This is a genomic window from Xanthomonas protegens (genome assembly GCF_038442435.1).
Taxonomy (GTDB): Bacteria; Pseudomonadota; Gammaproteobacteria; order Xanthomonadales; family Xanthomonadaceae; genus Xanthomonas_A; species Xanthomonas_A sontii.
Genome location: NZ_JAQJCQ010000008.1, coordinates 57,672 through 112,435, shown reverse-complemented (window position 1 = coordinate 112,435; position 54,764 = coordinate 57,672). Strand labels below are relative to the sequence as shown.

Genomic DNA, 54,764 nt, shown 5'->3' with positions numbered 1-54,764 from the left:
GCATCGGCCGAGCGGCATCGGCATGCTCGACCCATCAACGACGAGGAGACGGCGATGAATGACCCGAACCTGCTGGCACGTGCCTATCTTGCGCTATGGAACGATGCCGATGCGGCCTCGCGCGACCGTCGCTTGGCGGACGGCTGGATCCCCGACGCCTGCTATGCCGATCCTATGATGACGGGCGCAGGCCATGACGGCATCGCCGCGATGATCGCAGCCGCCCGCGCACAGGTTCCCGGTCACCGATTCGCGCTGCGCGGCGCGCCCGATGCGCACGATCCCTTCGTGCGTTTCTCCTGGACGCTGTCGCCCGAACATGGCGCACCGATCGCCGTCGGGACCGATATCGCCCGGCTCGCCGCGGATGGGCGCATCGCCGACGTCATCGGCTTTCTCGACAAGGACATCGCATGACGCCGGCATTCATCCCGCGTGGCGACGGCCATGCGCTGTTCGTGCGCGACTGGGGCGAGGGGACGCCTGTGGTCCTGCTGGCGGGCTGGGCGATGGACGGCCGGATCTGGGGCGACACCATGCTCCATCTCAACGCCGGGGGCCTGCGCACCATCGCGTACGATCGCAATGGCCACGGGCGCTCGACCGACCGTGCCGGCTACGGCTACGACGCGCTTGCCGACGACCTGGCCGCCGTCCTCGAGGCGCTCGACCTGGAGGGCGTCACGCTGGTGGCGCATTCGGGCGCTGGCGGCGAGGCGATTCGCTATCTCGCGCGTCACGGTCGTACGCGGATCGCGCGATTGATCCTGGTCGGTGCGACCGGTCCGCGGGTCGTCGGTGATGCCGGGATCACGCCGGCGATGGTGGACGACCTGTGCACGCAGCTGGCGTGCGATCTGTCGGGCTGGATCGACGCCAACATCGATCCCTTCGCGCCGGGGGCGTCGAGCCGCGTCAACGCATGGATGGCCACCATGGTGCTCGACTGCTCGCGCCGCGCGGTGGTCGCGTTCCAGCGCACCATCGCGCTGAGCGACCTGTCGGCGGAAGCCGCCGCGCTCGATCTGCCGGTCACGATCATTCACGGCGATCGCGACGCGTCCGCGCCACTCGAGGTGAGTGGGCGCGTCTATGCTGCGACCATTCCCGGCGCCGAACTGCTCGTCTACGAAGGCGCGGCGCACGGCGTGATGGTGACGCATGCAGCGCGGCTTGCCGGCGACATCGTCAGCCGAGCGGCGTCATGAGCTGGCTGGCCACTGCCCAGGCCGGCGTCGCAGGCCGGCTGCCGGGTACATCTGTCGCGCGCTCGCTGGGAATGCTCGCCGATCCGGTCGCCCGGGATTGGGTCCGTCCTGTCGCCGAGGCGGGACTCACGGTAGCGCACGCATGAACGCGAAGACACTCCCGGAAACGTACGTCATCACCTTCCACGTCAAAGTGGATCAGGTGGATCGCTTCCGCGCGCTGCTCGACCCGGTGCTCGATGCAATGCGTCACGAGCGGACCTTCGTGCGTGCGGCGCTGCACGTCGATCCCGAGCGGCCGACCGTGTTCCAGCTTCACGAAACCTGGACCGATCGCGACGATGTCCTCAACGTTCAACTGCATCGTCGCTATCGTCACGAATGGAATGCCGCGCTGGACGACATCCTGGTTGCGCCGAGGCACATCGCGATCTGGACCGTCGTGCGAGTGGATTGAGGTTGGATGGCAAGAGCGACAGCCACCTCGTTGCGCCGCCGATGGTCTGCCAGCGTACTGCCGACCGCACGGCAGGAGGCGCAGCGCAGGCGGCGGCCGCAGCTGTCGTGAGCTTGCTCAACGCTGCCCGGGCAACGGCGCACGAGGCCTGATGATCGAGCCGGGAAAGCGGAGTGATCTCCACGCCTGGCGCCTGCGCAAGCCGCAGACCCAGGGAGTAGCCGGATCGGCTCACGCCGCCAGCCACCACCACGCCAGCAACGCCGCCAGCAGCGTGGCGGCGCCGCCCAGCAGCCGCGGTCGGCGCCACCAGTGCCGCGGCTGGCGATCGATGGCATTGGCACCGGCCAGACGCAACAGGCCGCGAGCGAAACCATGACGATCCATGCTGCGGTCGCAGGCCTCGACGCACGCGCCGCAGGCGGTGCAGGCGTAATGCGCACCATTGCGCGGATCGATGCCGGCCGGGCAGGCCTGTACGCAGGCGTCGCAGGCCACGCAGTCGCCGAGTTGTTCGGCGCTGAACTTTGGCAGAGTGCCGGCATACGCGGCCAGCGCCTCGCCGCGGCTGCCGCCCTGGCCGGCGAGCTGGGCGATGCTGGCGCGCACGGCGTAGTCGCGGGCGGTGACGGGGTCGAGCAGGCGCCGCCCGCGCTGGGCGATGCTGCCAGTGCCGCATGCGCGGGCGCCGCGCGGTTCGCCGCGCATCGCGTCGTAGCCGACCAGCGGCGTGTCGCGGTCGCACAGCAGCGGTTGCAGGCGCGCGTACGGGCACAGGTAGCGGCAGACCTGGCTGCGCAGGAAGCCGGCGTTGCCCCAGGTGGCCAGTGCATAGAACAGCACCCAGAACGTCTCCCCGCCGCTCCAGGCGAACGGATGCAGGCGCGCGACCAGATCGGCGATCGGCACGAAGTAGCCGACGAAGCTGACCCCGGTCCACAGCGCCACGGTCGCCCACAGCAGGTGCCGTGCCGCGGCCGGCCAGTCGGCGAAGCGCCGTTCGATCCAGCCGAAGGCATGGCTCCACACCGTCTGCGGACAGGCGAAGCCGCACCACAGGCGCCCGGCCAGGGTGGTGAGCACTGCCAGCGATGCCGCGGCGGCGCCGAGCGCCAGCAGCAGCCAGCCGACGTCGTGCGGCCACAGGGTCCAGCCGAACACGTCGAAGCGCCGCGCCGGCAGGTCCAGCAGCAGCGCCTGCCGGCCCTGCCAGCGCAGCCACGGCAGCAGGTAGAAGGCGGCGAACAGCAGCCACAGCACGACGCGTCGGAATCGCGTGTACCGATGCGGCGGCGCCGGTCCTGCCGCGGCTGCGGGCGAGGCGACGACATGCACGTGGATCGGGCGAGGCATCGGCAGCCGGCTCAGGACAGCGGCGCGGCGTCGCCGTGCGGCGCCGGACGCAACAGGAAGCCGGTCAGCAGGCTCGAGGCCAGCGTCGCCAGCCAGAACATGAAGAAGCCCACCGTATAGCCCAGCTCGCGGCTCAGCTGGCGGCCGGGGAAGGTGATGTCGCGCAGCGCCAGCGGATCGACCAGGGCGAAGAACAGTACGCTCATCGCGCCGGCCACCAGGAAGCTCGGCCACAGGATCACCCCCAGCCGCTGCACCAGCGGGCGCGGCGTACCGGGATCGAGCGGGTCGAGCAGCGGATCGTCGGGAGAGGCCATGACGGTGGATTCCATCGCGAAAAGGAGGATGCGGCATGCGCCAAGGGGGCGGCGCCACACACGTCGCCGCGCCTGCCAGCCGCCTGGCCGCCAATCCCCCGTCGACACCGGCGTCGGCGCATGCCGCAGCGGCAGACTAGGCAGTGTCGGCAGTGCCGACATTGATCCTGATCAAGGCCGCCGCGGTGGCGGCGTGGAGACTGTCCGCGTCGAGCGAGGAGGAGCGGACCATGCAGGACGAGATCGAGGGCATGCCCTTGCCGGGGCCGGAACTGTGCAGCGAGGCCGAGGTGCAGGCACTGGTGGAGACGTTCTACCGCCGCGTGCGCGCCGACGCCGATCTGTCGGCGGTGTTCGCCGCGCACATCGAGGACTGGGACGCGCACCAGCAGCAGCTGTGCGATTTCTGGTCGGCGATGCTGCGCGGCACCCGCCGCTTCCGCGGCGCGCCGATGCCGCGGCACATGGCCATGCGCGAGCTCAGCGCACTGTTGTTCCAGCGCTGGCTGGGCCTGTTCCGTGCCACCACCGCCGAGCTCACCAACACGCCGATGCGGCTGCTGGCCGACGACATCGCCCAGCGCATCGCCGAGACCTTCTGGCGCCGCCACCAGATGAGCTGGTGCCCGTTCGAGCCGGCATCGCCGCTGCCGCCGGCCGCGTGCGCGGATTGATCCAGGTCAAGGCGGCCGTGCCGGGCGCCGCGCATGCTCGGTCCATGGACATCCTGACCGCGCCCGATCCCTCCGCCGCCTGGACCTTCGACGCCGACCTGCTGCGCCGCTACGACCGTCCCGGCCCGCGCTATACCTCGTACCCGACCGCACCGCATTTCCAGACCGGCTTCGGCCCTGCGCAGTTGTTCGCCGCGGTCCAGGCCAGCGATCCGCGGCGACCGCTGTCGCTGTACGTGCACGTGCCGTTCTGCCGCAATCCCTGCTTCTATTGCGGCTGCCATCGCGTGATCACCCGCGACCCCCAGCGCGGCCGCACCTACGTGCAGCGGCTGCTGCGCGAGGCGGCGATGATGGCCGCGTGTTTCGAGGGCGAGCGCGAGGTGGTGCAACTGCACCTGGGCGGCGGCACCCCCAACTTCCTCGCTCCCGAGTTGCTGGGCGAACTGGTGCAGGGCCTGCGCGGGCTGTTCCGCTTCAGCCAGGCGCCGGACCGCGAGATGTCCATCGAACTGGACCCACGCACGGTGACGCCGCAGGACATCGCCGCGCTGGCCGAACTGGGCTTCAACCGCGCCAGCCTGGGCATCCAGGATTTCGACCCGCTGGTGCAGCAGGCGATCAACCGGCGCCAGGGCGTGCACGAGACCCTGGACATCCTGCGCGCCTGCCGCGTGCACGGCATGCGCTCGGTCAACGTCGACCTGATCTACGGCCTGCCGCGGCAGACCCTGGCCGGGTTCGAACAGACCCTGGAGACGGTGATCGCGGCGCGCCCGGACCGCCTGGCGGTCTATGGCTACGCGCACATGCCGCAGCTGTTCAAGGCGCAGCGGCGTATCGCCGACGCCGATCTGCCCGACGCCGAGCAGAAGCTGGCGCTGCTCGGCCTGGCGGTCAGCAGGCTCTCGGCGGCCGGCTACCAGTACATCGGCATGGACCACTTCGCGCTGCCGCAGGAAGACCTGGCGCGCGCGCAGCGGCAGGGCAGCCTACACCGCAACTTCATGGGCTACACCACCCACGCCGACACCGACCTGCTGGGCCTGGGCGTCAGCGCGATCAGCCGCATCGGCGCCAGCTACAGCCAGAACCAGCGCGACCTGCCGGCCTGGGAAGCGGCCGTGGACGCCGGCGACAGCCCGGTGCTGCGCGGCCTGCAGCTCAGCGCCGACGACGCCCTGCGCGCCGAGCTGATCCAGCAACTGATGTGCCAGGGAAGCGTGGACGTGGCGGCGGTGGCGCGGCGCCACGGCATCGACTTCACCAGCTACTTCCGCGAGGAACTGCGCGCACTGGCGCCGCTGTGCGCGGACGGTCTGGCCGACTACCACGACGGCGTGGTCCAGGCCACCGCCCGCGGCCGCCCGCTGCTGCGCCTGATCGCCATGTGCTTCGACCGCTACCTGCGCCAGCCCGACCAGCCGGCGCGCTACTCGCGCGCGATCTGAGCGCCGTGCCGATTCCCTTGCCGTTGGCATCCCCGGTGCCGCCGTGGCGGCGGTATCGGGGACTTTTCGGTGGCGGGGGCGCGCGATATCCAAGGCCATCCCGCGGGAGGGCCTGGCGATCTTGTGTCTGGCACTCCAACCACCCGGCGCCCGTGCGGACGCCAGGATTCGATTTCAATCCAAAGACCAGCGGATGCCCAGTTCGTCGGGGTCGATATCCTTCTCTCTGAGCGCGCCGATGATGATGGACTCCAGGCTGTCGCGATCCGGTGCTCCATCCACTTCGTCCCGGATTTCCTCGCCCAGCTGTTTCTTTTCGTCGCGGGAAAGCGGGCCACTCCACGTGTCCCTGATGTACTGGGCGAACGTACGCGCGCGCTTTTCTCTTTCGTAGGTCTCGTTCACTCGCTTCTCCATAAGCAGCCGGCGCGGCTGGTGTGGCAGTGTTTCTAGCACGGTGTCGTCCGGTGCGATGCAGTGCCTGTCGCTTGCGTTCGGACAGTTTGCGGGTCATCCCACAATGGATGCGCTTTCCCGGCGCTTTCCGCCGACTGGCTGTGGGGCAAACGCTGCGCTCGGCCAGCGAACAGCCCGGGCGTCAGACACCACCGTGCATGCGGCGCATCTGTGGTGATCGGGATGATTGGCGTGCCGAGGCGGTAGAGCTGGGGCTGCCGTGCCTGATGTGGCCTGTCGGTTCCGCCTGCCAACATGTGGTGCCCGGAGCCGGAATCGAACCGGCATGGGGTCGCCCCCGGCGGATTTTAAGTCCGATGCGTCTACCAGTTTCGCCATCCGGGCCTGGTAGGGGTAGGTTGCCCGATCGCGCACGAATTGGGAACTGTGCGACCGATCCAGGCTCCTTGCGCAGAGGTGCGATGGCGCCCGGCCTACCACGCCCAATGTGAACGCTCCGCTTTCTTTCACCTCGCCGAAAGGAGTGCGAAAGACAGCGTGCCTAGGCTCTGCCCCCATCAGCCGGAGAGCCACCTTGCGCGCCCAATGGAACATCCTTTGCGATTTTGACGGTACCGTGTCCCTGCAGGACGTGACCGACAGCCTGCTCGAGCATCTCGGGCGCCCCGGTTGGCAGGAACTGGAGGACGACTGGGTCGCCGGTCGGATCGGGGCCCGCGAGTGCATGAGCAAGCAGGTCGCGCTGCTCGATGGCGACGTCGATGCGCTGCACCGGGTGCTGGATGCGGTGCGGATCGATCCGGCCTTCGTGCGCTTCGTGGCGCTGGCCGAGCGCCTGGGCATTCCGCTGAGCATCGTCAGCGACGGCCTGGACTACGGCATCGCGCGGATCCTGGCCCGCCACGGCCTGCACCATCTGCCGATCATCGCCAACCGCCTGCTGCGTACCGACGCGGGCGAATGGCGCATGGCCTCGCCGCATGCGCGCCCGGACTGCCCCAGCGGCACCTGCAAGTGCGCGGTCATGGCGCAACAGCCGCCCGAGCGCGCGACCTTGCTGATCGGCGACGGCCGCTCCGATTTCTGCCTGGCCGGCAAGGCCGACCTGGTGTTCGCCAAGGACGGTCTGCTGCGCCATTGCCGCGCCAACGGGATCGCCCATTGCGCGATCACCGGTTTCGACGATGCCATCGCCCTGCTGCCCGACCTGGCGGTGCCGGCGACCACCACCGTGTCCTTCCCGCTTCCCGTCACCCAACGAGCCTGATCCCGATGAACCGGAATGTTTCGCTTTCCTCGCTCGCACCGCTGCATGGCGATGCCGCGCCCGATCCGGAGGCGCTGCTGCGCACCGGTGCCGACCACCAGCGCGCGCTGACCGATGCGCAGATGCTGGCCGACGAGTCCCAGTACTGCTCCTACGGCGACACCGTGCACTACAGCGAGCCGCCGCGCATCTTCGGCCGCTGCGACGGCAGCTACCTGTACGACACTGAGGAAGTGCCGTACCTGGACCTGCAGATGTGGTACTCGGCGGTCAACTTCGGTTACGCCAATCCGCGCCTGAACCAGGCGCTGACCCGCCAGATCGAGACCCTGCCGCAGGTCGCCAGCCAGTACCTGCACCCGACCAAGATCGAGCTGGCCAAGACCATCGCGGTCGACGCCGAGCGCAAGTGGGGCCGCAAGGGCCGCGTGCACTTCAACGTCGGCGGCGCGCAGTCGGTGGAAGACTCGCTGAAGCTGGTGCGCAACGCCAGCGCCGGCAAGAGCCTGGTGTTCGCCTTCGAAGGCGGCTACCACGGCCGTACCCTCGGCGCCTCGGCGATCACCTCGTCGTACCGCTACCGCCGTCGCTTCGGTCATTTCGACCGCGCCCAGTTCATCGAATTCCCGTACCACTTCCGCGGCCCCAAGGGCATGTCCAAGGAAGAGTACGGCGAGCAGTGCGTGGCCAAGTTCGAGCGCCTGTTCGAGACCGAGTACAACGGCGTGTGGGATCCCAAGGCCGGGCAGTGCGAGTACGCGGCGTTCTACGTCGAGCCGATCCAGGGCACCGGCGGCTACGTGATCCCGCCGCCGAACTTCTTCACCGGCCTGAAGCGGGTGCTGGACAAGTACGGCATCCTGATGGTGGTGGACGAAATCCAGATGGGCTTCTTCCGCACCGGCAAGCTGTGGGCGATCGAGCATTTCGGCGTGACCCCGGACGTGCTGGTGTTCGGCAAGGCGCTGACCAACGGCCTGAACCCGCTGGCCGGCATCTGGGCGCGCGAGGAGCTGATCAACCCGACCGTGTTCCCGCCGGGTTCGACCCACTCCACCTTCGCCTCCAACCCGCTGGGCACCGCGGTCGGCCTGGAGACCATGCGCATGCTGGCCGAGACCGACTACGAGTCGATGGTGATGGCCAAGGGCGCGCACTTCCTGGACGGCCTGCGCGACCTGCAGAAGCGTCACCCGGAAATCGGCGACGTCGACGGCCTGGGCCTGGCCCTGCGTGCGGAAATCTGCCAGGCGGACGGCTTCACGCCGAACCGCAAGCTGCTCGACACCATGGTCGACATGGGCCTGGAAGGCGAGCTGCGCCACAACGGCAAGCGCATCGGCCTGATCCTGGACGTGGGCGGTTACTACAAGAACGTGATCACGCTGGCGCCGTCGCTGCACATCAGCCACGAAGAGATTGACCTGGGCCTGTCCTTGCTGGACCAGTTGCTGACCCGCGCCAAGCAGGTCGCATGAGCCGGGCGGGAGACGACGCGCGCGGTTCGCGTTGCCTCCCGCCGTTGTTTGCGGCGGCGGGCGTTTCAGCCCGCCGCGCGCAGCGCGATCACCGCATTGAGTCCGCCGAAGGCGAAGGAATTGCTCAGCACCGCCTGCACATCGCGGGCGCGTGCCTGGTTGGGCACGTAGTCCAGATCGCATTCGGGATCGGCATCGAGGAAGTTGGCGGTGGGCGGCACCACCTGCTCGCGCAGCGCGCCGATCGCCGCCACCAGTTCCAGCGCGCCGGCCGCACCGAGCGCGTGGCCGTGCACCGCCTTGGTCGAGCTGACCGCCAGCGCCTCGGCGTGGGCACCGAACACCTGACGCAGCGCCTTGGTCTCGCACCGGTCGTTGGCCTGCGTGCCGGTGCCGTGGGCGTTGATGTAATCGATCTGTTCCGGCGCCAGGCCGGCATCCTGCAGCGCCAGGCGCATCGCCGTGGCGGCGCCGTCGATGCTGGGCGCGACGATGTCGCCGGCATCGGAACTCATGCCGAATCCCGCCAGCTCCGCCAGCGGCAGCGCGCCGCGGGCGGCCGCGTGCTCGGCGCTTTCCAGCACGAACATCCCGGCGCCTTCGCCCAGCACCAGGCCGCTGCGCTGCGCGCAGAACGGCCGGCAGGTGTCGTCGCTGACCACCCGCATCGCTTCCCAGGCGCGGATCAGCGCCAGGCTCAGGCAGGCCTCGCTGCCGCCGGCGATGGCCACGTCGGCCAGGCCATGGCGGACCATCAGCGCGGCCTGGGCGAAGGCGTGATTGGCCGAGGCGCAGGCGCTGGACACGGCGAAGGCCGGGCCGCGCAGGCCGAAGGCGATGCTGATCTGGCTGGCCGGCGCGTTGGCCATGCTGCGCACGATGGTCAGCGGATGCAGGCGTTCGGCCTGGTCGCGGTACAGCCGGCGCGATTGCTCGTCGCGGCTGAGTTCGGCGCCGACGCCGGTGCCGACCACCACCGCGCAGCGCGCGCCGAGCGCGGCCTCCACGCGCAGGCCGGACTGGGCGACCGCCTCGTTGGCGGCGACCAGGGCCATCTGGGTCATGCGATCGAGCTGGCCGGGAGCGATGCCGCAGGTCTGCGTGGCATCCGGAGCGAACCCTTGCAGGGTCGCGGCCACGCGCATCTTCAACGTGCTGAGCGGATCGGGCGAGGGCAGGGCGGCGATGCCGCTGCGGCCCTCGCGCATCGCGCTCCACAGCGCCTCGGCGCCCAGGCCGAGCGCGCTGACCGCGCCCATGCCGGTGACCACGACGCGCCGCGCGTGCGGGGAGGCGCCCATGGCGCGTCAGTGCGCCGGTTGCGCCGTGCCGGCCGCCGCCTTGGCCGCCAGGGCGTCCTCGACCGCCTGCACCAGCTTGCCGAGCGAGCCGTCGTCCAGGTTCGGGTCGCGCTGCGGGAAGGTGATGTCGAAGTGCTCTTCGATGTCGAACAGGATTTCGATGGCCTCGAGCGAATCCACGCCCAGGTCCTGCAGCTTGGCATCCGGGGTCAGGCGCGCCGGGTCGATCTCGCCGTGCTTGGCGACGATGCTGTGGATTTGCGACTCGATGGACGGGGTCATGGCAGTGCTCCGCGAAATGAAGGGCCACCGTGCGGCGCCCGCCGCCGGTGGATCACACGCTGCGGCCTTGGCCGCAGCATCCATTCTCCACGCTAGACGATCAATCTTGCAGATGCCTTTCGTCAACCAACTCGAGCCGCAGGCCTTGCAGCGGCAGTTCCTGCAGCACCCGCCGTCCGGTTTCCTGATCCAGCCCCTGGAGCACGGGGTGCCGGCCTTCGAGGCCGATTTCGACCTGCTCACCACCGCCGAACCCGAGCTGCGCGCGAAGGTGGCGCGGCTGCCGCTGCAGCGCCTGTGGCAGCGCCTGCTGCGGCCGCGCACCAGCTTCGTCGGCAGCACCGTCAGCGAGTACGCCTGGCTGCCGCGCGCGGCCGACCCGGCGCAGTTGCCGCGGCAGTGGCGCGCGCAACTGGGCCGGCGCCGCGCGCTGATGATCGTCAAGGACGTGCCGCAGCGTTCGCCGTTGCTCGACGCCGCCGACAACGCCTGGGCGCAGGCGTTCCTGGACGCCTGCGAGCGCAACGGCTACGTGCTGCTGCGCGGGCAGGCGCTGGCCTGGGTGCCGATCGACTTCGCCTCCACCGACGAGTACCTGGCGCGGCTCTCGCGCGGGCGCCGGCGCAACATCCGCCGCAAGCTGCGCTCGCGTGCCGATCTGGGGATCGAGGTGCTGCCGACCGGCCCGGCCTTCGCCGACCCGGCGCTGCGCGCGCACTGCTATGCGCTGTACCAGGAGGTGTACGCGCAGAGCGAGATCCATTTCGACCTGCTCACCGAGCCGTTCTTCGGTGCGCTGCTGACCGACGCCGACTCGGGCGGGCAGGTGTTCGTGTACCGGCACCAGGGCCGCATCATCGGCTGGAACCTGTGCTACGTGCACGAAGGCCGGCTGCTCGACAAGTACATCGGCCTGCATTACCCGGATGCGCGCGACCACAACCTGTACGCGCTGAGCTGGATCGAGAATCTCGACTACGCCTGCCGCCACGGCCTGACGGCGTATGTCGCCGGCTGGACCGATCCGGAAGTGAAGGCCCAGCTCGGCGCCAGCTTCACCTACACCTGGCATGCGGTGTATCTGCGCAATCCGCTGCTGCGCGCCGTGCTGCGGCGGCTGCGGCCACTGTTCGAATCCGACGACGTCGGGCCGGCCACCGATGCCGCCGAGGAGGACTGAGATGCGTACCCCGGTCCTGCTCGATCTCGACGCTTCGCTGGGCGCAGTGCCCGACGCCGTGCGCCTGCCATTGCGCGACTGGTGCGACGGCCTGCGCTTCGCCTGCTCGATGGCGCGGCTGCGCCGCTTCGGCGCGGCGCTGGAGCAGGCGCTGCCGGCGCGGTACGGCACCGTGCTGCTGGGCAGCGGCGATTTCCATCACCTGAGCCTGCCGTTGATCGTGCGCCTGGCGCAGCGTGCGCAGGCGCCGTTGCGGGTGGTGGTGTTCGACAACCATCCGGACAACATGCGCTTCCCGTTCGGCGTGCACTGCGGTTCCTGGGTACGCCGCATCGCCGCGCTGCCACAGGTGGCGCAGGTCGAGGTGGCCGGCATCACCTCCGGCGACGTCGGCCCCGGCCATGCCTGGGAAAACCATCTGCTGCCGCTGTACCGCGGCAAGCTGCGCTACTGGTCCAGTGGCGTGGACGTGGGTTGGGCGCGGCGATTGGGCCTGGGCCAGGCGGTGCGCGGCTTCGACAGCGTGAGCGAGCTGAGCGACGCCTTCGTCGAGCACCTGCGGCGCACGCCGATGCCGACCTATCTGTCGCTGGACAAGGACGTGCTGGATCCGCAGGACGTGCGCACCAATTGGGATCAGGGCCAGTTGCGCGTGCCGCAGTTGCTGCAGGCGATCGAGGCGCTGCGCGGGCAGGTGTGCGGCAGCGACATCACCGGCGAGGTCTCGCTGGCCCATTACCCGCAATGGTGGAAGCGCAAACTGGCAGCGCTGGATGCGCAACCCGAACCCTCGCCGGCGGATCTGGCGGCCTGGCAGGCGCAGCAGCACGCGTTGAACCTGCGGCTGCTGGCGGCGCTGGAAGCGGCCAGCGTCGGCTAGCGCGGCCCCTGTCTGTCTGTAGGAGCGGCTTCAGCCGCGAGAGGCGTTATCGGTAATGCCCTCGCGGCTGAAGCCGCTCCTACAGGAGTCTTCCCGTCGTTACGCGAGGTGCATTTTCACCGTGACGCTGGTGAAGCCGCACGTCGCGCAATCAGGCGCTCGGCGCAGCGGCGTGCACCAGATCGATATCCAGCGGTGCCGGCCCGACCGCGCCGGCGCAGGCCGCCTGCAGCGTGGCGACGATGGTCTCGAAGCGCGCCTCGTCCAGCCAGGGGCTGTTGCTGATGCTCAGGCAGCGCGCGGCGAAGTCGCTGGCGTTGGGCATCGGCGTGCGCTCGACGATGCCGTCCAGGTAGTCGTAGTCGGGCAGGGCGTGCACGAACGGCACGGCCACCCCGAGTCCGCGCGGCCACAGCGCATCCAGCACCGATTCGCGTGCGGCCGCATCGGGCAGCAGCACCATCAGGATCGGCCAGCTGCCCTGGGCGCCGGCGGTATCGGCGACCACGCTCAGGCCGGGGACGCTGGCCAGGCGTGCGCTGCGACGCCGGCCCTGTTCGCGGATCTGCGCAAGAAATGCCGGCCAGCGCACGCTGGCGCGCACGCCGACGCCTTCGCGCCAGGCGCCGACCGCGTGCTGGGCGATGGCCGTGCCGAAGCGGTCGCCGGCTGCGCCGATGCGGTCGCCGCGACGCAGCGCGCGGCGCACCGGTGCGCCGTATGCCCAGCGCAGCGGCTGCGGCCGATAGAGTGCGGCATAGCCGAGCAGCTCCAGGCTGCGCCGCAGTTCCCAGCGCCAGTCGCGCTGGCCCAGGCGCGCGGCGGTGTCGGCCAGGCTGCGCTGCAGCGGCGCATGCCGCGACATCAGCAGCCCGCCTTCGTACAGCGTGAGGCCCTTGCCGGCGGCCAGGCTGCAGAAGCCGATGTCGCCGCCCAGGCCGGCCGGGCGGCCGTCGGGGTGCACGCCACCCAGCGCCTGCGCCGCGTCCTCGATCAGCAGCGCGCCGCAGCCTTCGGCGGCGCGGCGCAGCGGCGCCAGGTCGATCAGGCGCCCGCCCAGATGGGTGGCGATGATGGCCAGGGTGTCGCTGCCGCAGCGTTGCGCCAGCTGCACCGGGTCCAGTTCCAGCGAGCCGGGCAGCAGATCGCACAGCACCAGTTGCAGGCCGCAGTGCGCCACCGCCAGCGCCACCAGCGGGCAGGTGTAGGCCGACACCAGCACCTGCCGGCGCCGGTTGGCCGCGGTCAGGGTGCGCAGGGCCACGATCAGCGCGGCGGTGCCCGAGCAGGTCAGCAGCGCCTGCGGCAGGCCGAGCGCGCTGGCCAGGCGTTCGCGCGGCCGACCTGGCCACAGGTCGCCCCACTGCAGCGGCAGGCCGGCGGTCGGCGGAATTTCAATGCGCATCGGCGGGATCCGCGCGCTCGCCGATCGCCAGGCAGACGATGCCGCCGACGATCAGCGCCGCGCCCAGCGCCTGCAACAGGCCGATGTGTTCGTTGAACCACCAGGCCGACAGCAGCATCACGCTGACCACTTCCAGGTGCGAGGCGGCGAACGCCGGGCCGATCGGTGCGTGCTCGAGCAATTTCATCCAGGTGAAGAAGGCGCCGATGTAGCCGAGCAGCGCCGCGTACAGCCATGGGCTGCCCAGCAGGCGCAGCACCCAGGCCAGTTCGGCCTGCGGCGGGAACGCGTGCGTGCCGGCCAGCTTGAAGCCGATCTGCGCCAGGGTGTCGAAGCTCAGCAGCAGGGCGAAGCCCACCGCATAGCGATGCAGCGGTGGCCGGCTCATGAGCCCAACCCCACCACCGCCACGCCGGCGCTGACCAGGCAGATGCCGGCCACCTGCATGCGCCCGAGGCGTTCGCCGAACAGCCAGCGCCCGGCCAGCATGATCGCCACGATGTTGATCGAGCCCAGCAGCACGCCGCGGCCCAGCGGCACCAGCGACAGGAACGCGGTCCAGGCGAGGAATTCGAGCACGTAGCAGGCCACGCCGAACCACAGCTGCGGCTGCCGCGCCATACGCTGCCAGCGTGCCATGCCGGTGCCCTGCGGGTGGCTGGCCACGTACTTGAAGGCCAACTGGCCGGCGGTGTCGAGGACCACCGTCGTCAGCCAGATCGCCACCACCGAGCCGCTCATCGCCATCAGGCGGCCGCCTGCTGCGGGGTGGTCAGGGCCGCGAAGAACTGCGCCAGGCGCGCGCCGAGCACGCGCCGTTCGCGGTCCAGGGTGATCATGTGATAGCTGTCGTGCAGCAGCAGCAGCTCGGTCGGCCCGGACACGTTGGCGATCACCAGCCGCGCATTGCGCAGGTCGGCGATGTCGTCCTCGGTCGCGTGCGCGACCAGGCATGGCGCGACGACCTTGGGCAGGTCGCGACGCACCTCGCGCGCGAGCAGGTACATCTCGGCCAGGGCGTGCCACGGGTTGCCGGGCAGGCCGGCGGCGCTGCTGTCGCCGCCGAGCATGGCGCTGCTGACCTGGGCGCGGATGCGCTCGTCGCGCAGGCCGTACGGCGGCTCTTCCAGGAACATGCGGCGCTTGCCGATGCCCAGGCGCTTGAACCACGGCAGCAGGAACGCCAGCCGCGCGCGCTTGGGGATGTTCCAGCCGTCGTAGCGGAAGGTGGCGCCGAGCACGCCCACCCCGTCCACCCACTGCGGACGCTCCTGCGCCAGGCGCAGCGCCAGCACCGCGCCCATCGACAGCCCGGCCACGAACAGCCGGTCGACCTGTGGGCGCATGCGTGCTGCCGCCGCCTCGACGCTGGCGTACCAGTCGCGCCAACTGGTGGCGAGCAGGTCGTCCTCGTCGCCGCAGTGGCCGGCCAGTTGCACGCCGTGGACGCTGAAGCCTTCGCGGTTCAGGCTCTTGCCGAGCAGGCGCATCTCGCTGGGCGTGCCGGTCAGGCCATGGATCAGCAGCACGCCATTGCGGCCGCCTTCGAAGTGGAACTCGGCAGATTGGATCATGTGAATGGGCGCGGCTGTGCAGTCTCGGCAATCCGTGCAGGGTCGCCGCTGCGCGTTTCAGCAGCCTTTCGCCGCCGCGGCGGCGTGCAAGCTCAATGCTTGGCCGCGGCCGGGTTGCGGAAGCGCACCAGCACGCGCTGGCCCAGGCGCAGGGTCGAGGGCTGGGTGAAGGCCAGCACGCAGGCCACGCTGCGGTCGTTGCCGGCGGGCGTGGCGTCGTCGTGCAACTGGGTCGGGCCGTAGGCCGGCGCCAGCCAGCGCACCACCGCCTGGCCGAGCACGGTCTGGCGGCCGTCGTCGCTGATGACCTCGGCGGCCATGCCCGGGGTGACGCTGCCGGCATAGCTTTCGTTCAATTCGGCGCGGACCAGGCGCGGCGCGTCCGGCAGCAGGGTCAGCAGCGGCGCGTTGGCCTCGCTGCGCGCGCCGACCGCGGCCGAGAGCTGCAGGACGCGGCCGGCCACCGGCGCCTGCAGCCGGTACTGCGCGCGCTGCAGCTCGGCCGCGCGCACCTGCGCGTCGGCCAGCGCCGCGTCGCTGCGTGCGGTGTCCAGCGCATCGGCCAGGCTCTGTACCGCGTCGCTGGCATCGTCGGCGGTCTGCCCGTCGCCGGCGCCCAGGCGCGCGGCCTCGGCCAGCCGCCGTTGCTTCTGCTGGGCGCTTTGCAGGCGCTGCTGCAGTTGCTTCAGGTGGGTCGCCGCGGCCTGCGCGCGGGTACGGGCGATGTCCAGGTCGACCGCGGCGGCACGGTCGTCGCCGGCGACCAGCACGGCGCCTTTCTGCACCGCGTCGCCCTCGTGCACCGGCACCTCGCGCAGGGTCGCGGCGACCGGCAGGCCGAGCTTGAGCACGCCGCCTTCCACATCGATGCGGCCGCGCGCCACCGCCAGGTAGGCCGGGGTGGCGGCCGGCGCCTGGGCCGGCGTGCGGTCCGAGGGCGCGCATGCGGCCAGCAGCAGGCTCAGCAGGGGCGCGGCGGCGAACGCTTTCATGGTGCGGGATTCCGTGAGGGCAGGGGCGAGGGCGGCGCGTTGACGCGGCGGTCGTCGAGGATGCGGCCGTCCTCCATCGACAGCACGCGGTCGGCATGGCGGATCAGGCGCGGGTCGTGGCTCACGCACAGCACCATGGTGTTGTGGCGGCGCGCGATGCGGTGCAGCAGGTCGATCACGATCTGGCCGTTGCCGGCGTCCAGCGCGCTGGTGGGTTCGTCGGCGAACAGCAGCGCCGGGTGCTTGGCCAGCGCGCGGGCGATCGCCACGCGCTGCTTCTCGCCGCCGGACAGTTCGGCCGGGCGCAGGTGCTGGCGGTGGGCGATGCCGACCTCGGCCAGCGCCTCCTCTGCACGGCTGCGCACTTCCGCGGAGGGCAGGCCCATGTACTGCAGCGGCAGCCGCACCTGGTCCAGCGCGCACAGCGCCGGGAACAGGTTGAAGCCCTGGAAGATGAAGCCGGTGTGGCGCAGGCGGAACTGCTCCAGCGCGGTGGCGCCGAGCGCGCCCAGCTCCTCGCCCAGCGCCAGCACCTGGCCGGCGTCGGCGCGCTGCAGGCCACTGAGGATCGACAGCAGCGTGCTCTTACCGCAGCCCGACGGGCCGGAGATCAGGGTCAGCTCGCCCGGCCACACCTGCAGCTCCACGTCGCGCAGCACCGGCGTGCGCAGGCTGCCGGAGACGAAGCTCTTGCACAGCCCGCTGCCGCTGAGGGTGGCGGCGGCCGGGTGCAGCGCGGCGGGGGCGACGATGCGGCTCATCGCAGCAGCAACGCCGGATCGGCGCGGCGCAGCCCGCGCAGCGCGGCCAGGGCCGAGACCACGGTCAACAGCATCACAGCACACACGCACAGGCCCCAGCCGCTGGCGTTGAACGCCACCGGCACGTCGTGCGCGCGGGCCAGCGCGACTAGCGCCGCGCCCAGCGCACTGGCGCCGATCAGGCCCAGCGCACCGACCCAGGCGGCCTGTTCCAGCACCACCCAGCGCAGGTTGCGCATGCTCACGCCCAGCGCGTTGAGCGTGGCGTACTCGCGCGCGGCGCCGAGCACGGTGCCGAGCAGGGTCTGGCTGGTGATGGCCACGCCGACCAGCAGCACGATGCCGCCGAGGAACAGCACGCCGGAGCCGGCGCCGGTGTCGAACATCCAGAACAGGATGCTGCGCCGGGCGAAATCGTCGGCGCTCCAGGCTTCCACGCGCGGTCGCGTGACCGCGCTGTCGATCGCCTGCGCCACCGCCTGCGGGTCGGTGCCGGGACGCAGCCTGGCCACCATGTAGGTCGGCCAGTCCGGGTGCGCGGTGTCGCTGTTGAGCGCACGCGCGGTGTCCAGCGAGGCCAGCACGTTGACCCCGCCGAGCGCGCGCAGGCCGCGGCCGACCCCGATCACCCGCACGCGGTGGCCGTTGATGCGCGCGCTGCTGCCGACGCCGACGCCGAGCTTGTCCAGTTCCGCGCGATCCACCACCACGGTGTCCGGTTCGCGCAGGGCCGCGCGCAGGGCCGGGCTGAGCAGGCGGGAAAACATCAGCCCGCCGTCGCGGGTATCGATGCCGGAGATGTAGACCGACACCGCACCGGTGTCGCCGGGGCCGCGCCAGTCGCCGTCGAACCAGATGAACGGCTCGACCTGCACCACCCGCGGGTCCAGGTACAGCGGCGCGGCCGCGTCCGGATCGATGGCGCGGCCCTGGTCCACGCTCTGCGTGCCGGGGTAGCCCAGCCACAGGTCGGCGTCGGAGCCGGACACATAGACGCTGGCACTGCCGAAGATGCCCAGCACCAGCGCGGTCTGCAGCAGCAGCAACAGGCTGGCGAAGCCCACCGACACCACCACCGGCAGGAAGCGGCGCCACTCGTAGCGCAGGGTCTGGCGGGCCAGCGCGACCATCAGGGCTGTGCGCCTTCGTGGTCGCCGACGGTGCCTGTGCCGGGGATCGGCGCAGTGGCGCTGCCCAAGGCGGTGTGCAGGGCGACGTAGGCCAGGTCGCGCTGGCGCTGCGCTTCCAGCAGTTCCAGCGCGGCCTGGTCGCGCGCGGCCTGCTGCGTGGCCACGTCCAGGTCGCTGCCCAGGCCCAGCCGCCGGCGCTGCTGCGCGACCTCGCTGGCCTGCTGCTGTGCCTGCAGCACCTGCTGCTGGGTCTCGACGTTGCGCCGCTGCTGTTCCAGTGCGGTCAGCGCGTCCTCGACCTCGTTGACTGCCTCCAGCACGGTCTGCCGGTAGGCCAGGGTGGCCGCTTCCAGCAGGTCGCCGCGTGCCTTGGCCTTGGCGTGGCGGATGCCCCAGTCGAACAGCGGAATGTCGATCACCGGGCCGAACGAGGCGATGCCGTGGGTGGCGGTGCGGCGATGGCTCAGCAGGGTGGTCGACCAGCGGATCGAGCCGCCCAGGCCGATGCTGCCGTACTGATCGGCGCGGGCCAGATCCAGCGCGCCGGCCGCGCTCAGCACCTCGGCTTCGCGCGTGGCGATGTCCGGACGCCGGCGCAGCAGGTCGGCCGGGACGCTGTCGACCGCGGCGATCTGCAACGCCGTCGTCGCGGTGCTGGCCGCGGCCGTGCTCCATGCCGGGTCGGGCGTGTCGCGGCCCAGCAGCACCGCCAGGCGCCGCGCGGCTGCGGCGGCGGCATCGCGCGGCTCGCTCATGGCGGTTTGCGCCTGCAGCGCGGCGGCCTGCGCCTGCGCCGCGGAGGCCGGCGTGGCCAGATGCAGGTCGACCAGCGTCGCCTGCAGGGTCGCCTGGCGCTGGCGGGCGGCGACGACATCCTGCTGCAGCCGCTCGGCCTGCTGCGCGTGGCGCAGGTCGATCCAGTTGCGGGTCACCTCGGCGATGGTCGCCGCGCGGACCTGCGCCAGGTCGGCCTGGGCATTGTCCAGATCGCCGCGGGCCATGCGCCGGGTCGCCTCGCCGCGGCCGAACAGCGGCAACTCCCATTCCGAGTCGAGCCCGACCACCAGGAACGAGGCGCTGGCATCGGGGTCGATCGGGTCGAGGGTGCGCGCACGCAGCTGCGGGCGCTGCGATGCGCCGGCCACGGTGTCCAGGCGCCGCGCCGCGCGCAGCTTGGCCAGCGCCTGGCCGACGTTGAGGTCGTCGCGCAGTGCCTGCGCGACCAGCGCGTCGAGCTGCGGGTCGTGGAAGTCCTGCCACCAGGCCGTGCCGGGTGGGCGCGGGACCGCGGCCTGCGGCGTCGGGCTGCTCCACCGCGCAGGCAGCGACTGCTGCGGCAGGTCCGGCAACGGCGTGCTGGCGCAGCCGGCCAGGGCCAGTGCGGCGGCCAGCGTCAGCACGCTGGCCGGGCGGATCCGGATCCGGCTCATGCCTGCGGCTCCGCGCCGGCCGGCAGGTCCAGCTCCGCACGCAGGCCACCCAGCGCCGAGCGCCGGTAGCGCAGCGTGGCGTGGTGGCGGGCGGCGATGTTGGCGACGATCGCCAGGCCCAGGCCGGTGCCGCCTTCGGGCGCGTCCGGGGCGCGGAAGAAGCGCTCGCCCAGGCGCGGCAGCAGGGCCTCGTCGATGCCGCTGCCGGCGTCGTCCACGGCCAGGCGCACGGACAGCGGATCGCGCCGCAGGCTGACCGTGACCACGCGGCCGGCGGCATGGCGGAACGCGTTGTCCAGCAGGTTGTCGAGCAGCTCGCGCAGCGCATAGGCGTCGGCGGCGACCCAGGCCGCAGCCGCGTCGTCGTCGCCGCCGTCGTAGCCCAGGTCCACGCCGGCGTGCAGGGCGTCCGGGATGCGCTCGGCCAGCGCCTGCGGCAGCCATTGCGCCAGGTCCAGCGGCAGCAGCGGGCGGATGCTCTCGCGCGGCGCCTGGGTGCGGGTCAGCGCCAGCAACTGGGTGGAGGTGCGGGTGGCGCGGTCGGTCAGCTGGCGGATGTGCTGCAGCGCCTGCGCGGTGTCTTCCGGACGCTGGCTGGCCTGGGCGCGCTGTACGTGCATGCTCAGCCCGGCCAGCGGCGTGCGCAGTTGGTGCGCGGCATCGGCGAGAAAGCGCTCCTGCAGCGCCATCATGTGCTTGAGGCGGCCGAGCAGGCCGTCGATGGCCTGGGTCAGCGGCACGATCTCCACCGGGATGTCGGGACCGGACACCGGGCTGAGGTCGCGCTGGCTGTCGTCGAGCCGCCGCACCGCCGGCTCCAGCATGCGCAGGCCCACGCGCACGCCGTGCCAGACCAGCACCAGCAGCGAGCAGGTGAGCAGCAGTTCGGTCGGCAGCATCAGCACCAGGATTTCGCGGGCGCGGCGGTGACGGTCGTCCAGGGTCTCGGCCACCGACACGGTGAGCCAGTCGCCCGGCTCCAGCGCCGAGGGCAGCAACAGGCTGGCCACACGCACCGGCACGCCGTTGTCCATGCGGTCGTCGTACAGCATCACCCGGCCGACTTCGGCCGGATCCGGATGCGCCGGAATCGGCTGGGTGCTGCCGCTGATCACTCCGTGGCGGCGGCTGTCCAGCTTGAAGAACACCCGGCCGTCACTGCTGTACTCCAGCAGTTGCCGCGCCTGCAGGGTCAGCGGCATGCGCTCGCCGGGGTCGTTGACCGCATTGGCCAGGCCCTGCGTGTCCTCCTTCAGGTCCATGTCGTGGACATGATTGGTGTACTTGAGCATCAGCAGGTAGAACAGCGCCGAGATCGCCAGCATCAGCAGCGCGGTCGGAATCAGCAGGAACGCCAGCAGTCGCTGGCGCAGGCTGGGGTGGCGGTATGCCGGCGACTGCGCGGCCGCGGTCGCGCTCACTGCGGCAGCTGTGCGTGGTCGGCGGCCGGCGAGGCGGCGCGCGACTCCTCCAGCAGATAGCCCAGGCCGCGGATGGTGCGGATGCCGACGCCGGCGCCGTGCAGCTTGCGCCGCAGGCGGTGCATGGAGATGTCCAGGCCGTTGTCGGTGATTTCGTGCTGCCAGTCGCACAGCGCTTCGGTCAGCTGGCTGCGGCTGACCACGCGCCCGCTGCGCAGCAGGAGGGTCTCCAGCAGCGCGAACTCGCGCGCGGTCAGGTCCAGCGGCTGGTCCTGCAGCCACACCCGGCGCCCGGCCAGGTTGATGCGCAGTTGCCCCAGCACCAGTTCCGGCACGCCGCCGCTGCTGCTGCGACGCAGGAGCGCGCGGGTGCGGGCGAGGAACTCGGACAGTTCGAAGGGCTTGATCAGGTAGTCGTCGGCGCCCTGGTCGAGCGCGTGGATGCGGTCTTCCACGGCATCGCGCGCCGTCACCACCAGCACCGGGATCTCGTCGCGGCGCGCGCGCAGGCGCTGCAGTACCTGTAACCCGTCGCGGCGCGGCAGGCCCAGGTCCAGCACCAGCAGTTGATAGCTTTCGCTGCCGAGCGCGCGCTCGGCGGCGGCACCGTCGCTGACATGGTCCACCACGTGGCCGCACTCGGCGAGCGAGTCGCGTAATGCAACGGCAATGGACGTATCGTCTTCGGCGACCAGGATGCGCATGATGCGAAATGCTTGCAACGGGGATGTGGGAAAACCGTCGTAATCGGCGGCGGCGAAGTCGCTACGTTCACATACGTGGATGTAGCTTCGATGGAGTCTGCATCCAGATTCTGCGATGCGGTGATGACCATTGTCATCCATGACATCGCTGCGCGCTCGCCGGTCCTGACCCGCCGGGTAGGAAAAATCCTATAGCCGGCCGCGGCATCCGCCGATCCTCACGCCTGCGGGGCCGCGGCATCATGAACGGGTCGGCAACGTCACCGCTCCCGCGCCAGGGAGACGGCTCGCACGGAATCGAACGGATCTCGATTCGCCGGCCACGTTTCGCTCCCGCAGGCGCCGACGGATCGGCGCAGCGCCACTTGCGATCGGAATCGAAGGGAAGAAAACGCACGAGGCCCCGGCATGCCGGGGCCTCGTGCGTTCAACGTGCGGCTATCGAGCGAGGATCATGTCGGCATCATGCACAGGCGGGATCGGTCTGCACCATGCCGTCAGCGCCACGCCTGCACGCAACCCTTCAGGCTGCGATCGGCCGCCTTTGCGAATCCCCAATCCCGACTCCCGAATCCCGGCCCCTCAGAGCGCCCAATCCAGCCGCAACCCGGCCACCAGGGCATTGGGCAGATCGCGGGTGCGCGCCGGTTCGTTGAACTGGTCCGGATGCACGATGTAGTGCAGGTTCTGGGCGATGCGCAGTTGCGGGGTGACCTGGATGCCGTAACTCAGCTCCATCATGGTCTGGGAGCGGTGCGGGGTGCCGCTGCCGCCGGCCGCGGCGCGGGCCAGGCGCAGGTCTTCCAGGGCGTCGTCGCTGTAGTGCTGCTGGGTGACGACGAAGGCGATGTTGTCCTGCGGGCGGCTGGCGAAGGTGCCGCGCTGGACCAGGCCCAGCTCCAGGAAATGGTCTTCGATCAACTGCCCGGAGGTGCCCTTGAGCGCCGAGCCGAACAGGACCAGGCCGCGGTTGCTGTCCGGGTCGGGGCGGGTGACCTGCTGCTCGAAGCGGAAGAACGCGCCGGAGCGGCCGTTGCGGGTGGCATAGTCCAGCCCGCTCAGCCGCGCCGGGTTGCCGTTGCGGTCGTTGAGCGGATCGCGGTAGTCGGAGTTGTCCTGCCAGCCGCCGAGCTCGTACATCGCCGGCAGGCGCGCGCCGCTGGCCTGGGTGCTGTAGCCGATCGCGTACGGCACGATTACCCCGGTGCGGTCGTTGGTGCTCCAGTTGAGGCCGTGCTGGCCGCGCTCGGCCTGGATCGGGTTGACCTCGTAGGCGCCGACGTGGACGTAGACGTTCGGGGTCACCCAGGCCTTGGCATGCGCGGCCCAGCTGGACACCGGCCAGTAGGTGAAGTTGCTGGTGCGGAACACGAAGGTCGGGTTGCCGCAGGCCGAGTTGCCCTGGAAGTAGCCGCACAGTTCCGACCCCAGGAAGTGGATGTTGGCCACGCTGCGGCCGGCCTCCAGTTCCAGGCGGTCGTTGAACAGCTTCTGGTCGATGGTGAAATTGGCCAGGCGGGTGCCCTGGCCGCCGTAGATTTCCTGCACCGAGGTGCTGTTGCCGATGTTGCCGTTGGCCAGGTTGGTGCCGTGGCGATTGATGCCGTAGACCTTCAGCGTGGCACCGTTCCAGCCCATCAGCCGTTGCAGGTCCACATCGGTGCCGAACATCAGCTGCCCGGCGTAGGCGCTGCCCTCGTGCTTGCCGCCGTCCAGCGACATGGCGCCTTCGCCGGTGTAGGCGAGCTTGAGCTTGAATGCGTCGCTGGCGTCCTGGGCGTGGGCCAGTGGTGCGGCGAGCGCCAGCGCCAGGGTGGCCAGCGGCAGGGACGAGACGAGGGGACGGGACATGGCGGAACTCCTCAGCAGGGAAAGGCCGGCGCGCCGCCAGCGGCGACGGGGGGAGGGGCATCGCATGGCGACGCGCCGGCGCATGGACAGGGCTAGGCGACGACCGGCTTCTTCAGCACCCGCAGCGCCACCGCGGTGACCACGGTGCCGGCGAGCAGTGCCACCAGGTACATGCCCAGGTGGCTGACCGCGTTGGGGATCGGCAGCACGAACACGCCGCCGTGCGGCACCTTCAGCTCGGCGCCGGCGGCCATCGAGATGGCGCCGGCCAGCGCCGAGCCGAGCATCAGCGCGGGGATGGTGCGCAGCGGGTCGCGCGCGGCGTACGGGATCGCGCCCTCGGTGACGAAGGCCAGGCCGAGCACGCCGGTGGCGGCGCTGCTGCCGCGCTCGTCCTGGGTGAAGCGGCTGCGGAACACCCAGGTGGCCAGGGCGATGCCCAGCGGCGGGGTCATGCCGGCGACCATCGCCGCGGCCATCGGCGTGTACACCTGACTCGCGATCAGGCCGGTGGAGAAGGCGTAGGCGGCCTTGTTGACCGGCCCGCCCATGTCGAAGGCCATCATCGCGCCCAGCAGCAGGCCCAGCAGCACCGCGCTGCTGCCCTGCATGCCGCGCAGCCATTCGGTGAGCCAGGCCAGCAGTTCGGCCACCGGCTGACCGACCACGTAGAGCATGGCCAGGCCGACCAGCAGGGTGCCCAGCACCGGCAGGATCAGCACCGGCTTCAGGCCTTCCAGGGTGCGCGGCAGCTTGATCGCCCGGTTCAGCGCGGCCACGCCGTAGCCGGCGATGAAGCCGGCGAGGATGCCGCCGATGAAGCCGGCGCCGAGGTTGGCCGCGACCATGCCGCCGATCATGCCCGGGGCGATGCCGGGGCGGTCGGCGATGGAGTAGGCGATGTAGCCGGCCAGGGCGGGCACCATCAGGGTGAAGCCGGCCTTGGCGCCGATCTGGAACAGCGACCAGGCCAGCGTGCCCTTGTGCGCGTCGTCGAAGGCGTAGATGCCGCCGAGCGCGAACGCCAGCGCGATCAGCAGGCCGCCGGCGGTGACGAAGGGCAGCATGAACGACACGCCGGTCATCAGGTGCTTGTACGGGCCGGCGGAGCGGCCGCCCTGGGCCTTGGCCGGGGCGTTGCCGCCGCTGCCGGCCGCGTGCACGCTGGCCTCGGCCAGGGCCTTGCGGATCAGCGCCGGGCCGTCGTTGATCGCCGGCTTGGTGCCGCTCTTGAACAGGCGCTTGCCGCCGAAGCGGCCCAGGTCGACCTCGCGGTCGGCGGCGATCAGCACCAGGTCGGCGGCGGCGATCTCCTCGGCGCTGAGCGCGTCCTGCGCGCCCACCGAGCCCTGGGTCTCCACCCGGATCTGGTGGCCCAGCGCCTTGGCCGCCTGCTGCAGGCCCTCGGCGGCCATGAAGGTGTGGGCGATGCCGGTGGGGCAGGAAGTGATGGCGACAATGCGCTTGCCGGCGCCCTCGGTGCCGCCGGCAGCGGCCGGGCCGGCGGTGTCGGTGGCCGCGGTCAGCAGCGGCGCCAGCACCGCGCCGGCATCGGCCAGCACCGCGTCCAGGCTGCTGCGCTGCACGCCGCGCCCGGCGAAGCGAGCGGCATCGGCGTCGCCGTCGCCGACCAGCAGCAGCGGCGCGGCGGCGGAAGCGGCGGCCAGGTCCAGCGGCGCGATCACGCCCTGTGGCGTGCGCACCTCGGCCTGCAGCGTCGCGCCCCGCAGCGTGGCGGCATGGCGCAGCGCTTCGGCGGCGAGGACGGCTTCGGTACTGCGATCGCCGGCGGCGATCACCACGAGGATCGGATTCATGCGGGCTCCCGATGAGCGCAAGAGGGCGCGGCGCATGGCAGCGACGCGGCGGAAGTCATGCCAGGGTCTCCACGCGGACCGCGGCGGCCAGCTCGGCCAGGTGCTCGCGCGGCAGGCGGCGGGCGACGCCGCTGCCCAGGGTGGCCACGGCGAAGGCGGTGGCCTGGCGCGCGCAGGTGGCCAGGTCGGCGTCGGCGCGCAAGGCCGCGACCAGGCCGGCGACCATCGCGTCGCCGGCGCCGACGCTGCTGCCGCCAGTCAGCTGCGGCGGCTGCGCCAGCAGCGCCTGCTCGCCGCGCACGAACAGCGCGCCTTCGCTCCCCAGCGACACCACGACCAGGCCGATGCCGCGCGCCCGCAGCGCGCGCGCGGCGCCGAGCAGCTCGGCCGTGCTCGCCAGCGGCGCGCCGGCCCATTCCTCCAGCTCGTGGCGGTTGGGCTTGATCGCGAACGGCAGTTGCGCGCGCGGCGCATCCAGGGCGGCGTGCAGCGGCGCACCGCTGGTGTCCAGCAGCACCCGCGCGCCGGCGGCGGCGGCCTGCGCCTGCAGCTGCCGCCAGGTGTCCTCGGCCAGGCCCGCCGGCAGGCTGCCGCTGAGCACCACCGGCAGGCCGGGACGCAACAGCTCGGCCAGGCGCGCGCCGACGGTGTCGAGGTGGGCCTGGTCCAGCGCCAGGCCGGGCAGGTTGATGTCGGTGGTGGCGCCGCTGTCGGCGGCGACCAGCTTGAGATTGCTGCGGGTGTCGCCGGGCACGCGCAGGCAGCGGTCGTCGATGCCGCGTTCGGCGAACAGCGCCTCGAACACCGGCGCATTGCCGGCGCCGAGCACGCCGAGCGCGGCGCAGCGCAGGCCGGCATCGGCCAGGCAGGCGGCGACGTTGATGCCCTTGCCGCCGGCGATGGCGTGGGCGCTGCGCGCGCGATGCACCTGGCCCGGTTGCAGCCGGTCGATCGCCACGGTCAGGTCGATCGCCGGGTTCAGGGTGACGGTGACGGCATCGACGCTCATGCGCCGGCTCCGCCGTCGAGCGCCCGCACCTCGGCCGCGCTTTCGCAGTCCAGCGCGCGCTGCGCCAGCGCCTGCAACGCGTCCAGGCGGCTACCGCGCAGGCGCGCCTTCACCGCGGGGATGTCGTTGGGGGTCATCGACAGCTCGTGCACGCCCAGTCCGGCCAGCAGGGCCGCGCCGAACGCATCGCCGGCCAGGCCGCCGCACACGCCGACCCAGCGCCTGTGGCGCGCCGCGCCCTCGACGGTGGTGCGGATCAGGCGCAGCACCGCCGGGTGCAGGCTGTCGGCCTCGGCGGCCAGGTCCGGGTTCTGCCGGTCGATGGCCAGGGTGTACTGGGTCAGGTCGTTGGTGCCGATCGAGAAGAAATCCGCGTGTTTCGCCAGCGCATCGGCCTGGATCGCCGCGGCCGGCACTTCGATCATGATGCCCAGCGGCACCTCCGGCGCCTGCAGTTCCGCGCGCAGGCGCTCGCACTCGGCGCGCAGCGTCAGCAGTTCCGCCGCCGAGGTGATCATCGGGAACATGATCGCCAGGCGCGCGCCGTCCTTGGCCGCGCGGTACAGCGCACGCAGTTGCGGTTGCAGCAGGTCGGCGCGGCGCAGCAGCAGGCGCGCGCCGCGCACGCCCAGGAACGGGTTGTCCTCGCGCGGCAGGTTCAGGTGCGCGACCTGCTTGTCGCCGCCGATGTCCAGCGCGCGCACGATCAGCGCGCGGCCGTCCAGCGCCTGCGCCATCGCGGTGTAGGTGGCGTACTGCTCGTCCTCGCTGGGCGTGCTGCCGCGCTCCAGGAACAGGAATTCGGTGCGCATCAGGCCCACGCTCTCGGCACCCTGCGCCAGTGCGGCGGCGACCTGCTCGGGCAGGTTGACGTTGGCGCCGATCTCCAGGCGATGGCCGTCCTCGGTCTGCGCCGGCTGGTTGCGCTGTTCGGCTTCGCGCGCACGCAGTTGCTGCTGTTCCTCGATGTAGGCGCGGGCCGAGGCCAGGTCGGCCTCCGACGGCGCCAGGTACAGGCGGCCGCTGCTGCCGTCGACGATGACGGTGGCGCCGTCCTCCAGGTCCAGCAGGTCGGCGCCGCCGGCGACCAGCGCCGGCAGGCCGAGGGTGCGCGAGAGGATCGCGGTGTGCGAGGTCGGCCCGCCCACCGCGGTGGCCAGGCCGAGCACGCGGCTGGTGTCGAGGTTGGCGGTGTCCGACGGCGACAGGTCGTGGGCGAGCAGGATGCACGGCGCGGCCGGCAACTGCTCCAGGCTGCCGCCGGCCAGGCCCGGATCCAGTTGCGCCAGCACCCGGCGGCCGACGTCGCGCAGGTCGCTGGCGCGCCCGGCCAGCACCGCGTTGCCCAGCGCCGAAAGCTTGTTGGCCAGGCGCTCCACCGACTGCTGCCAGGACCAGGCGACGCCGTGGCCCTCGACCATCAACTGGCAGGCCAGGGTGATCAGGTCGGTGTCGTTGAGCAGTTCGGCCTGGGCACGGAAGATCGCCGCATCGCCCGCGCCGAGCCGGCGCCGGGTGTCCTCTTCGATGGCCTGCAGTTGCGTGCGGGTGCGCTGGAGGGCGTCGTGCAGCAGGGCGCCGCCGTCGCTCAGTGGCACGGGTGTGTCCGCCACCGCGACGTCGTGGCCGGCAAGCTTGTGCACCACGCCGATGGCCAGGCCAGGGCTGGCGCCGATGCCGACGATGGCCGGCTGCGCCTGCGGCGGGGTCCAGCCGGCGACCGGCGCGGCGCGACGTTGCGCGGCAGCGTCGGCGTCGGCCTGCTCCTGTGCGGTCAGGCCGTCGATCACGCTGCGCAGCCGTGCCAGCGCCGCGGCGGCGTCCTGGCCTTCGGCCGAAATGGTCACGGTGTCGCCGGCGTGCAGGCCCAGTTGCAGCAGCGACACAAGGTTCTTGGCGTCGCCGACCTGGTCGCCGGCGCGCACCTGGATGCGCGCGGCGAAGCCGCGTGCGGTTTCCACCCAGCGCGTGGCCGGGCGCGCGTGCAGTCCGGTGGGGTAGCGCACGGTCCAGTCGAAGCGCTCGGCCAGGTCGCTGGCCGGGGTGGTGGGCGCGGCGGCGGCCGCGTCCTCGCTCAGGGCGGCGACGATCGCCTGCGGGTCGTCGCTGGCGAACAGCGCCTCCAGCTTGGGCGGATCCTGGATCAGCCGGGTCAGGCGCCGCAGCACGGTGATGTGGGTGTCGGACTGGGCGGCGATGGCGACCACCAGGTGCGTGGTCTGGCCCGGGTTCCACTCCACGCCGTCGCGCAGCTGCAGCACCGCGATGCCGTCGCGGCGCACCAGGTGGCGGTCCTCGCCGGTGCAGTGCGGGATCGCCACGCCATGCCCCAGGAAGGTGTTGGCCAGCGCTTCGCGGCGCAGCATGCTGGCCTCGTAGGCCGGCGGCACGCAGCCGGCGGCGACCAGCAACTGCGCCGCCTGGGCGATTGCGTCGGCCTTGTCGCGGGCCTGGACATCGACCCGGACCAGGTCGCTGGAAACCAGGAGAGAGGCGGGCGTCTGGGACACGCGGAATCCTTGAGGGTGGGCGGCGAGTGGCGCAGTGTGGGAACGTTCCCAGTCAATCGTCAATGTGCAGTGCACAATTCTTTCGGAAAAGCCTGGTGCTACTATCCGGTAGCGCCACACGACAGGGGGTCGACATGGAAAAGAAGCGGGAACGTTGCCAGTGAGCGTCAGCATCCACGACGTGGCGCGCGTCGCCGGCGTATCCACCTCGACCGTGTCGCGGGCACTGGGCCACGGCCCGGTCAGCGAGGAGGTGCGGGCACGGGTGGAAGCGGCGGTGCGCGAGACCGGCTACCGTCCCAACCTGATGGCGCGGCGGCTACGCTCGCAGCACTCCGGGGTGGTCGGCCTGATCGTCGCCGACATCCGCAACCCGTTCTTCACCGCGGCCATTCGCGCAGTCGAGGACGTGGCCTACCGCGCCGGCATGCGCGTGATCCTGTGCAATACCGACGAGGATCCGCAGCGCGAGGCGCTGTATCTGCAGCTGATGCAGGAAGAGCGGGTCAGCGGGCTGATCTTCGCCCCCACCCGCACCACCCAGAGCCAACTGGGCAAGTTGACCTTCGACCATCCGGTGGTGCTGCTGGACCGTGCCGGCAAGAGCGGTACGCACGACAGCGTGGTGCTGGACAACGCCGCGGCGATGGCGGCGCTGGTCGATCACCTGGTCGGCCAAGGCGTGCGCCGCATCGGCGGCCTGTTCGGCAAGACCAGCAGCACTGCCGCCGAGCGCCGCGACGGCTATCTGGAGGCGATGCGCGGGCACGGGCTGACGCCGGACTACCGCGAGGTGGCGCCGAGTGCGGAGGCGGCGATCGCCGAGGTCCAGGCCTGGCTGGCGCAGACGCCGCGACCGGACGCGCTGGTGGCCAGCAACAGCCTGCTGCTGATGGGCGCGCTGAAGGCCGCGCGTGCGGCCGGCCTGCGCGTTCCGCAGGACCTGGCGCTGGCCGGCTTCGACAACGAGAGCTGGACCGATCTGGTCGAACCCGGCATCACCGTGATCGAACAGCCGGTGGAGGAGATGGGCCGCACCGCGATGTCGCTGCTGCTGGAGCGGATGAACGCGCCGACGCAGCCGACCCGCAAGGTGGTGCTCAGTGGCCGCTGCATCGTGCGCGGGTCGAGCCTGCGCTGATCGTCGGCGTTCGGTGCGGTTGGGGAGGGGTGCCGCTGCGGCGACCGTGGTGTGCCGCAGCGGGAGTCGTGGCGTCCTTACTCGCTGCCGTCCGGTCGCGGATAGTCGTGTTCGGGATCGGCGTGGTCGCGCTTGGGGTCGCTATCGGGTTGGTCGCGATCTTTCCACAGTGCGTCGTCGTTGTGGATCTTGTCCGGTGTGTGGCTGCGTTGCTGGGAATCGTGGGCGTTGTCGCGGTTGGCGGGCGGTGACATGGCGGACCTCGTGGATCAGGCGGGGGTATGCGCCGGATCGGGACTGCGGTCGCGCTGCTCGGATCCATCGAGACGTGCCCAGCAGGCGACGACCAGGGTTTCGGCATCGCTCCAGGCGATGCGCGGCCAGGGGTGCTCGGCGTCGTAGCGCTGACGCAGGCGCTGCAGCCGCACGTCGTTGGATTCGCGCGGCAACTGCAGGAACACGTCGCAGGCCATCTTGATCAGGCGCGCATGCTCGCTGAACGACTGCGACCCCAATTTGCCCGCCGCGTGCAGCGCTTTCCAATGCGCCAATTCGGCTTCGACATCCACGAGCAGGCTCGGAGCGTGACTCACGCGAGTTCTCCTTGAGTAAGAGGGAAGAGGGAGGCGGATGGTGCCCCCCTGGCAGCAACCGCTCCATCACCCTAGGCCGTGCCGCGTAAAGGTGAGGTGGTGCTCATGTGGTGTGCATGACAAGACGCGCGCTTGCGCGGCGACAAAGCGTGATCTCGGGCGGCGACTTTCACACACGGCGTTGTGAAGGCGGCCCGCGGCATGTGAAGGCGCGGCACGCAGGCGCAACCCCGGCGTTCCGCGGATCGACTTGGTCCGCGCCGCTCGAGCGGCTTACCATGGATGGCGCCCGCGTCCGCGGGCATCCCGTTTCCCCCTCACGCGCCGACGGCCGCCGCCGCCGGTGCCCGCAAAGGACTGGCATGCCCGTTGCTCCCGTGCTCGATTCCGCGCCGCCGCGCATCGCCGTGATCGGCCTCGGTTATGTGGGCCTGCCGCTGGCGGTGGCGTTCGGCGCCCGCCACGATACGCTCGGCTACGACATCGATGCGCAGCGCGTGGCGCAACTGCGCGACGGGCACGACCAGACCCTGGAACTGGAGGCCGAGGAACTGCGCGCCGGCGTACACCTGCGCTACAGCGACGACGCGGCGGCGCTGCGCGACCGCAACGTCTACATCGTGACCGTGCCGACCCCGATCGATGCGCACGAGCAGCCCGATTTGAAGCCGCTGCGGCAGGCCAGCGAGCTGCTGGCCGGCGTGCTCAAGCGCGGCGACCTGGTGATCTACGAGTCCACCGTCTATCCGGGCACCACCGAAGAGGTGTGCGTGCCACTGCTGGAGCAGGGCTCGGGATTGCGCTGCGACGTCGACTTCCATTGCGGCTACAGCCCGGAGCGGGTCAATCCCGGCGACCGCCAGCGGCGTCTGGCCGATATCCGCAAGATCACCTCCGGCTCCAACCCGGCCGCCGCCGATGCGGTGGACGCGCTGTATGCCGGCATCATCGCCGCCGGCACCTGGCGCGCGCCGTCGATCCGCGTGGCCGAGGCGGCCAAGGTGGTGGAGAACATCCAGCGCGACGTCAACATCGCCCTGGTCAACGAACTCGCCCTCATCTTCGACCGGCTCGGCATCGACACCCAGGACGTGCTGGACGCGGCCGGCACCAAGTGGAACTTCCTGCCGTTCCGGCCGGGCCTGGTCGGTGGCCACTGCATCGGCGTGGACCCGTACTACCTGCTGCACAAGTCCGAGAGCGTGGGCTACCACCCGGACCTGATCCATACCGCGCGCCAGGTCAACAACCGGGTCGGTGCGCACGTCGCCACGCGGGTGCAGGCGCTGCTGGCCGGCAAGGGCGTGGCGATGGCCGATGCGTCCGTGCTGGTGCTCGGCGTCACCTTCAAGGAAAACTGCCCGGACCTGCGCAACAGCCGCGCGCTGGAGCTGGTGCAGGCGCTGGCCGCGGCCGGCGCCCGCGTCGACGCCTGCGATCCATGGGCCGACCCGCAGGCGGCGCGGGCGCATGGCGTGGACCTGCTGCCGGAGCCGGTGCCCGGCCGCTACGACGCGGTGGTGCTGGCGGTGGCGCACGCGGCCTATCGCGACCTGGATGCGGCGCAGATCCGTGCCCTCGGCACGCCCGACCTGGTGGTCTACGACGTCAAGTCGGTGTGGCCGCGCGCGGCGGTGGACGACCGGCTGTAGCGCAGTTCCCGGGGGCGCGCGCCGTCCGGCGTTGCCGGCGGGTTGGCATGCGCTGGCTGTACCTGCGCCAAGCGGCCCCGACGGCGCTTGCAACGCCATGACCGCGACACCCTCTACACTCGCCGGCTTCCGACGCCTGCGAGGACCGCGATGCACCGCTACCTAGCCTATATCGCCAGCTGCGTGCTGCTGGCGCTGTCCATCGCCCTGTGCGCGATCTGGCCGCTGTGGGGCTGGGGCGTGGCGGCCTTCGCCGTGCTGGCGGTGCTGGGCACCGTGGACCTGCTGCAGACCCGCAGCACCCTGCGCCGCAACTATCCGATCCTGGCGCATTTCCGCTACGGCCTGGAATCGGTCGGCCCGGAGATGCGCCAGTACTTCCTGCAGAGCGACATCGAGGAGGCGCCGTTCTCGCGGCAGCAGCGCGCCCTGGTCTACCAGCGCGCCAAGAACGTGATGGATGTGGTGCCGTTCGGCACCCAGCGCAGCACCTACGCGCCGGACTACGAATGGATCAACCATTCGCTGGCCACCAGCGAGATCGCCGACCACGACTTCCGCGTCACCATCGGCGCCGACTGCGCGCAGCCGTACGCGGCCAGCGTGTTCAACATCTCGGCGATGAGCTTCGGTGCGCTGTCGGCCAACGCCATCCGCGCGCTCAACGCCGGCGCGCGCCAGGGCGGCTTCTACCACGACACCGGCGAGGGCTCGATCTCGCCCTACCACCGCGAGTGCGGCGGCGACCTGGTGTGGGAGATCGGTTCGGGGTACTTCGGCTGTCGCGACGAGCAGGGGCGCTTCGACCCGCAGCGCTTCGTCGCCAACGCGACGCTGGAGCAGGTCAAGATGATCGAGGTCAAGCTCTCGCAAGGCGCCAAGCCGGGCCACGGCGGCGTGCTGCCAGCGGCCAAGGTCAGTGCCGAGATCGCCGCCACCCGCGGCGTCGCCATGGGCCAGGACTGCGTCTCGCCATCGCGGCATTCGGCGTTCACCACGCCGCTGGAACTGCTGCAGTTCGTGGCCCGGCTGCGCGAGCTGTCCGGCGGCAAACCCACTGGCTTCAAGCTGGCGATCGGTCACCCCTGGGAGTGGTTCGCCATCGCCAAGGCGATGCAGGAAAGCGGCCTGTACCCGGATTTCATCGTCGTCGACGGCGCCGAGGGTGGTACCGGCGCGGCGCCGGCCGAATTCATCGACCACGTCGGCGTGCCGATGCACGAGGCCCTGCTGCTGGTGCACAACACCCTGGTCGGGTTGGACATCCGCGAGCGCATCAAGATCGGCGCCGCCGGCAAGATCACCAGTGCCTTCGACATCGCGCGCACCCTGGCGTTGGGCGCGGACTGGTGCAACGCCGGGCGCGGCTTCATGTTCGCGCTGGGCTGCATCCAGTCGCTGAGCTGCCACAGCGACCGCTGCCCGACCGGCATCGCCACCCAGGACCGGCGCCGCTGGCAGCATCTGGATCCCACCGACAAGGCCACCCGGGTCGCGCACTACCACGCCAATACGCTCAAGGCGTTGCGCGAACTGCTCAGCGCCGCGGGGCTGACGCATCCGTCGCAACTGGGGCCGGAGCACATTCTGCGCCGCATCTCGCAGGTGGAGATCCGCTCGCTGGCCTCGCTGTACCGCTACCTGGAGCCGGGCGAACTGCTGCGCACCGTGCCCGACCATGCGGTCTTTCACGATTACTGGGGCGACGCGCGCAGCGATTCGTTCCAGCCGCCGGACCGCATCCGCCGCCTGCGCGACAGCAAGTCGCAATGAGCGCGGTGCCGCCGCCGATACGGTTGCGGCGCGGGGTGCCCGAGGACATCCCGACGCTGTGGGCGTTGCGCACCCGTTGCGTACGCGAGGTGTGCAGCAGCCACTATGCGCCGGAGGTGATCGCGCGCTGGTCGGCGGCGCCAGCCCCGGCGTCCTACTGCGAGCTGGTTGCCGCGGGCGCTGCGATCGTCGCCGAGGATGCCGATGGCCGCGTGCTCGGGTTCGGTGTGGTCGACCTGGCCGGCGCAGAAATCGACGGACTGTTCGTGGACCCGGCGCTGCGTGGCAGCGGCCTCGGCCGGCGCCTGCTGCAGGCGCTGGAGCAGCGCCTGGCGCCGTGTCCGCGCATCCATCTCGCCGCGGCGCTGAATGCGGTGGCGTTCTACCGTGCGCAGGGTTATGCCGTGCTGCGCGAGGGAAGCTACCCGCATCCCAGCGGGATCGTCCTCGATTGCGTGTTCATGGAGAAGCGCGCCGCGCCGGCGGCGCCGTGAGGTAGGCATCCCACAACCGGTGCGTTGTGACGGCAGCAGGGCGGGGCGTTCGCTTTTTTGCATTGCCGCATCGGTCGCGCAGGCTCGCCATCGCTGCCGCCGCCCGTTATCGTGCCGGTTCCTTCCCAGCGTGCCGCGCATGAATCAGCCCTCGGTCCCCGACGTCGTTCCCGTGCCGCTGCCCGTCGACGAAGCCGAGCGCCTGCGCGCGCTGGCCGAGCTGGGGATGCTGGACACCGCACCGGAACCGGCGTTCGACGACCTGATCTGGCTGACGAGCCAGTTGTGCGAGGCGCCGATCGCGCTGATTTCGCTGATCGACGAGCGCCGGCAATGGCTCAAGGCCAGTTGCGGCCTGCCTGCCGGCACCACCGATTACCCCCGCGAACTGGCCTTTTGCGCACACGCCTTGTTGTCGCCGCAGTTGCTGGAGGTGCCGGACACCACGTTGGACCCGCGCTTCGCTGGCAACCCGCTGGTGTGCGGTGCGCCGCATCTGCGTTTCTACGCCGGCATGCCGTTGCTCGGCGACCAGGGCCATAGCTACGGCACGCTGTGCGTGGTCGACATCCGTCCGCGGCAACTGGACGCGCGCCAGCGCGAGGGCCTGCAGCGGCTGGCCAGGCAGGTCACCGCGCATCTGGAGGCGCGCCGCGACGCGCGCATCGCCCACGACCAGGCCAAGACTCTGAGCATGCTGCTGGAAACCATGCCCGACGGCGTGGTGTCGTGCCAGGCCGACGGCACGCTGGGCGAGTTCAACCAGGTGGCACGCCAGTGGCACGGCGCCGATCCGCGTGCCTTGCCGCCCGAACAGTGGGCGGAGTACTTCGACCTGTTCGACGCCAGCGGCCAGCGGCTGCTGACCAGTGACGAGGTGCCGCTGGTCCGTGCCTGGCGCGGCGAATCGGTGCGCGATGCGGAAATGGTGATCGCCGCCAAGGGACAACCGCCGCGTAGCGTGCTGTGCAATGCGGAACGGCTGGAAGGCCGCAATGGACGCAGCCTGGGCGCGGTGTGCGTGATGCGCGACGTCAGCGTCGAACGCGCGGCGTCGCATGCAGCGCTGCTGGCCGGGCAGCGTTTCTCCGGCGCCTTCTCGGCGGCCGCGCACGGCATGGCGCTGGTGTCGCTGGAAGGGCACTGGCTGGACGTCAACGACGCCTTGTGCACGATGCTCGGCTACAGCCGCGCGGAGTTGCTGGAACTGCGTTTCCAGGATTTGACCCATCCCGAGGACCTGGCCGAGGACATGGAACAGGTGGCCGCGTTGATCGCCGGCCGCCGCAGCGACTACCGCAGCGAAAAGCGCTACCGCCATCGCGACGGCCATACCGTGCGTGCGCGTCTGTCGGTGTCGCTGGTCCGCGACGAACAGCGGCGCCCGTTGCATTTCGTCACCCACATCCAGGACATCACCGAGCAGCACCTGGCCGAGCATCGCCTGCGCGACAACGAGGCGCAGCTGCGCACCATCGCCGACAACGCGCCGGCGCTGATCGCCTATCTCGACCGCGACCTGCGCTACCAGTTCGTCAATCGGCCTTATGCGGAGTGGTTCGCGCTGGCGCCGGAGCGCATCGTCGGCCGCCGCCTGCACGAGGTGCTGGATCCGCAGCAACTGGCCCTGCTGCAACCCCACCTGGCGGCGGCGCTGCAGGGCGTGCCGGCGCAGTTCGACGCCGAGCTGTGCGATGCCACCGATGCATTGCGGATCATGCACTTCAGCCTGATTCCGGACGTGGCGCTGGCGCCGCAGCGGATCGGCCTGCATCTGATGATCAGCGACATCACCGGGCAGACCCGGTTGGCGCGGCTGCTGGAAGAACGCGCGCTGCGCGACGAACTGACCGGGCTGCCGAACCGCATGGCCTGGAACCAGACCCTGCGGCGGCGCATGAACGAGCGCCGCGGCCAGGGCCAGGTGGCGGTGATGTTCCTGGATCTGAACGACTTCAAGAGCGTCAACGACCGTTTCGGCCACCACGTCGGCGATGCGCTGCTGGTGCACTTCGCGCGGCTGCTTCAGGGATGCCTGCGCGGGCAGGACAGCATCGCCCGGCTGGGCGGCGACGAGTTCGTGGTGCTGCTGGAAGGGCTGGCCGACGCCAGGCGCGAAGTGCTGGCTGCCGCGGCGCGGATCATGGAGGCGTGCGCGGAAGGCTGCGTGGTCAGCGGCCGGCATCTGCCCTTGCAGCCGAGCATCGGCATCGCCGTGCAGGCCGGGCCCGGTTTCGATCCGGTGCTGCTGACCCAGCGCGCCGACGAGGCCATGTACGTGGCCAAGCGCGATCCGCAGGCGCGGGTACAGATCGCGGTGCTCTGAGCGCCGCGTGCCGCGTGCGCCGAAGGTCAGTGCGCGGCTTGACGCTGCAGCCAGGCCACCGCGCCGCGCCCCGCACGCACGCCGCTGGCGAAGCACGCGGTGAGCAGGTAGCCACCGGTCGGCGCTTCCCAGTCGAGCATTTCGCCGGCGCAGAAGGTGCCGGGCAGCGCCCGTAGCATCAGCTGCGCATCCAGCGCTTCCAGGCGCACGCCGCCGGCGCTGCTGATCGCCTCGGCCAGCGGGCGCGGGCGCAACAGGGTCAGCGGCAGGCGCTTGAGCGTGGCCGCGGCCAGCGCCGGGTCCTGGCCGGCCTGCTTGCCGAGGATCTCGAACAGCAGCGCCGCCTTGACCCCGTCGATGCCGGCCTGGCGGCGCAGGTGCTCGCCGAAGCTGCGGCCGCCGCGCGGCTTGCCCAGTTCGGCCTGCAGCCGCGGCAGGTCGCGGCCCGGTGCCAGGTCCAGCCACAGCGTGGCCGGGCCGTGTGCGGCGATGGAATCGCGCAGATCCGCGGCCAGCGCATAGATCAGGCTGCCCTCGATGCCGTGCTCGCCGACCACGCACTCGCCCTGCAGCGACTGTGCCTGGCCCTGCGCATCGTGCCAGTTCGCGACCACCGGCTTCAGCGGGGCACCCGCATGGCGTTCGCGGAAATGCGCGCTCCAGTCCACGTCGAAGCCGCAGTTGGCCGGCTGCAGCGACGCCACCTCCACGCCGCGCGCACGCAGCGTGTCTTGCCAGGCGCCGTCGGAGCCGAGTTGCGGCCAGCTGCCCCCACCGAGCGCCAGCACGCAGGCATCGGCCTGCACGCGCTGCTCGCCGTCGGCACCGGCGAAGCGCAGCGCGCCGTCCGTGTCCCAGCCCAGCCAGCGCTGCTGCACGTAGAAGCGCACGCCGGCGTCCTTCAGCCGCCGCACCCAGCCGCGCAGCAGCGGTGCGGCCTTGCGATCCAGCGGGAACACCCGGCCGGAGCTGCCCACATAGGTCTCCACGCCCTGCGCCTGCGCCCAGGCGCGCAGCGCGTCGGCATCGAAGTCGGCCAGCCACTCGCCGACCGCCGTCGCGCGCTCGCGATAGCGGGCGACGAAGCGCTCGAACGGATCGGAGTGGGTCAGGTTGAGGCCGCCCTTGCCGGCGATCAGGAACTTGCGTCCCACCGACCCCTTGGCCTCGTACACATCGACCTCGGCACCGGCGGCGCGTGCGGTCTCGGCGGCGATCAGCCCGGCCGGGCCGCCGCCGACGATGGCGAGACGGCCGCGCACCGGTGCGGCGTGTTTGGCGGCGGGCATCGGCGCTGTCGGCTCAACGCGGCTGGACATCGAGCAGTTCGACCTCGAACACCAGCGAGGCGCCCGGCGGGATCACCCCGCCGGCGCCGCTGTCGCCGTAGCCGTAGTCCGACGGCAGCATCAGCAGGCGCTTGCCGCCCACGCGCATGCCGGCCACGCCCTCGTCCCAGCCGCGGATCACCTGGCCGGCGCCGAGCACGAAGCTGAAAGGCTGGCCGTGGTCGGCGGAGGCATCGAACTTCTCGCCGCGCTTGTCCTTGGCGTGCTCGTCGTACAGCCAGCCGGTGTAGTGCACGGTGACCCGGCTGCCGGGGCGGGCCTCGGCGCCGTCGCCGACGCGCTCGTCGGTGGCCTGGAACGCGGCGATGCTGCCGCCGGGCGGCGGACCCGGCGGGGTGCACCCAGTCAGCACCCACGCCGGCAACGACAGGCTCAACAGCAGCAGGATTCGGCGCATGCGGGACGTCCACGGCGGGCAGGGCGTGCAAGGGTAGCGCATCGCCGCAGCGGCTATCATGCGGCGCATGGCCAAACTGCTGCTCAACCTGCGTCACGTGCCAGACGACGAACGCGCCGAGGTCTGCGCGCTGCTCGACGCCGCCGGCATCGGTTACTACGAAACCCGCGCCGGCACCTTCGGCATCTCCGCCGGTGGCATCTGGTTGCGCGAGGACGCCGAGCAGGCGCGGGCCAAGGCGCTGCTGGCCGAGTACCAGGCCCAGCGTGGCGAACGCGCCCGCGCCGAGCGTGCCGCGGCGCTGCGCGACGGCAGCGCGGAGACCTTCGCCAACCTGCTGCGGCAGCGCCCGCTGTTCGTGCTGGCGACGCTGCTGGGCATGCTGCTGGTCGCCTCGCTGGTGCTGCTGCCGTTCCTGTTGCTGCGCGGCTAGCGGCGACGCTGGCGATTGAGGGCATGCCTCGACGCGCTTCGCCGAAGCGCCGTGCGCGGGAGGCGCGGACCGTGTTGCTGCAGCGGTCGGGTGGCGCAGGCCCTAAAATGCGCCGATGATCGCCAACACCGCCGCCTACCACTTCGTCGCCATCGCCGACCCCGACGCGCTCGCCGCGCAATTGCATGCCTGGGCGCAGGACGTCGACCTGCGCGGCACGGTGCTGGTGGCGGGCGAGGGCATCAACCTGTTCCTCGCGGGCGCGCCAGAGGCGATCGACGGCTTCTACGCGCAGCTGCGCGCCGACCCGCGCTTCGCCGATCTGCGCGTCAAGACCAGCCCCAGCGCGCAGCAGCCGTTTGCGCGGCTGAAGGTCAAGGTCAAGCCGGAGATCATCAGCTTCCGCCGCGACGCCGCCTCGCCGCTGGAGGCGGCGCGCGCGCCGGCGGTGGCGCCGGCCACCCTGCAGCGCTGGCTGCGCCAGGGCCACGACGACGCCGGCCGGCGCGTGGTGCTGCTGGACACGCGCAACGCGCAGGAAGTGGTCTACGGCACTTTCGCGGGCGCGCTGACCCTGCCGATCGTCAAGTTCACCGAGCTGCCGGAAGCGCTGGCCCCGCATCGCGCGGCGCTGGCCGACGCCACCGTGGTCAGCTTCTGCACCGGCGGCATCCGCTGCGAAAAGGCGGCGCTGTGGATGCGCGCCGACGGCATGGACAACGTGCTGCAACTGGACGGCGGCATCCTCGGCTACTTCGAGGAAGTGGGTGGCGAAGGCTACGACGGCCGCTGCTTCGTCTTCGATGAGCGCGTGGCGCTGGATCCGCAATTGGAGCCGCTGGTGGGCGGCTGATCGCCGCGGGATTGGGGAGTCGGGATTGGGGATTCGTTGAAGCCGCTGCTGCTTCGCCTGACGGGCCAGGTGCATTAGCTGGCAGCAACCCGCCTTTGCCAATCCCGAATCCCGACTCCCCAATCCCCACGCCGTCAGGCGTACTGCATCTTGCGCGTCATCCCGCCGTCGACCACGAACTCCTGGCCGGTGATGAAGCCGGCCTGCGCCGACAGCAGATAGACCGCCAGCGCGCCGATGTCCGGCGGCTCGCCGACCCGTCCGGCCGGGTGCTGCGCATGGTCCTGGCGCGACAGTCTGGGCGCACGTCGCGCGTTCGGCTTGCGCCAGGCGTCGGTGGCGATCCAGCCGGGGCTGATGCAGTTGACCCGCACCGCCGGCCCGGCGCTGATCGCCAGCGCATGGGTGAAGGCCACCAGTCCGCCCTTGGACGCGGCGTAGGCCTCGGTGTCCGGTTCGGACTGCTGCGCGCGGGTGGAGGCGATGTTGACGATGGCGCCACCGCCGCGGCTGTCGCGCAACGCCGGCAGGGCATGTTTGCTGCACAGGAACGCACCGCTCAGGCTCGCCCCGAGCCGCCGGTTCCATTCGCGCAGCGACAGTTGCTCCAGTGGGCCGGTATGCGGATCGGCGATGCCGGCGTTGTTGACAAGACCATCGATGCGGCCGAACCGCGCCAGCGCGGCATCGACGAAGCGGCGCACGCTGGCTTCGGCGGCCACGTCGACGCGACGGAACAGCAGGCGTTCTCCGACGTCCAGCTCGGCGACGCAGGCACGCCCGGCATCGGCATCGAGATCGCCGAACACGACGTTGCCGCCAGCGCCCAGCACCGCCTGCACCACACCGCGGCCGATGCCCTGTGCGCCGCCGGTGACCAGTACCACACGGTCGCGTAAGGGCAGGGCGGGGACAGGGGCGGGCGGAGGAATCAGCGACATTGGGGCGACCGGGCGAGGGAGGTTGTGTCAGCCTAGCCAGCGCGCTGTGCAATCCACGTGGTAGCGGCGCTTGCATTGATCTGATGCTGCGAGGCTGCGCCCGTACCCTCATCCGCCCCTGCGGCGCACCTTCTCCCGGCGGGAGAAGGGAGAAGCCAAAGCCCCTCTCCCACCGGGAGAGGGGTTGGGGCGAGGGTACGGAGCGCGTAGCGCTCGCGCCGATCTGGCAACGCGAGGCTTCGCCAGTACCCTCATCCGCCCCTGCGGGGCACCTTCTCCCGAGGGGAGAAGGAAGAGCCAAAGCCCCTCTCCCACCGGGAGATGGGTTGGGGCGAGGGTACGGAGCGCGTAGCGCTCGCGTGGATCTGACGATGCGAGGCTTCGCCCGTACCCTCATCCGCCCCTGCAGGGCACCTTCTCCCGAGGGGAGAAGGGAGAAGCCAAAGCCCCTCTCCCACCGGGAGAGGGGTTGGGGTGAGGGTACGGAGCGCGTAGCGCCCGCGTGGATCTGACGATGCGAGGCTTCGCTCGTACCCTCATCCGCCCCTGCGGGGCACCTTCTCCCGAGGGGAGAAGGGAAGAGCCAAAGCCCCTCTCCCGCCGGGAGAGGGGTTGGGGTGAGGTACGACCGCCAGCCAAGCATCCTGCCCACAGCCACAGCCACAGCCAGCGCAAATCAGCGTTCCGGTCGCGCCCCCTGCAAGCGACGCCGCGCGCCCCCATCTCGTCGGCATCGCCTGCAGGAACCCGTCGCACCATGATGCCGATCTCCATCCTCGACCTCGCCCCGGTCTGCGAAGGCAGCGACACCACCGCCGCTTTCGCCAACATGCTGGATCTGGCCCAGCACGCCGAGCGCTGGGGCTATCACCGCTATTGGTTGGCCGAGCACCACAACATGCCCGGCATCGCCAGCGCCGCCACCGCGGTGTTGATCGGGCACGTGGCCGGCGGCACCAGGCGCATCCGCGTCGGCGCCGGCGGCATCATGCTGCCCAACCATGCGCCGCTGCAGGTGGCCGAGCAGTTCGGCACGCTGGCCTCGCTGTTTCCCGGACGCATCGACCTGGGCCTGGGCCGCGCACCCGGCACCGACCAGGCCACGGCACGCGCGTTGCGCCGTTATTTCGACAGTGCCGACCAGTTCCCGCATGACGTCGCCGAACTGCTGCGCTATTTCGAGCCGGCAGTCGACGGACAACTGGTGCGCGCCGTGCCGGGTGCCGGCATCGAGGTGCCGGTGTGGCTGCTCGGCTCCAGCCTGTTCAGCGCGCGCCTGGCCGCGGCGATGGGCCTGCCGTTCGCCTTCGCCTCGCATTTCGCCCCGGACGCGATGGACGAGGCGCTGGCGGTGTATCGCCGCGAGTTCCGCGCGTCGGCGCGCCTGCAGGCGCCATACGCGGTGCTGGCCCTGAACGTGGTGGCCGCCGCGTCCACGGCCGAGGCGCGGCGTCTGTTCACCACCCAGCAGCAGAGCTTCGTCAACCTGCGCCGCGGCCGCCCGGGGCTGATTCCGCCGCCGATCGACGACATCGAGGCCTTCTGGGCGCCGCACGAGAAGCTGGGCGTGGAACGCGCCCTGGCCTGCACGGTGCTGGGCGATGTCGACGCGGTCGCACAGGGGCTGTCCGACTTCGTCGCGCGGCACCGCCCGGACGAGTTGCTGCTGACCGCCAACATCCACGATCACGCGGCGCGCCTGCGCTCGTTCCAACTGGCGTCGGACGCCTGGACGCAGGTCGCCGCGGCCGCCTGATGCGCGCATCTGCGCGCGTGTCTACATGCGCAGACGCGCGCGGGCGCTCATCGCCACATTTGTGTTGATAGGCATCACATCGCGCGCCGCTTTCACGATGTCTTGATTTTCCCGGGTATGTCATCGTTTCGCGTCGCGCATCAGCGTGGCGTTCGGCCTCAGGACACGGCCGTACAACTGACGCGAACAGGGGGATCGGCAATGAACGCACAGCATCCGATGGCGCCGGTGCACGAATGTAGACTGGAGGCGGCCTTGCAACAGATGAGCAAATGCCTGGAGCGCCTGCGCGTCCAGACGGCGGAACGCCCCGCCAAGGGTGCGTCCGTGCGCACGTCGCACATGCGCAACGTGTTCGCCAGCGAGACGGAACTGTACCTGGTGAAGTAAGCGGGCAGCGGGCGCTCCACTGCCGCGTGCGGTCAGCGCAGCTTCTGCATCCACTCCCGGCCCAGGTCGACCACCTGGTCCGAGGCCAATCCCAGGCTCAGCGCCACGGCGATGCTGCCCAGCCACGACAGCAGCATCAGCCCGCCGTCCCGTTCCAGCAATGCCAGCGCGAACAGCAACAGCATCGCGCCGAAGGCGTAGTTGGTGAACGGGATCGGCAGCGACAGCAGGATCCCCAGCACGATCAGCAGCAGCCCACTGAAGGCGCGCGCCGGCAGGGTGTCGACCAGCATCGGCAGGCGCGGCTTGAGCAGCCGGTCCAGGCGTCGCAGCCACGGCGCGATGCGGCCGACGAAGCGCTGCATGGTGCGGCGGCGCGGCCCGCGCTCGCCGATGAAGCGCGGCAGCCACGGCTTGCGCAGGCCGATCAGCATCTGTACGCCGATCAGCGTCACCAGCGGCCCGCTGATGCCGCCGGCCAGGCCCGGCACCGGCAGGAACGCCGGCAGGATCGCCACGAACAGGAACACGCCGAACGCGCTCTGCTGCAGGTCGGCGAGGATCAGCCGCAGCCGCAGGTGTTCGTCCGGGTCGCCGAGGACGAAGGTGTCGAGCAGGGTGCGGATGCCCTCGGCGCTGTAGCCGTGGTCGCGCTCGTGTGGCGCGCCGCCGGGTGCGTCACCCGGTGATGTCATCGCTGTTCTCGTCCTGCAGCTTGCGCAGCAGCAACTTGTCCACGCGCGCGCCGTCCAGGTCCACGATCTCGATGCGCCAGCCGGCCCAGTCGAAGAACTCGCCCGCGTGCGGGATGCGGCCGAAGTAGTAGATGCACAGGCCGGCCAGGGTGTTGTAGTCGCCTTCCTCGGCGCTGGGCAGCTCGGCGCCGCCCAGCAGCTCGCGCAGGTCCTCGATCGCCAGCGAACCGTCGATCAGCAGCGAGCCGTCGGCGCGGGTCACCACCAGCGCGTCCTCGTCGGCGTTGTCGGCCGACTGCAGGCGCCCGACCACCGCGCCCATCAGGTCGCTGATCGTCACCAGGCCCTGGATCTCGCCGTACTCGTCCACCACCAGCGCCATCGATTGCTGCTCTTCGCGGAAGATCTCCAGCAGCTTCATCGCGTGGGTGGACTCGGACACGAACAAGGTGTCGCGCAGACTCTGGAACAACTGGGTGGCGTCGCCGTCCATGCGCGTGACCAGCGATTTCACCTCCAGCACGCCGGCGATGTCCTGGTCGCTGCCGCGGTACACCGGATAGCGCGAGAACTCGTGTTCGCGCATCACCTGCAGGTTGCGCTGCGGCTCGGCGTTGGCGTCGAGCCAGGCGATACGGTTGCGCGGGGTCATCAGGCTGTCGGCGGTGCGGTCGCCCAGGCGCATGACCCGGTTCATCATGTCGCGCTCGTGCGCGTCGATCACGCCGGCCTCGTGGCTCTCGGCCACCAGCATGCGGATTTCCTCTTCGGTCACCGAGGCCGATTCCTCCTTGCCCAGGCCGAGCAGGCGCAGCACCAGCCGGGTCGAGCGCGACAGCACCCAGACGAACGGCGCGGCGGCCTTGGCCAGCCAGCCCATGGGGATGGCGACGACGCCGGCGATGACCTCCGAACGGGTCAGGGCCAGGCGCTTGGGTACCAGTTCGCCGAAGATCAGCGTCAGGAAGGTGATCAGCACGATCGCCAGGGTCTTGCCGATCAGCGCCGACCACGGCTGCGGGTCGCCGAACAGGGTGAAGTTGGCCGCCAGCGCCGGGAACAGCGCCTGCAGCTTGGCCGCGATCGCCACGCCCATGGCCTCGCCGCCGAAGGTACCGGTCAGGATGCCGATGGCGGTGATGCCGATCTGCACGGTGGACAGGAAGTGCTCGGGGTTCTCGGCCAGCGCCAGGGCCTTGGCCGCGCGCGTGCTGGACTGGGCCATCTGCTTCAGCCGGCTCTTGCGCGAGGTCATCAGCGACATCTCGGACATCGCGAAGAAACCGTTGAGCAGGATGAGGGCTGCAACGATCAACAGTTCAAGCATGCGCGCGCTCCTTGGCGCCAAGGAAAGCGGGGACATGGGCGCCGTTGCGGCGCGGGGGAGGGGGTGTGGGGTGGTCGTCCATAGGGTGCGCCCGCGAAGGGCGCGGCGGCGATGGTAACAAACCCGGGCGGGGGCCGCGTCCACGCCGCGCCGACGTCGCCGGGGCCGGCCCGGGGCCGCGACTACCCGCAGGTGTCAGCAAACAGTCATAATTCCGCCCCAGTGCCGTCCTTCCCGCGACGGCGGGAAGCGCGTTGCATGTTTTCGTTGCAGACCATCTTCGGTTCCGGCAAGCAGTTCTACACCCTGCTCGACGAGGCGGCGCAGGCCGCCTACGACAGCACCAAGGCCCTGCACGCGATGATGCGCGAGTCCGACCGGCAGCCGGCGCTGGACGGCTTCAAGCTGGCGCGCCTGCGCGAGCGCGCGGCCTCCGACAAGATCGGCCAGGCGCTGGTGGACAGCTTCATGACCCCGATCGAGCGCGAGGACATCGAGGCGCTGGGCTCGGCCCTGTACAAGATCCCCAAGCAGGTGGAGAAGTTCGCCGATCGCTATTCGCTGGCGATCCAGCACCTGGAGCACATCGATTTCGCGCCGCGCTCGGCGATGTTGGAGCAGGCCGCGGCGGTGGTGGTGGAGATGGTCCACGACCTGCGCCACATGAACCTGGACCGGATGAGCGCGCTCAACGACAAGCTGCGCTCGCTGGAGAACGAGGCCGACCGGCTGATGCTGGAGCTGTACCGCGACATCTACTCCGGGCGCCTGGACAACCTGCAGATGTTCTTGCTCAAGGAGTTCTTCGAAATCCTGGAGAAGGCCATCGACCGCTGCCGCGAGGCCGGCGTGGTGGTCTACCAGATCGTGCTGAAGAACTCCTGATGGACGCGCTGCGGAGTTGCTGCCTGCGCGGCCGTGGCGCCCTGCGCGCGCCGGCCGCCGCCGCCGCGTGCGTGGAGGCGCGCCCATGCTGACCCTGGTCCTGATCGTGATCCTGGCGGCGCTGGTGTTCGAGTTCATCAACGGCTTCCACGACACCGCCAACTCGATCGCCACGGTGGTCGCCACCAAGGTGCTCAGCCCCGGCTGGGCGGTGATGCTGGCCGCGGCGATGAACCTGGTCGGCGCGCTGACCGGCACCGCGGTGGCGATGACCATCGCCTCCGGCCTGCTCAACACCGACGTGGTCGCGGTGACCCCGCAGGTGGTGCTGTGCGCGCTGCTCGGCGGCATCGTCTGGAACCTGATCACCTGGTGGAAGGGCCTGCCGTCCTCGTCCTCGCACGCGTTGATCGGCGGCCTGTGCGGCGCCGGCCTGGCCGCCGCGCACAACAACTGGGGCGCGCTGATCTGGTCGCAGAACCTCGGCGACTGGGCCAAGAACAAGGGCCTGCTGTGGAAGGTGTTCGTGCCGATGGTCACCTCGCCGATCGCCGGCTTCCTGCTAGGCATCGCGGTGATGCTGCTGCTGTGGGCGGCGATCGCCGGCCTGGCCAAGCTGGGCGGCCCGCTCGGGCGGCTGGCGCGGCCGCGCTGGGTCAATGCCTTCTTCGGCAAGGCGCAGATCGCCTCGGCCGCGTACATGGGCTATGCGCACGGCCACAACGACGCGCAGAAGACCATGGGCATCATCGCCATGACCCTGATCGGCGCGCAGAGCACCGGCGCCCTGGACGACCTGCCGTCGTGGCTGGCGTTCCTGCATCCCGACGCCAGCCAGGGGCAGGGCATCGCCACCTGGATCGTGCTGACCTGCGCGGTGGTGATGGCCGCCGGCACCGCTTCCGGCGGCTGGAAGATCATCAAGACCCTGGGCCACAAGATGGTCAAGCTGCATCCGATCCACGGCTTCGCCGCGGAGACCAGCTCGGCCACGATCCTGACCCTGGCCGCGCACTTCGGCATGCCGGTGTCCACCACCCACAGCATCTCCACCGCGATCATGGGCGTGGGCTTCGCCAAGAACCCGCGCTCGCTGCGCTTCGGCGTCATCGAACGCATCGTCTGGGCCTGGATCCTGACGATCCCGGCCGCTGCCGGCGTGGCGTATCTGATTTTCCGCGGGTTTGCGCTGGCTGGGTGGGTGTGAGTGGGGCGGGGATTGGGGAGTCGGGAGTGGGGATTCGCTGAAGCGGGTTCTCGGCTAGCGTGGGCCGCCAGTGCGCTGGTGCCCACACACGCTTTTCCTCCATCACAAGCCGCGCCTGTCACCGCAGAGGGCGGCCTTTACGAATCCCCAATCCCGCCAATCTCCAATCCCGGCCAGCACCGGGGATCCGCTTCTGCGAATCCCCAATCCCAAATGCCCAATCCCCGCTAGTTGGCCCGATACATCGCCATCACGTCCTGACGCAGCGCGCGCTGGCTGTCGGCGCGGTTGTAGAACATGTGGCCGCCGGGGTAGTTCTTGACCTGCACGCGGGTGGGGTCGTTGCCCATCACCGGCATCTGGTCCACGGTCAGCACCGAGCCCATGAACGGGCACGACAGGTCGTTCCAGCCGTGCACGATCAGCACGCGCAGCTTCGGGTCGATCGCCACCGACTGGCGCAGCTCGGTCACCGAGCCCTTGCGCAGTTCGTCGTCCCAGTCCCACAGCCGGTTCACGTCGTAGTTCAGCGCCTGATAGCGGGCGTCGATCTTCCAGCCGACCACGCGGGTCACGAAATCGACCATCGCGGTGGTGGTGGGAGCGATGATGCTGTCCAGCAGCGGGTCGTTGGCGCGCTGCTCGGGGGCGTTGGGGAACGGGTCGAAGGCGGTGACGTTGGAGTCGTAGCGGCTGCCCAGTTCGCCCTTGTCGCGGAACACCTCGCGCAGGTAGGCCTGGGTCTCCAGGCGGCCGCCGGCGCGGCGCACGAAGGCCGGGTCCAGGCCGGTCATCGCGGTCACCTGCTGGATCATGCGGGTGGTGCCGGCCGGGTCGGAGCGCCCGCGCAGCAGCGCGGTGACGTAGTCGCCGCGGGTGTAGTCGATTACCTGGCGCATCGCTTCCGGGGTCAGCTTGCCCTCGCGTTCCAGGCGTGCGGCGGTGATCGACGGCAGGGTCAGCATCCACGGCAGCGGCGAGACGTCGCCGTTGTCGTCCAGGGTCGGGTTCAGATACGGCGAGACCAGGACCACGCCGTTCATCGCCACGCCGAGCTTGGTCTGCAAATAGTGGGTGATGCGCGGGCCGCGGAAGCCGCCGTAGCTTTCGCCGACCAGGTACTTGCGCGACTGCAGGCGCTGGTTCTTCAGCAGCCAGTCGTAGATGGTGCGCGAGAGGTACTCGATGTCGGCCTGCGGGTTGTAGAACTGCTTCTTGGCCTGCTCGTCGGGCACGCGCGAGCGGCTGAAGCCGGTGCCGACCGGGTCGATGAACACCAGGTCGGTGAAGTCCAGCCAGGTGCCGGGGTTGTCGCGCAGCTGCGCCGGCGCCGAGGCGCTGTCGCCCTCGCTGCCGAACGCCACCACCTTCGGCCCGATCGCGCCCAGGTTGAGGTACACCGAGGCCGCGCCGGGGCCGCCGTTGAGCGCGAAGGTGACCGGACGGTCTTTGCCGTCCATGGTGTAGGCGGTATAGACCACGTCGGCGACGACCTTGCCCTGCTTGTCCTTCACCGGCAGCGTGCCGACCTTGACCGTGTAGCGCAGGGTGCGGCCGTCGAGCTGGGTGGATTGGCTGGTCTGCGCGTCGGCCGGCAGCGGCGCCGGTTCGGCGGCGGCGGGCTTGTCGCCCTTGTCGGCATTGCCCGCATCGGCATCGGCGGCCAGCGCCGCGGTCATCGGCATCGCCGCCAGCAGCACGGCCAGCAGCACGGAAGGGAAGGTCGGCACGGGCGGTCGCTCGCAGGGAGGGAGCCGGCATGCTAGGCCGCGGCGTCGGCGCGGCGGATGTGCACAAAGCCATGGTCCGCAGTCCCGCGGCCGCGCCATGCCGGTTCATCGGCGCTGGCTACAATCGCCGGTCCGTCCCGTGTCCGGTCCGCTGCGCATGCTTGTCCTTCGTTTCCGCCTGCCGCTAAGCCTGTTCCTGGCGGCGTTGCTGGCCGGCTGCGCCAGCGTGCCATTGCCGCCGCCCGTGGCCGAGTCGCCGGCGGCGCACGATCCGCATGCCCACGATCGCCAGCGCCTGTGGCGGCTGCTGAGCACGCGCTGCCTGCCGCAGGCGCGCGCCGGCGCCGATCCGGCCCCTTGCAGCGAAGTGCACGCCGAGCCCGGCCAACGCTATGCCTTGATGAAGGACTTGCGCGGCGACTACCAGTACCTGCTGATTCCGACGGTGCCGGTGAGCGGGATCGAGGATCCGCGCGCCCGCGCCGCCGACGCGCCGAACTGGCTGGACCTTGCCTGGCAGGCACGCAGCCGGGTCGAGCGGTTGCTGAACCGGCCGCTGCCGCGCGAGCTTACCAGCCTGACGATCAACCCGCCCTCGGCGCGGTCGCAGGACCAGTTGCATGTCCATATCGATTGCCTGGCGCCACAGGTGCGCGACCAGTTGCAGGCAATGCAGGCTTTGATCGGCCCGGCCTGGGCGCCGTTGCCGCAGCCGCTGCACGGCCACGCCTATCGGGCGATGCGCGTGGAGGGCGAAGAACTGGATGCGAATCCGCTGACGCTGCTGGCGCGCAGCTTGCCGCCGCAGCAGAGCATGGCGCACCAGACCCTGGCGGTGGTCGGCGCGGAGTTCGATGGTCGCCCCGGCTTCGTGCTGCTGGCGGCCACCGCGCTTCCTGGCGATGGGGTCGGTGCGGAGGAACTGCAGGATCACGACTGCACGGGCGTGATGCCGGCGGCGCCTGCGCACGGCTGACGTCCCGGAAGGCAGTCGATCGCCAGATGGCCGGCGTGACGCACGCCGATGCCGGTGCGTAAGCCCGACACGCCGTCGTCGTCCGTCGTAGGAGCGGCTTCAGCCGCGACGGGGCTTTCCCGACAGCGCTAGGTCGCGGCTGAAGCCGCCCCTACGACGGCAGCAAACAGCCGCGCGTGTGTCGCCTCAGACCTCCAGCGACGCCAGGTCGCCCTTGGTCTCCAGCCACTGCTTGCGGTCGCCGGCGCGCTTCTTGGCCAGCAGCATGTCCATCAGCGAGCGGGTCTGGTCGCTGTCGTCCACGGTCAGCTGCACCAGGCGCCGGGTGTCCGGGTGGATGGTGGATTCGCGCAGCTGCTGCGGATTCATCTCGCCCAGGCCCTTGAAGCGGGTGACGCTGACCTGGCCCTTGATCTTCTCGCGTTCGATCTTGTCCAGCAGCGAGCGCTTCTCTTCCTCGTCCAGCGCGTAGAACACCTGCTTGCCCACGTCCACGCGGAACAGCGGCGGCATCGCCACGAACACGTGGCCGGCGCGCACCAGGGCGGGGAAGTGGCGCAGGAACAGCGCGGTCAGCAGGGTCGCGATGTGCAGGCCGTCGGAGTCGGCGTCGGCCAGGATCACCACCTTGCCGTAGCGCAGGCCGTCGATCTCTTCCTTGCCCGGGTCGCAGCCGATCGCGATCGCCAGGTTGTGCACTTCCTCCGAGGCCAGCACGCTGCCGGAGGCCACTTCCCAGGTGTTGAGGATCTTGCCGCGCAGCGGCAGGATCGCCTGGAAATCCTTGTCGCGGGCCTGCTTGGCGCTGCCGCCCGCCGAGTCGCCCTCGACCAGGAACAGTTCGGTGCGCGAGAGGTCCTGGCTGATGCAGTCGGCCAGTTTGCCCGGCAGCGCCGGACCCTGGGTGACCTTCTTGCGCACGATCTGCTTCTCGGTCTTCAGCCGCGCGCTGGCGCGGTCGATGGCGATCTGCGCGATGCGCGTGCCGGTCTCCACGTTCTGGTTCAACCACAGGCTGAAGGCATCGTGCGCGGCGCCTTCGATGAAGCCGGCGGCCTGGCGCGAGGACAGGCGTTCCTTGGTCTGGCCGCTGAACTGCGGGTCGGTCATCTTCAGCGACAGCACGAACGCCACGCGGTCCCACACGTCTTCCGGCGCCAGCTTCACGCCGCGCGGCAGCAGGTTGCGGAAATCGCAGAACTCGCGCAGCGCGTCGGTGAGGCCGCTGCGCAGGCCGTTGACGTGGGTGCCGTGCTGCGCGGTGGGGATCAGGTTGACGTAGCTCTCCTGCACCAGCTCGCCTTCCACCACCCAGGCCACCGCCCAGTCGACGATCTCGCGGTCCTTCTTCAGGCTGCCGACGAACAGCTCGGCCGGCAGCAGTTCGCGCTCGGCCAGTTCGCCGCGCAGGTAGTCGCGCAGGCCGTCCTCGAAGTACCAGGTGTCCTGCTCGCCGGTGGCTTCGTCGTGCAGCTTGACGGTCAGGCCGGGGCACAGCACCGCCTTGGCGCGCAGCAGGTGGCGCAGTGCGCGCACCGCGAACTTCGGCGTGTCGAAATACTTCGGATCCGGCCAGAAGCGCAGACGCGTGCCGGTGTTCTTCTTGCCGACGCTGCCGACGATCTCCAGCTTGGAGGCGGCGTGGCCGTCGGCGAAGGCCATGCGGTACTCGTTGCCTTCGCGCTTGATGAACAGTTCCACCCGATTGGACAGCGCATTGACCACGCTGACGCCGACGCCGTGCAGGCCGCCGCTGAAGGTGTAGTTGCGGTCGCTGAACTTGCCGCCGGCATGCAGCCGGGTGAGGATCAGTTCGACGCCGGAGATCTTTTCTTCCGGGTGGATGTCCACCGGCATGCCGCGGCCGTCGTCGGACACCTCGCAACTGCCGTCCTTGTACAGCGTCACCTCGATGTGCCGGGCATGGCCGGCCAGCGCCTCGTCCACGGCGTTGTCGATGACTTCCTGGGCCAGATGGTTCGGCCGTGAGGTGTCGGTGTACATGCCGGGCCGGCGCTTGACCGGGTCCAGGCCAGAGAGAACTTCGATGTCGGCAGCGTTGTAGCGGGTATTCATGCGTCTCAGCAGGTGGCGCGAAGCAGATCCGGAAGTGTGCGGTCTGCGGCGGTTTTTTGCACGTCGCCGGTGTTCAGGGCAGGTGCGGCGGCGTCGCGCTACGCTGGCCCTGGAAAAACCGCGACGTCGCCCACATCTTCGTCGCACGTCTCAAAGGAGTCCGCCATGAACGTTCGCAAGCTGTTGACCCTGGCCGCCCTGGTCGCCGCCGCGGTGGCCGTGCCGGTCGCGATGGCCCAGGCGCAGAGCGCCGATCCGGCCGCCTCCGGTGCCGCCGCCTATGAGGCGCAGGTCGCCAAGGAAAAGGCCGAGGCCGATGCCAAGGCCAAGCGCCGCGCCGCCGCGGCCGCCGAGCACAAGGCCGGCAAGGATGCGGCCGCGCCGAAGAAGGAAGAGGAAGAGGAAGCGCGCAAGCCTTAAGCTTTCGCGCGGTTTCCTGCAGACGACGCCCCGGTCGCCCGGGGCGTCGCTTTTTTGTGGGGCGGCTGTTGCGCGAAAGCGCTTGGGCAAATCCGCTTCACCCGTTAAACTATGGCTTTCCGGGAGGCCTTTGAGCCATGACCCCCCTGATCTTCGTTACCGGCGGCGTAGTGTCCTCGCTTGGCAAGGGCATCGCGGCCGCTTCGCTTGCGTCCATTCTCGAAGCACGTGGCCTGTCGGTCACGATGATGAAGCTGGACCCCTACATCAACGTCGACCCGGGCACGATGAGCCCGTTCCAGCACGGCGAGGTGTACGTCACCGACGACGGCGCCGAGACCGACCTGGACCTGGGGCATTACGAGCGCTTCGTGCGCACGCGCCTGTCGCGCAAGAATTCGGTCACCACCGGGCGCATCTACGAGAACGTGATCCGCAAGGAGCGCCGCGGCGACTACCTCGGCGCCACCGTGCAGGTGATCCCGCACATCACCGACGAGATCCGTCGCTGCGTGGATGAAGCCACCGCCGGCTACGACGTGGCCTTGGTCGAGATCGGCGGCACCGTCGGCGACATCGAGTCGCTGCCGTTCCTGGAGGCGATCCGCCAGGTGCGCACCGAGCGCGGCGCCGAGAAGGCCATGTTCATGCACCTGACCCTGGTGCCGTACATCGCCGCGGCCGGCGAACTGAAGACCAAGCCGACCCAGCATTCGGTCAAGGAACTGCGCTCGATCGGCATCCAGCCGGACGTGCTGCTGTGCCGCTCGGAGCAGGCGATTCCGGATTCGGAGCGGCGCAAGATCGCGCTGTTCACCAACGTCTCCGAGCGCGCGGTGATCAGCGCCGCCGACATCGACGTGCTCTACGGCATGCCGCTGGAATTGCACCGGCAGGGCCTGGACGAGATCGTCATCGACCAGTTCAAGCTGCGCGACAAGGTCGGCGCGGCCAACCTGTCGGAGTGGGAGGCGGTGGTCGACGCGATCAAGCATCCGCTCGACGAGGTCACCATCGCGGTGGTCGGCAAGTACGTCGACCACCAGGACGCGTACAAGTCGGTCGGTGAGGCGCTCAAGCACGGCGGCCTGCGCCAGCGCACCAAGGTCAACCTGAAGTGGCTGGAAGCGCAGGACCTGGAAGGCAGCGACATGGCGGCCCTGGCCGACGTGGACGGCATCCTGGTGCCGGGCGGCTTCGGCGACCGCGGTTTCGAGGGCAAGGTGCTGACCTCGCGCTACGCGCGCCAGCACGGCGTGCCGTACTTTGGCATCTGCTATGGCATGCAGGCTGCGGTGGTCGATTATGCGCGGCATGTCGCCGGGCTGGACGCGGCCAACAGCACCGAGAACGACCGGCAGTCGCCGTACCCGGTGATCGGCCTGATCACCGAATGGCGCACTGCCACTGGCGATGTCGAGAAGCGCGACGAGAAGTCCGACCTCGGCGGCACCATGCGCCTGGGCCTGCAGGAACAGCGGCTCAAGCCGGGCACGCTGGCGCGCGAGCTGTACGGCAAGGACGTGGTCGCCGAGCGCCATCGCCACCGCTACGAATTCAACAACCGCTACCGCACCCAGCTTGAGGACGCCGGCCTGGTGATTGCCGCCAAGTCGATGGACGACACCCTGGTGGAGATGGTGGAGTTGCCGCGCGAGACGCATCCGTGGTTCCTGGCCTGCCAGGCGCATCCGGAGTTCCTGTCCACGCCGCGCGACGGCCACCCGTTGTTCATCGGCTTCGTGCGCGCCGCGCGCGAGCGCAAGGCCGGCGGCAAGCTGCTGAAGGAAGCGCGCGCCTGATTCCTTCTCCCTCCGGGAGAAGGTGGCGCGAAGCGCCGGATGAGGGTACGGGGCGAAGCCTCGCGAACTTGAGTTCCTTATGCTTCGCCGGACCCTCACCCCAACCCCTCTCCCGGTGGGAGAGGGGCTTGATCCATGAGGCTTCGCCCGGACCCTCACCCCAACCCCTCTCCCGGCGGGAGAGGGGCTTGATTCCCTGAGGCTTCGTCCGGACCCTCACCCCGACCCCTCTCCCGGTGGGAGAGGGGAGTAACCTCGCCAAAATCCCGTGCCCGAATGGTGCGGGGCTCAACCGATAGGTGATCCAATGAAACTGTGTGGCTTCGACGTCGGCCTGGACCAGCCGCTGTTCCTGATCGCCGGCCCGTGCGTGATCGAGTCGATGCAGCTGCAGCTCGACGTGGCCGGCAGACTCAAGGAGATCACCGGCCGGCTGGGCATCAATTTCATCTTCAAGTCCAGCTTCGACAAGGCCAACCGCACCTCCGGCACCAGCTTCCGCGGCCCCGGCCTGGAAGAAGGGCTGAAGGTGCTGGAGGCGGTGAAGACGCAGATCGGCGTGCCGGTGCTGACCGACGTGCACGAGTACACGCCGATGCACGAGGTGGCGGCGGTGGTGGACGTGCTGCAGACCCCGGCGTTCCTGGTGCGGCAGACCGATTTCATCAAGAACGTGTGC

The 54,764-nt window shown here is 70.5% G+C and carries 52 protein-coding genes and 1 tRNA gene (1 of these 53 only partly in view); 24 read left to right on the top strand and 29 right to left on the bottom strand.

What is annotated here, in order from left to right:
- The first annotated feature begins 54 nt into the window (after positions 1-54).
- The 3 genes from PIQ37_RS11185 (at position 55) to PIQ37_RS11175 (ending at position 1,665) form a co-directional block, all read left to right on the top strand.
- Positions 55-417: a nuclear transport factor 2 family protein gene (locus PIQ37_RS11185; protein ID WP_342073521.1), complete on the top strand. Its 363-nt coding sequence runs from the start codon at positions 55-57 to the stop codon at positions 415-417.
- The gene (locus PIQ37_RS11180) at positions 414-1,208 is read left to right on the top strand and encodes an alpha/beta fold hydrolase (RefSeq protein ID WP_342073520.1); all 795 of its coding nucleotides are present in this window, start codon (positions 414-416) and stop codon (positions 1,206-1,208) included. The genes PIQ37_RS11185 and PIQ37_RS11180 overlap by 4 nt, the downstream gene beginning before the upstream one ends.
- Positions 1,209-1,350: 142 nt before the next feature.
- Entirely contained in the window at positions 1,351-1,665 is a 315-nt protein-coding gene (locus tag PIQ37_RS11175; protein WP_342073519.1) for a putative quinol monooxygenase, read from the top strand.
- Between the two features lie 231 nt (positions 1,666-1,896).
- Here PIQ37_RS11175 and PIQ37_RS11170 read toward each other — a convergent pair whose 3' ends face one another.
- Together PIQ37_RS11170 and PIQ37_RS11165 are read right to left on the bottom strand one after the other, a co-directional pair.
- Entirely contained in the window at positions 1,897-3,018 is a 1,122-nt protein-coding gene (locus tag PIQ37_RS11170; protein WP_407136854.1) for a 4Fe-4S dicluster domain-containing protein, read from the bottom strand.
- 11 nt (positions 3,019-3,029) lie between these two features.
- On the bottom strand, positions 3,030-3,335 hold the full coding sequence (locus PIQ37_RS11165) for a hypothetical protein (RefSeq protein WP_051067605.1): 306 nt from the start codon (positions 3,333-3,335) through the stop codon (positions 3,030-3,032).
- Positions 3,336-3,478: 143 nt separating this feature from the next.
- Here PIQ37_RS11165 and PIQ37_RS11160 point away from each other — a divergent pair, with 143 nt between their 5' ends.
- Positions 3,479-4,009, top strand: coding sequence for a group III truncated hemoglobin (locus PIQ37_RS11160; protein WP_342073517.1), 531 nt, complete (start codon positions 3,479-3,481; stop codon positions 4,007-4,009).
- Between the two features lie 44 nt (positions 4,010-4,053).
- On the top strand, positions 4,054-5,460 hold the full coding sequence (gene hemN / locus PIQ37_RS11155; RefSeq protein ID WP_342073589.1) for an oxygen-independent coproporphyrinogen III oxidase: 1,407 nt from the start codon (positions 4,054-4,056) through the stop codon (positions 5,458-5,460).
- Between the two features lie 174 nt (positions 5,461-5,634).
- On the opposite strand, the gene PIQ37_RS11150 is transcribed toward hemN, so the two are convergent.
- Positions 5,635-5,865: a hypothetical protein gene (locus PIQ37_RS11150; protein ID WP_153750825.1), complete on the bottom strand. Its 231-nt coding sequence runs from the start codon at positions 5,863-5,865 to the stop codon at positions 5,635-5,637.
- A gap of 309 nt (positions 5,866-6,174) precedes the next feature.
- Positions 6,175-6,261 (bottom strand) — tRNA-Leu (locus PIQ37_RS11145).
- A gap of 190 nt (positions 6,262-6,451) precedes the next feature.
- Between PIQ37_RS11145 and PIQ37_RS11140 the strand changes: the two genes are divergently transcribed.
- Together PIQ37_RS11140 and PIQ37_RS11135 are read left to right on the top strand one after the other, a co-directional pair.
- Positions 6,452-7,144 (top strand): MtnX-like HAD-IB family phosphatase, encoded by a 693-nt coding sequence (locus tag PIQ37_RS11140; RefSeq protein ID WP_026143941.1) that lies wholly within the window; start codon positions 6,452-6,454, stop codon positions 7,142-7,144.
- A gap of 5 nt (positions 7,145-7,149) precedes the next feature.
- A complete protein-coding gene (locus tag PIQ37_RS11135; RefSeq protein ID WP_017908295.1) occupies positions 7,150-8,622 on the top strand; it encodes an aspartate aminotransferase family protein in 1,473 nt (490 codons plus the stop codon).
- A 65-nt stretch (positions 8,623-8,687) separates the two neighbouring features.
- Here PIQ37_RS11135 and PIQ37_RS11130 read toward each other — a convergent pair whose 3' ends face one another.
- Both PIQ37_RS11130 and PIQ37_RS11125 read right to left on the bottom strand, forming a co-directional pair.
- On the bottom strand, positions 8,688-9,923 hold the full coding sequence (locus PIQ37_RS11130; RefSeq protein ID WP_342073516.1) for a beta-ketoacyl-[acyl-carrier-protein] synthase family protein: 1,236 nt from the start codon (positions 9,921-9,923) through the stop codon (positions 8,688-8,690).
- Positions 9,924-9,929: 6 nt separating this feature from the next.
- The gene (locus PIQ37_RS11125; RefSeq protein WP_267093963.1) at positions 9,930-10,205 is read right to left on the bottom strand and encodes an acyl carrier protein; all 276 of its coding nucleotides are present in this window, start codon (positions 10,203-10,205) and stop codon (positions 9,930-9,932) included.
- Positions 10,206-10,317: 112 nt separating this feature from the next.
- On the opposite strand from PIQ37_RS11125, the gene PIQ37_RS11120 reads away from it, so the two are divergent.
- Positions 10,318-11,385: a GNAT family N-acetyltransferase gene (locus tag PIQ37_RS11120; protein WP_342073515.1), complete on the top strand. Its 1,068-nt coding sequence runs from the start codon at positions 10,318-10,320 to the stop codon at positions 11,383-11,385.
- 1 nt (position 11,386) lies between these two features.
- Positions 11,387-12,265 (top strand): arginase family protein, encoded by an 879-nt coding sequence (locus tag PIQ37_RS11115; RefSeq protein WP_342073514.1) that lies wholly within the window; start codon positions 11,387-11,389, stop codon positions 12,263-12,265.
- A gap of 151 nt (positions 12,266-12,416) precedes the next feature.
- Here PIQ37_RS11115 and PIQ37_RS11110 read toward each other — a convergent pair whose 3' ends face one another.
- The 14 genes from PIQ37_RS11110 to ptsP all read right to left on the bottom strand — a co-directional run bounded on the left by PIQ37_RS11110 (position 12,417) and on the right by ptsP (position 28,869).
- Complete coding sequence (locus PIQ37_RS11110) at positions 12,417-13,670, bottom strand: DegT/DnrJ/EryC1/StrS family aminotransferase (RefSeq protein WP_342073513.1); 1,254 nt, start codon at positions 13,668-13,670, stop codon at positions 12,417-12,419.
- A complete protein-coding gene (locus tag PIQ37_RS11105) occupies positions 13,660-14,058 on the bottom strand; it encodes a DMT family transporter (RefSeq protein WP_017914161.1) in 399 nt (132 codons plus the stop codon). Before PIQ37_RS11105 ends, PIQ37_RS11110 begins: the two co-directional genes overlap by 11 nt.
- A complete protein-coding gene (locus tag PIQ37_RS11100) occupies positions 14,055-14,417 on the bottom strand; it encodes an EamA family transporter (RefSeq protein WP_342073512.1) in 363 nt (120 codons plus the stop codon). Before PIQ37_RS11100 ends, PIQ37_RS11105 begins: the two co-directional genes overlap by 4 nt.
- A complete protein-coding gene (locus PIQ37_RS11095; protein WP_342073511.1) occupies positions 14,417-15,244 on the bottom strand; it encodes an alpha/beta hydrolase in 828 nt (275 codons plus the stop codon). Before PIQ37_RS11095 ends, PIQ37_RS11100 begins: the two co-directional genes overlap by 1 nt.
- Before the next feature lie 92 nt (positions 15,245-15,336).
- A complete protein-coding gene (locus PIQ37_RS11090) occupies positions 15,337-16,236 on the bottom strand; it encodes an HlyD family secretion protein (RefSeq protein ID WP_342073510.1) in 900 nt (299 codons plus the stop codon).
- Positions 16,233-16,997 carry an ABC transporter ATP-binding protein gene (locus PIQ37_RS11085; RefSeq protein ID WP_342073509.1) on the bottom strand — a complete coding sequence of 255 codons (765 nt, stop codon included), beginning with the start codon at positions 16,995-16,997 and terminating at the stop codon, positions 16,233-16,235. Before PIQ37_RS11085 ends, PIQ37_RS11090 begins: the two co-directional genes overlap by 4 nt.
- Complete coding sequence (locus PIQ37_RS11080) at positions 16,994-18,127, bottom strand: ABC transporter permease (protein WP_342073508.1); 1,134 nt, start codon at positions 18,125-18,127, stop codon at positions 16,994-16,996. Before PIQ37_RS11080 ends, PIQ37_RS11085 begins: the two co-directional genes overlap by 4 nt.
- Entirely contained in the window at positions 18,127-19,557 is a 1,431-nt protein-coding gene (locus PIQ37_RS11075) for an efflux transporter outer membrane subunit (protein ID WP_342073507.1), read from the bottom strand. Before PIQ37_RS11075 ends, PIQ37_RS11080 begins: the two co-directional genes overlap by 1 nt.
- Positions 19,554-20,978 carry a sensor histidine kinase gene (locus tag PIQ37_RS11070; RefSeq protein ID WP_342073506.1) on the bottom strand — a complete coding sequence of 475 codons (1,425 nt, stop codon included), beginning with the start codon at positions 20,976-20,978 and terminating at the stop codon, positions 19,554-19,556. Before PIQ37_RS11070 ends, PIQ37_RS11075 begins: the two co-directional genes overlap by 4 nt.
- A complete protein-coding gene (locus tag PIQ37_RS11065; RefSeq protein WP_342073505.1) occupies positions 20,975-21,682 on the bottom strand; it encodes a response regulator in 708 nt (235 codons plus the stop codon). The genes PIQ37_RS11070 and PIQ37_RS11065 overlap by 4 nt, the downstream gene beginning before the upstream one ends.
- A gap of 582 nt (positions 21,683-22,264) precedes the next feature.
- Positions 22,265-23,533 carry a carbohydrate porin gene (locus tag PIQ37_RS11060; RefSeq protein ID WP_342073504.1) on the bottom strand — a complete coding sequence of 423 codons (1,269 nt, stop codon included), beginning with the start codon at positions 23,531-23,533 and terminating at the stop codon, positions 22,265-22,267.
- A gap of 92 nt (positions 23,534-23,625) precedes the next feature.
- The gene (locus PIQ37_RS11055) at positions 23,626-25,350 is read right to left on the bottom strand and encodes a PTS fructose transporter subunit IIC (protein ID WP_342073503.1); all 1,725 of its coding nucleotides are present in this window, start codon (positions 25,348-25,350) and stop codon (positions 23,626-23,628) included.
- 55 nt (positions 25,351-25,405) lie between these two features.
- The gene (gene pfkB, locus PIQ37_RS11050) at positions 25,406-26,359 is read right to left on the bottom strand and encodes a 1-phosphofructokinase (RefSeq protein WP_342073502.1); all 954 of its coding nucleotides are present in this window, start codon (positions 26,357-26,359) and stop codon (positions 25,406-25,408) included.
- Positions 26,356-28,869 (bottom strand): phosphoenolpyruvate--protein phosphotransferase, encoded by a 2,514-nt coding sequence (gene ptsP / locus PIQ37_RS11045; RefSeq protein WP_342073501.1) that lies wholly within the window; start codon positions 28,867-28,869, stop codon positions 26,356-26,358. Before ptsP ends, pfkB begins: the two co-directional genes overlap by 4 nt.
- 160 nt (positions 28,870-29,029) lie before the next feature.
- On the opposite strand from ptsP, the gene PIQ37_RS11040 reads away from it, so the two are divergent.
- Complete coding sequence (locus PIQ37_RS11040) at positions 29,030-30,010, top strand: LacI family DNA-binding transcriptional regulator (protein ID WP_267094702.1); 981 nt, start codon at positions 29,030-29,032, stop codon at positions 30,008-30,010.
- 77 nt (positions 30,011-30,087) lie between these two features.
- Here PIQ37_RS11040 and PIQ37_RS11035 read toward each other — a convergent pair whose 3' ends face one another.
- Entirely contained in the window at positions 30,088-30,264 is a 177-nt protein-coding gene (locus PIQ37_RS11035) for a hypothetical protein (RefSeq protein WP_267094703.1), read from the bottom strand.
- A 15-nt stretch (positions 30,265-30,279) separates the two neighbouring features.
- Complete coding sequence (locus PIQ37_RS11030) at positions 30,280-30,603, bottom strand: hypothetical protein (protein ID WP_048488963.1); 324 nt, start codon at positions 30,601-30,603, stop codon at positions 30,280-30,282.
- 362 nt (positions 30,604-30,965) lie between these two features.
- Between PIQ37_RS11030 and PIQ37_RS11025 the strand changes: the two genes are divergently transcribed.
- The 4 genes from PIQ37_RS11025 to PIQ37_RS11010 all read left to right on the top strand — a co-directional run bounded on the left by PIQ37_RS11025 (position 30,966) and on the right by PIQ37_RS11010 (position 36,848).
- On the top strand, positions 30,966-32,255 hold the full coding sequence (locus PIQ37_RS11025) for a nucleotide sugar dehydrogenase (protein WP_342073500.1): 1,290 nt from the start codon (positions 30,966-30,968) through the stop codon (positions 32,253-32,255).
- A gap of 150 nt (positions 32,256-32,405) precedes the next feature.
- Positions 32,406-34,028, top strand: coding sequence for an FMN-binding glutamate synthase family protein (locus PIQ37_RS11020; RefSeq protein ID WP_342073499.1), 1,623 nt, complete (start codon positions 32,406-32,408; stop codon positions 34,026-34,028).
- Entirely contained in the window at positions 34,025-34,522 is a 498-nt protein-coding gene (locus PIQ37_RS11015) for a GNAT family N-acetyltransferase (RefSeq protein ID WP_407136971.1), read from the top strand. Before PIQ37_RS11020 ends, PIQ37_RS11015 begins: the two co-directional genes overlap by 4 nt.
- Positions 34,523-34,661: 139 nt before the next feature.
- Positions 34,662-36,848 carry a diguanylate cyclase domain-containing protein gene (locus PIQ37_RS11010; RefSeq protein WP_342073498.1) on the top strand — a complete coding sequence of 729 codons (2,187 nt, stop codon included), beginning with the start codon at positions 34,662-34,664 and terminating at the stop codon, positions 36,846-36,848.
- A gap of 26 nt (positions 36,849-36,874) precedes the next feature.
- On the opposite strand, the gene PIQ37_RS11005 is transcribed toward PIQ37_RS11010, so the two are convergent.
- Entirely contained in the window at positions 36,875-38,137 is a 1,263-nt protein-coding gene (locus PIQ37_RS11005; protein WP_342073497.1) for a TIGR03862 family flavoprotein, read from the bottom strand.
- 13 nt (positions 38,138-38,150) lie between these two features.
- Positions 38,151-38,594, bottom strand: coding sequence for an FKBP-type peptidyl-prolyl cis-trans isomerase (locus PIQ37_RS11000; protein ID WP_342073496.1), 444 nt, complete (start codon positions 38,592-38,594; stop codon positions 38,151-38,153).
- A 67-nt stretch (positions 38,595-38,661) separates the two neighbouring features.
- Here PIQ37_RS11000 and PIQ37_RS10995 point away from each other — a divergent pair, with 67 nt between their 5' ends.
- The gene (locus PIQ37_RS10995; RefSeq protein WP_342073495.1) at positions 38,662-39,027 is read left to right on the top strand and encodes a DUF6164 family protein; all 366 of its coding nucleotides are present in this window, start codon (positions 38,662-38,664) and stop codon (positions 39,025-39,027) included.
- Positions 39,028-39,142: 115 nt separating this feature from the next.
- Complete coding sequence (locus PIQ37_RS10990) at positions 39,143-39,880, top strand: sulfurtransferase (RefSeq protein ID WP_342073494.1); 738 nt, start codon at positions 39,143-39,145, stop codon at positions 39,878-39,880.
- Between the two features lie 134 nt (positions 39,881-40,014).
- Here the strand turns inward: PIQ37_RS10990 and PIQ37_RS10985 are convergent, their stop codons facing one another.
- On the bottom strand, positions 40,015-40,821 hold the full coding sequence (locus PIQ37_RS10985; protein WP_342073493.1) for an SDR family oxidoreductase: 807 nt from the start codon (positions 40,819-40,821) through the stop codon (positions 40,015-40,017).
- Positions 40,822-41,578: 757 nt separating this feature from the next.
- On the opposite strand from PIQ37_RS10985, the gene PIQ37_RS10980 reads away from it, so the two are divergent.
- Both PIQ37_RS10980 and PIQ37_RS10975 read left to right on the top strand, forming a co-directional pair.
- On the top strand, positions 41,579-42,577 hold the full coding sequence (locus PIQ37_RS10980; protein WP_342073492.1) for an LLM class flavin-dependent oxidoreductase: 999 nt from the start codon (positions 41,579-41,581) through the stop codon (positions 42,575-42,577).
- Positions 42,578-42,778: 201 nt separating this feature from the next.
- A complete protein-coding gene (locus tag PIQ37_RS10975) occupies positions 42,779-42,967 on the top strand; it encodes a hypothetical protein (protein WP_342073491.1) in 189 nt (62 codons plus the stop codon).
- 32 nt (positions 42,968-42,999) lie between these two features.
- On the opposite strand, the gene PIQ37_RS10970 is transcribed toward PIQ37_RS10975, so the two are convergent.
- Positions 43,000-43,662 (bottom strand): exopolysaccharide biosynthesis protein, encoded by a 663-nt coding sequence (locus PIQ37_RS10970; protein ID WP_342073490.1) that lies wholly within the window; start codon positions 43,660-43,662, stop codon positions 43,000-43,002.
- Positions 43,646-44,989, bottom strand: coding sequence for a hemolysin family protein (locus PIQ37_RS10965; RefSeq protein ID WP_267084274.1), 1,344 nt, complete (start codon positions 44,987-44,989; stop codon positions 43,646-43,648). Before PIQ37_RS10965 ends, PIQ37_RS10970 begins: the two co-directional genes overlap by 17 nt.
- Positions 44,990-45,247: 258 nt before the next feature.
- Here PIQ37_RS10965 and PIQ37_RS10960 point away from each other — a divergent pair, with 258 nt between their 5' ends.
- Positions 45,248-45,874, top strand: coding sequence for a DUF47 domain-containing protein (locus PIQ37_RS10960; protein WP_017911076.1), 627 nt, complete (start codon positions 45,248-45,250; stop codon positions 45,872-45,874).
- A gap of 85 nt (positions 45,875-45,959) precedes the next feature.
- Complete coding sequence (locus tag PIQ37_RS10955; protein ID WP_048488977.1) at positions 45,960-47,081, top strand: inorganic phosphate transporter; 1,122 nt, start codon at positions 45,960-45,962, stop codon at positions 47,079-47,081.
- A gap of 227 nt (positions 47,082-47,308) precedes the next feature.
- Here PIQ37_RS10955 and PIQ37_RS10950 read toward each other — a convergent pair whose 3' ends face one another.
- A complete protein-coding gene (locus tag PIQ37_RS10950; RefSeq protein WP_407136985.1) occupies positions 47,309-48,766 on the bottom strand; it encodes a S10 family peptidase in 1,458 nt (485 codons plus the stop codon).
- A gap of 202 nt (positions 48,767-48,968) precedes the next feature.
- Here PIQ37_RS10950 and PIQ37_RS10945 point away from each other — a divergent pair, with 202 nt between their 5' ends.
- Entirely contained in the window at positions 48,969-49,787 is an 819-nt protein-coding gene (locus PIQ37_RS10945; protein WP_342073488.1) for a CDP-diacylglycerol diphosphatase, read from the top strand.
- Between the two features lie 186 nt (positions 49,788-49,973).
- Here PIQ37_RS10945 and parE read toward each other — a convergent pair whose 3' ends face one another.
- Positions 49,974-51,863, bottom strand: coding sequence for a DNA topoisomerase IV subunit B (gene parE, locus PIQ37_RS10940; RefSeq protein WP_342073487.1), 1,890 nt, complete (start codon positions 51,861-51,863; stop codon positions 49,974-49,976).
- A gap of 165 nt (positions 51,864-52,028) precedes the next feature.
- Here parE and PIQ37_RS10935 point away from each other — a divergent pair, with 165 nt between their 5' ends.
- From PIQ37_RS10935 to kdsA, 3 genes are all read left to right on the top strand, one after another.
- Entirely contained in the window at positions 52,029-52,283 is a 255-nt protein-coding gene (locus tag PIQ37_RS10935) for a hypothetical protein (RefSeq protein ID WP_010343426.1), read from the top strand.
- A 137-nt stretch (positions 52,284-52,420) separates the two neighbouring features.
- Positions 52,421-54,085, top strand: a complete 1,665-nt coding sequence (locus PIQ37_RS10930; RefSeq protein ID WP_017912623.1) for a CTP synthase — start codon at positions 52,421-52,423, stop codon at positions 54,083-54,085.
- A gap of 307 nt (positions 54,086-54,392) precedes the next feature.
- Positions 54,393-54,764, top strand: partial view of a 3-deoxy-8-phosphooctulonate synthase gene (kdsA, locus tag PIQ37_RS10925; protein WP_342073486.1) — the beginning only. Its footprint extends 459 nt past the window's final position; 372 of the gene's 831 nt are visible here — the first part of the coding sequence; its start codon is at positions 54,393-54,395; the stop codon falls past the right edge of the window.

Excerpts from the sequence above, each read along its gene's own strand:
- PIQ37_RS10970 (WP_342073490.1), bottom strand. The coding sequence starts at position 43,662 with ATGACATCACCGGGTGACGCACCCGGCGGCGCGCCACACGAGCGCGAC.
- PIQ37_RS11120 (WP_342073515.1), top strand. The coding sequence starts at position 10,318 with ATGCCTTTCGTCAACCAACTCGAGCCGCAGGCCTTGCAGCGGCAGTTC.
- parE (WP_342073487.1), bottom strand. The coding sequence starts at position 51,863 with ATGAATACCCGCTACAACGCTGCCGACATCGAAGTTCTCTCTGGCCTG.
- PIQ37_RS11135 (WP_017908295.1), top strand. The coding sequence starts at position 7,150 with ATGAACCGGAATGTTTCGCTTTCCTCGCTCGCACCGCTGCATGGCGAT.
- PIQ37_RS10960 (WP_017911076.1), top strand. The coding sequence starts at position 45,248 with ATGTTTTCGTTGCAGACCATCTTCGGTTCCGGCAAGCAGTTCTACACC.
- PIQ37_RS11100 (WP_342073512.1), bottom strand. The coding sequence starts at position 14,417 with ATGGCGATGAGCGGCTCGGTGGTGGCGATCTGGCTGACGACGGTGGTC.
- PIQ37_RS10965 (WP_267084274.1), bottom strand. The coding sequence starts at position 44,989 with ATGCTTGAACTGTTGATCGTTGCAGCCCTCATCCTGCTCAACGGTTTC.
- PIQ37_RS11185 (WP_342073521.1), top strand. The coding sequence starts at position 55 with ATGAATGACCCGAACCTGCTGGCACGTGCCTATCTTGCGCTATGGAAC.
- PIQ37_RS11075 (WP_342073507.1), bottom strand. The coding sequence starts at position 19,557 with ATGAGCCGGATCCGGATCCGCCCGGCCAGCGTGCTGACGCTGGCCGCC.
- PIQ37_RS11010 (WP_342073498.1), top strand. The coding sequence starts at position 34,662 with ATGAATCAGCCCTCGGTCCCCGACGTCGTTCCCGTGCCGCTGCCCGTC.
- PIQ37_RS10955 (WP_048488977.1), top strand. The coding sequence starts at position 45,960 with ATGCTGACCCTGGTCCTGATCGTGATCCTGGCGGCGCTGGTGTTCGAG.
- PIQ37_RS10935 (WP_010343426.1), top strand. The coding sequence starts at position 52,029 with ATGAACGTTCGCAAGCTGTTGACCCTGGCCGCCCTGGTCGCCGCCGCG.
- PIQ37_RS11110 (WP_342073513.1), bottom strand. The coding sequence starts at position 13,670 with ATGCGCATTGAAATTCCGCCGACCGCCGGCCTGCCGCTGCAGTGGGGC.
- PIQ37_RS11180 (WP_342073520.1), top strand. The coding sequence starts at position 414 with ATGACGCCGGCATTCATCCCGCGTGGCGACGGCCATGCGCTGTTCGTG.
- PIQ37_RS11025 (WP_342073500.1), top strand. The coding sequence starts at position 30,966 with ATGCCCGTTGCTCCCGTGCTCGATTCCGCGCCGCCGCGCATCGCCGTG.
- PIQ37_RS11115 (WP_342073514.1), top strand. The coding sequence starts at position 11,387 with ATGCGTACCCCGGTCCTGCTCGATCTCGACGCTTCGCTGGGCGCAGTG.
- PIQ37_RS11060 (WP_342073504.1), bottom strand. The coding sequence starts at position 23,533 with ATGTCCCGTCCCCTCGTCTCGTCCCTGCCGCTGGCCACCCTGGCGCTG.
- PIQ37_RS11055 (WP_342073503.1), bottom strand. The coding sequence starts at position 25,350 with ATGAATCCGATCCTCGTGGTGATCGCCGCCGGCGATCGCAGTACCGAA.
- PIQ37_RS11085 (WP_342073509.1), bottom strand. The coding sequence starts at position 16,997 with ATGAGCCGCATCGTCGCCCCCGCCGCGCTGCACCCGGCCGCCGCCACC.
- hemN (WP_342073589.1), top strand. The coding sequence starts at position 4,054 with ATGGACATCCTGACCGCGCCCGATCCCTCCGCCGCCTGGACCTTCGAC.
- PIQ37_RS10930 (WP_017912623.1), top strand. The coding sequence starts at position 52,421 with ATGACCCCCCTGATCTTCGTTACCGGCGGCGTAGTGTCCTCGCTTGGC.
- PIQ37_RS11165 (WP_051067605.1), bottom strand. The coding sequence starts at position 3,335 with ATGGCCTCTCCCGACGATCCGCTGCTCGACCCGCTCGATCCCGGTACG.
- PIQ37_RS11095 (WP_342073511.1), bottom strand. The coding sequence starts at position 15,244 with ATGATCCAATCTGCCGAGTTCCACTTCGAAGGCGGCCGCAATGGCGTG.
- PIQ37_RS11080 (WP_342073508.1), bottom strand. The coding sequence starts at position 18,127 with ATGGTCGCGCTGGCCCGCCAGACCCTGCGCTACGAGTGGCGCCGCTTC.
- PIQ37_RS11175 (WP_342073519.1), top strand. The coding sequence starts at position 1,351 with ATGAACGCGAAGACACTCCCGGAAACGTACGTCATCACCTTCCACGTC.
- PIQ37_RS10950 (WP_407136985.1), bottom strand. The coding sequence starts at position 48,766 with ATGCCGATGACCGCGGCGCTGGCCGCCGATGCCGATGCGGGCAATGCC.
- pfkB (WP_342073502.1), bottom strand. The coding sequence starts at position 26,359 with ATGAGCGTCGATGCCGTCACCGTCACCCTGAACCCGGCGATCGACCTG.
- PIQ37_RS11015 (WP_407136971.1), top strand. The coding sequence starts at position 34,025 with ATGAGCGCGGTGCCGCCGCCGATACGGTTGCGGCGCGGGGTGCCCGAG.
- PIQ37_RS11005 (WP_342073497.1), bottom strand. The coding sequence starts at position 38,137 with ATGCCCGCCGCCAAACACGCCGCACCGGTGCGCGGCCGTCTCGCCATC.
- PIQ37_RS10985 (WP_342073493.1), bottom strand. The coding sequence starts at position 40,821 with ATGTCGCTGATTCCTCCGCCCGCCCCTGTCCCCGCCCTGCCCTTACGC.
- PIQ37_RS10945 (WP_342073488.1), top strand. The coding sequence starts at position 48,969 with ATGCTTGTCCTTCGTTTCCGCCTGCCGCTAAGCCTGTTCCTGGCGGCG.
- PIQ37_RS11035 (WP_267094703.1), bottom strand. The coding sequence starts at position 30,264 with ATGTCACCGCCCGCCAACCGCGACAACGCCCACGATTCCCAGCAACGC.
- PIQ37_RS10975 (WP_342073491.1), top strand. The coding sequence starts at position 42,779 with ATGAACGCACAGCATCCGATGGCGCCGGTGCACGAATGTAGACTGGAG.
- PIQ37_RS11130 (WP_342073516.1), bottom strand. The coding sequence starts at position 9,923 with ATGGGCGCCTCCCCGCACGCGCGGCGCGTCGTGGTCACCGGCATGGGC.
- PIQ37_RS11065 (WP_342073505.1), bottom strand. The coding sequence starts at position 21,682 with ATGCGCATCCTGGTCGCCGAAGACGATACGTCCATTGCCGTTGCATTA.
- PIQ37_RS11090 (WP_342073510.1), bottom strand. The coding sequence starts at position 16,236 with ATGAAAGCGTTCGCCGCCGCGCCCCTGCTGAGCCTGCTGCTGGCCGCA.
- PIQ37_RS11170 (WP_407136854.1), bottom strand. The coding sequence starts at position 3,018 with ATGCCTCGCCCGATCCACGTGCATGTCGTCGCCTCGCCCGCAGCCGCG.
- PIQ37_RS10980 (WP_342073492.1), top strand. The coding sequence starts at position 41,579 with ATGATGCCGATCTCCATCCTCGACCTCGCCCCGGTCTGCGAAGGCAGC.
- PIQ37_RS11125 (WP_267093963.1), bottom strand. The coding sequence starts at position 10,205 with ATGACCCCGTCCATCGAGTCGCAAATCCACAGCATCGTCGCCAAGCAC.
- PIQ37_RS11105 (WP_017914161.1), bottom strand. The coding sequence starts at position 14,058 with ATGAGCCGGCCACCGCTGCATCGCTATGCGGTGGGCTTCGCCCTGCTG.
- PIQ37_RS11020 (WP_342073499.1), top strand. The coding sequence starts at position 32,406 with ATGCACCGCTACCTAGCCTATATCGCCAGCTGCGTGCTGCTGGCGCTG.
- PIQ37_RS11000 (WP_342073496.1), bottom strand. The coding sequence starts at position 38,594 with ATGCGCCGAATCCTGCTGCTGTTGAGCCTGTCGTTGCCGGCGTGGGTG.
- PIQ37_RS10990 (WP_342073494.1), top strand. The coding sequence starts at position 39,143 with ATGATCGCCAACACCGCCGCCTACCACTTCGTCGCCATCGCCGACCCC.
- PIQ37_RS10995 (WP_342073495.1), top strand. The coding sequence starts at position 38,662 with ATGGCCAAACTGCTGCTCAACCTGCGTCACGTGCCAGACGACGAACGC.